At 61.4% G+C, this 57,671-nt stretch carries 48 protein-coding genes and 1 pseudogene (1 of these 49 only partly in view); 24 read left to right on the top strand and 25 right to left on the bottom strand.

Annotated elements, in window-relative coordinates; all coding sequences use genetic code 11:
- On the bottom strand, positions 1 to 10 hold the 5' portion of the coding sequence (locus ACIRCZ_RS18990) for a hypothetical protein (RefSeq protein WP_402856042.1). 332 nt of this gene lie to the left of the window's left edge; 10 of the gene's 342 nt are visible here — the first part of the coding sequence; it begins with the start codon at positions 8 to 10; its stop codon lies off the left edge, out of view.
- Positions 11 to 603: 593 nt separating this feature from the next.
- Between ACIRCZ_RS18990 and ACIRCZ_RS18985 the strand changes: the two genes are divergently transcribed.
- Positions 604 to 1,902, top strand: a complete 1,299-nt coding sequence (locus tag ACIRCZ_RS18985) for an MFS transporter (protein ID WP_402856039.1) — start codon at positions 604 to 606, stop codon at positions 1,900 to 1,902.
- A gap of 14 nt (positions 1,903 to 1,916) precedes the next feature.
- Here the strand turns inward: ACIRCZ_RS18985 and ACIRCZ_RS18980 are convergent, their stop codons facing one another.
- The 5 genes from ACIRCZ_RS18980 to ACIRCZ_RS18960 form a co-directional block, all read right to left on the bottom strand.
- A complete protein-coding gene (locus ACIRCZ_RS18980; RefSeq protein WP_402856036.1) occupies positions 1,917 to 4,334 on the bottom strand; it encodes a LuxR C-terminal-related transcriptional regulator in 2,418 nt (805 codons plus the stop codon).
- 308 nt (positions 4,335 to 4,642) lie between these two features.
- The gene (locus tag ACIRCZ_RS18975) at positions 4,643 to 5,002 is read right to left on the bottom strand and encodes a hypothetical protein (protein ID WP_402856033.1); all 360 of its coding nucleotides are present in this window, start codon (positions 5,000 to 5,002) and stop codon (positions 4,643 to 4,645) included.
- A gap of 644 nt (positions 5,003 to 5,646) precedes the next feature.
- Positions 5,647 to 6,150, bottom strand: a complete 504-nt coding sequence (locus tag ACIRCZ_RS18970) for a nucleoside deaminase (protein ID WP_402856030.1) — start codon at positions 6,148 to 6,150, stop codon at positions 5,647 to 5,649.
- A 43-nt stretch (positions 6,151 to 6,193) separates the two neighbouring features.
- The gene (locus tag ACIRCZ_RS18965; protein WP_402856027.1) at positions 6,194 to 6,367 is read right to left on the bottom strand and encodes a hypothetical protein; all 174 of its coding nucleotides are present in this window, start codon (positions 6,365 to 6,367) and stop codon (positions 6,194 to 6,196) included.
- Positions 6,368 to 6,783: 416 nt separating this feature from the next.
- Positions 6,784 to 7,104 (bottom strand): hypothetical protein, encoded by a 321-nt coding sequence (locus ACIRCZ_RS18960; protein WP_402856024.1) that lies wholly within the window; start codon positions 7,102 to 7,104, stop codon positions 6,784 to 6,786.
- A gap of 1,432 nt (positions 7,105 to 8,536) precedes the next feature.
- On the opposite strand from ACIRCZ_RS18960, the gene ACIRCZ_RS18955 reads away from it, so the two are divergent.
- Both ACIRCZ_RS18955 and ACIRCZ_RS18950 read left to right on the top strand, forming a co-directional pair.
- Positions 8,537 to 8,836: a hypothetical protein gene (locus ACIRCZ_RS18955; protein ID WP_402856021.1), complete on the top strand. Its 300-nt coding sequence runs from the start codon at positions 8,537 to 8,539 to the stop codon at positions 8,834 to 8,836.
- 1,339 nt (positions 8,837 to 10,175) lie between these two features.
- Positions 10,176 to 12,494, top strand: a complete 2,319-nt coding sequence (locus ACIRCZ_RS18950; protein WP_402856018.1) for a LuxR C-terminal-related transcriptional regulator — start codon at positions 10,176 to 10,178, stop codon at positions 12,492 to 12,494.
- A 292-nt stretch (positions 12,495 to 12,786) separates the two neighbouring features.
- Here the strand turns inward: ACIRCZ_RS18950 and ACIRCZ_RS18945 are convergent.
- The 3 genes and pseudogenes from ACIRCZ_RS18945 to ACIRCZ_RS18935 all read right to left on the bottom strand — a co-directional run.
- Positions 12,787 to 13,089: pseudogene (locus ACIRCZ_RS18945) on the bottom strand (trypsin-like serine protease); the annotation flags it as partial.
- Positions 13,023 to 13,655, bottom strand: coding sequence for a trypsin-like serine protease (locus tag ACIRCZ_RS18940; RefSeq protein ID WP_402856070.1), 633 nt, complete (start codon positions 13,653 to 13,655; stop codon positions 13,023 to 13,025). The gene ACIRCZ_RS18940 and the pseudogene ACIRCZ_RS18945, both read right to left, overlap by 67 nt.
- A 1,812-nt stretch (positions 13,656 to 15,467) precedes the next feature.
- Entirely contained in the window at positions 15,468 to 15,971 is a 504-nt protein-coding gene (locus ACIRCZ_RS18935) for a hypothetical protein (RefSeq protein ID WP_402856015.1), read from the bottom strand.
- A gap of 743 nt (positions 15,972 to 16,714) precedes the next feature.
- Here ACIRCZ_RS18935 and ACIRCZ_RS18930 point away from each other — a divergent pair.
- Entirely contained in the window at positions 16,715 to 17,305 is a 591-nt protein-coding gene (locus ACIRCZ_RS18930) for a DUF2809 domain-containing protein (protein WP_402856012.1), read from the top strand.
- Between the two features lie 792 nt (positions 17,306 to 18,097).
- Here ACIRCZ_RS18930 and ACIRCZ_RS18925 read toward each other — a convergent pair.
- Positions 18,098 to 18,400: an IPT/TIG domain-containing protein gene (locus tag ACIRCZ_RS18925; protein WP_402856067.1), complete on the bottom strand. Its 303-nt coding sequence runs from the start codon at positions 18,398 to 18,400 to the stop codon at positions 18,098 to 18,100.
- Between the two features lie 308 nt (positions 18,401 to 18,708).
- On the opposite strand from ACIRCZ_RS18925, the gene ACIRCZ_RS18920 reads away from it, so the two are divergent.
- Together ACIRCZ_RS18920 and ACIRCZ_RS18915 are read left to right on the top strand one after the other, a co-directional pair.
- On the top strand, positions 18,709 to 19,173 hold the full coding sequence (locus ACIRCZ_RS18920) for an SRPBCC family protein (RefSeq protein ID WP_402856010.1): 465 nt from the start codon (positions 18,709 to 18,711) through the stop codon (positions 19,171 to 19,173).
- Between the two features lie 744 nt (positions 19,174 to 19,917).
- On the top strand, positions 19,918 to 21,573 hold the full coding sequence (locus ACIRCZ_RS18915) for a putative Ig domain-containing protein (protein WP_402856007.1): 1,656 nt from the start codon (positions 19,918 to 19,920) through the stop codon (positions 21,571 to 21,573).
- Positions 21,574 to 22,492: 919 nt separating this feature from the next.
- Here ACIRCZ_RS18915 and ACIRCZ_RS18910 read toward each other — a convergent pair.
- The 3 genes from ACIRCZ_RS18910 to ACIRCZ_RS18900 form a co-directional block, all read right to left on the bottom strand.
- Positions 22,493 to 24,181: an InlB B-repeat-containing protein gene (locus ACIRCZ_RS18910; RefSeq protein WP_402856004.1), complete on the bottom strand. Its 1,689-nt coding sequence runs from the start codon at positions 24,179 to 24,181 to the stop codon at positions 22,493 to 22,495.
- A gap of 561 nt (positions 24,182 to 24,742) precedes the next feature.
- Positions 24,743 to 25,270: a DUF4232 domain-containing protein gene (locus ACIRCZ_RS18905; RefSeq protein WP_402856002.1), complete on the bottom strand. Its 528-nt coding sequence runs from the start codon at positions 25,268 to 25,270 to the stop codon at positions 24,743 to 24,745.
- 1,122 nt (positions 25,271 to 26,392) lie between these two features.
- Entirely contained in the window at positions 26,393 to 26,719 is a 327-nt protein-coding gene (locus ACIRCZ_RS18900) for a hypothetical protein (RefSeq protein ID WP_402856000.1), read from the bottom strand.
- 603 nt (positions 26,720 to 27,322) lie between these two features.
- On the opposite strand from ACIRCZ_RS18900, the gene ACIRCZ_RS18895 reads away from it, so the two are divergent.
- A complete protein-coding gene (locus tag ACIRCZ_RS18895) occupies positions 27,323 to 27,808 on the top strand; it encodes a TIR domain-containing protein (RefSeq protein ID WP_402855997.1) in 486 nt (161 codons plus the stop codon).
- A complete protein-coding gene (locus tag ACIRCZ_RS18890) occupies positions 27,805 to 28,254 on the top strand; it encodes an HIT family protein (protein ID WP_402855995.1) in 450 nt (149 codons plus the stop codon). The genes ACIRCZ_RS18895 and ACIRCZ_RS18890 overlap by 4 nt, the downstream gene beginning before the upstream one ends.
- Here ACIRCZ_RS18890 and ACIRCZ_RS18885 read toward each other — a convergent pair.
- Entirely contained in the window at positions 28,232 to 28,702 is a 471-nt protein-coding gene (locus ACIRCZ_RS18885) for a hypothetical protein (protein ID WP_402855992.1), read from the bottom strand. The genes ACIRCZ_RS18890 and ACIRCZ_RS18885 overlap by 23 nt on opposite strands.
- A gap of 5 nt (positions 28,703 to 28,707) precedes the next feature.
- Complete coding sequence (locus ACIRCZ_RS18880; RefSeq protein WP_402855989.1) at positions 28,708 to 29,055, bottom strand: hypothetical protein; 348 nt, start codon at positions 29,053 to 29,055, stop codon at positions 28,708 to 28,710.
- 173 nt (positions 29,056 to 29,228) lie between these two features.
- Here ACIRCZ_RS18880 and ACIRCZ_RS18875 point away from each other — a divergent pair, with 173 nt between their 5' ends.
- The 3 genes from ACIRCZ_RS18875 (at position 29,229) to ACIRCZ_RS18865 (ending at position 31,794) form a co-directional block, all read left to right on the top strand.
- On the top strand, positions 29,229 to 29,450 hold the full coding sequence (locus tag ACIRCZ_RS18875) for a hypothetical protein (RefSeq protein WP_402855986.1): 222 nt from the start codon (positions 29,229 to 29,231) through the stop codon (positions 29,448 to 29,450).
- Between the two features lie 1,383 nt (positions 29,451 to 30,833).
- A complete protein-coding gene (locus tag ACIRCZ_RS18870; RefSeq protein WP_402855983.1) occupies positions 30,834 to 31,241 on the top strand; it encodes a hypothetical protein in 408 nt (135 codons plus the stop codon).
- 196 nt (positions 31,242 to 31,437) lie between these two features.
- The gene (locus ACIRCZ_RS18865; protein ID WP_402855980.1) at positions 31,438 to 31,794 is read left to right on the top strand and encodes a DUF2809 domain-containing protein; all 357 of its coding nucleotides are present in this window, start codon (positions 31,438 to 31,440) and stop codon (positions 31,792 to 31,794) included.
- A 10-nt stretch (positions 31,795 to 31,804) separates the two neighbouring features.
- Here the strand turns inward: ACIRCZ_RS18865 and ACIRCZ_RS18860 are convergent, their stop codons facing one another.
- From ACIRCZ_RS18860 to ACIRCZ_RS18840, 5 genes are all read right to left on the bottom strand, one after another.
- A complete protein-coding gene (locus tag ACIRCZ_RS18860) occupies positions 31,805 to 32,320 on the bottom strand; it encodes a hypothetical protein (RefSeq protein ID WP_402855977.1) in 516 nt (171 codons plus the stop codon).
- A 55-nt stretch (positions 32,321 to 32,375) separates the two neighbouring features.
- Positions 32,376 to 32,480: a ribonucleotide-diphosphate reductase subunit beta gene (locus ACIRCZ_RS18855; protein WP_402855974.1), complete on the bottom strand. Its 105-nt coding sequence runs from the start codon at positions 32,478 to 32,480 to the stop codon at positions 32,376 to 32,378.
- Positions 32,481 to 32,765: 285 nt separating this feature from the next.
- Complete coding sequence (locus ACIRCZ_RS18850) at positions 32,766 to 33,635, bottom strand: ArdC-like ssDNA-binding domain-containing protein (protein WP_402855971.1); 870 nt, start codon at positions 33,633 to 33,635, stop codon at positions 32,766 to 32,768.
- 842 nt (positions 33,636 to 34,477) lie between these two features.
- The gene (locus ACIRCZ_RS18845; RefSeq protein ID WP_402855968.1) at positions 34,478 to 35,359 is read right to left on the bottom strand and encodes a S1 family peptidase; all 882 of its coding nucleotides are present in this window, start codon (positions 35,357 to 35,359) and stop codon (positions 34,478 to 34,480) included.
- 190 nt (positions 35,360 to 35,549) lie between these two features.
- A complete protein-coding gene (locus ACIRCZ_RS18840) occupies positions 35,550 to 36,050 on the bottom strand; it encodes a hypothetical protein (protein WP_402855965.1) in 501 nt (166 codons plus the stop codon).
- A gap of 793 nt (positions 36,051 to 36,843) precedes the next feature.
- Here ACIRCZ_RS18840 and ACIRCZ_RS18835 point away from each other — a divergent pair.
- Positions 36,844 to 37,512, top strand: a complete 669-nt coding sequence (locus ACIRCZ_RS18835; RefSeq protein WP_402855962.1) for a phosphatase PAP2 family protein — start codon at positions 36,844 to 36,846, stop codon at positions 37,510 to 37,512.
- A gap of 1,444 nt (positions 37,513 to 38,956) precedes the next feature.
- On the opposite strand, the gene ACIRCZ_RS18830 is transcribed toward ACIRCZ_RS18835, so the two are convergent.
- Positions 38,957 to 40,372 (bottom strand): leucine-rich repeat domain-containing protein, encoded by a 1,416-nt coding sequence (locus ACIRCZ_RS18830; protein WP_402855959.1) that lies wholly within the window; start codon positions 40,370 to 40,372, stop codon positions 38,957 to 38,959.
- Positions 40,373 to 41,344: 972 nt separating this feature from the next.
- Between ACIRCZ_RS18830 and ACIRCZ_RS18825 the strand changes: the two genes are divergently transcribed.
- Positions 41,345 to 41,941 carry a hypothetical protein gene (locus ACIRCZ_RS18825; protein ID WP_402855956.1) on the top strand — a complete coding sequence of 199 codons (597 nt, stop codon included), beginning with the start codon at positions 41,345 to 41,347 and terminating at the stop codon, positions 41,939 to 41,941.
- Between the two features lie 99 nt (positions 41,942 to 42,040).
- On the opposite strand, the gene ACIRCZ_RS18820 is transcribed toward ACIRCZ_RS18825, so the two are convergent.
- Positions 42,041 to 43,399 carry a hypothetical protein gene (locus ACIRCZ_RS18820; RefSeq protein ID WP_402855953.1) on the bottom strand — a complete coding sequence of 453 codons (1,359 nt, stop codon included), beginning with the start codon at positions 43,397 to 43,399 and terminating at the stop codon, positions 42,041 to 42,043.
- Between the two features lie 784 nt (positions 43,400 to 44,183).
- Here ACIRCZ_RS18820 and ACIRCZ_RS18815 point away from each other — a divergent pair.
- Both ACIRCZ_RS18815 and ACIRCZ_RS18810 read left to right on the top strand, forming a co-directional pair.
- A complete protein-coding gene (locus ACIRCZ_RS18815) occupies positions 44,184 to 44,762 on the top strand; it encodes a hypothetical protein (protein ID WP_402855950.1) in 579 nt (192 codons plus the stop codon).
- 91 nt (positions 44,763 to 44,853) lie between these two features.
- Positions 44,854 to 45,567, top strand: a complete 714-nt coding sequence (locus tag ACIRCZ_RS18810; protein ID WP_402855947.1) for a DUF3800 domain-containing protein — start codon at positions 44,854 to 44,856, stop codon at positions 45,565 to 45,567.
- A gap of 852 nt (positions 45,568 to 46,419) precedes the next feature.
- On the opposite strand, the gene ACIRCZ_RS18805 is transcribed toward ACIRCZ_RS18810, so the two are convergent.
- Positions 46,420 to 47,172 carry a YfbU family protein gene (locus tag ACIRCZ_RS18805; protein WP_402855944.1) on the bottom strand — a complete coding sequence of 251 codons (753 nt, stop codon included), beginning with the start codon at positions 47,170 to 47,172 and terminating at the stop codon, positions 46,420 to 46,422.
- Between the two features lie 274 nt (positions 47,173 to 47,446).
- Between ACIRCZ_RS18805 and ACIRCZ_RS18800 the strand changes: the two genes are divergently transcribed.
- The gene (locus ACIRCZ_RS18800; protein WP_402855941.1) at positions 47,447 to 47,803 is read left to right on the top strand and encodes a hypothetical protein; all 357 of its coding nucleotides are present in this window, start codon (positions 47,447 to 47,449) and stop codon (positions 47,801 to 47,803) included.
- A 151-nt stretch (positions 47,804 to 47,954) separates the two neighbouring features.
- Positions 47,955 to 48,440, top strand: a complete 486-nt coding sequence (locus ACIRCZ_RS18795) for a hypothetical protein (protein WP_402855938.1) — start codon at positions 47,955 to 47,957, stop codon at positions 48,438 to 48,440.
- Here the strand turns inward: ACIRCZ_RS18795 and ACIRCZ_RS18790 are convergent.
- Positions 48,406 to 48,777 carry a hypothetical protein gene (locus ACIRCZ_RS18790; protein ID WP_402855935.1) on the bottom strand — a complete coding sequence of 124 codons (372 nt, stop codon included), beginning with the start codon at positions 48,775 to 48,777 and terminating at the stop codon, positions 48,406 to 48,408. The two genes, ACIRCZ_RS18795 and ACIRCZ_RS18790, sit on opposite strands and share 35 nt — an antisense overlap.
- A gap of 80 nt (positions 48,778 to 48,857) precedes the next feature.
- The gene (locus ACIRCZ_RS18785; RefSeq protein ID WP_402855932.1) at positions 48,858 to 49,748 is read right to left on the bottom strand and encodes a hypothetical protein; all 891 of its coding nucleotides are present in this window, start codon (positions 49,746 to 49,748) and stop codon (positions 48,858 to 48,860) included.
- A gap of 880 nt (positions 49,749 to 50,628) precedes the next feature.
- Between ACIRCZ_RS18785 and ACIRCZ_RS18780 the strand changes: the two genes are divergently transcribed.
- From ACIRCZ_RS18780 to ACIRCZ_RS18750, 7 genes are all read left to right on the top strand, one after another.
- Positions 50,629 to 51,966: an InlB B-repeat-containing protein gene (locus ACIRCZ_RS18780; RefSeq protein ID WP_402855929.1), complete on the top strand. Its 1,338-nt coding sequence runs from the start codon at positions 50,629 to 50,631 to the stop codon at positions 51,964 to 51,966.
- Between the two features lie 161 nt (positions 51,967 to 52,127).
- A complete protein-coding gene (locus ACIRCZ_RS18775) occupies positions 52,128 to 52,796 on the top strand; it encodes a S1 family peptidase (RefSeq protein ID WP_402855926.1) in 669 nt (222 codons plus the stop codon).
- Between the two features lie 229 nt (positions 52,797 to 53,025).
- Positions 53,026 to 53,316, top strand: coding sequence for a hypothetical protein (locus ACIRCZ_RS18770; protein WP_402855923.1), 291 nt, complete (start codon positions 53,026 to 53,028; stop codon positions 53,314 to 53,316).
- Between the two features lie 177 nt (positions 53,317 to 53,493).
- Positions 53,494 to 53,982, top strand: coding sequence for a peptidoglycan-binding domain-containing protein (locus ACIRCZ_RS18765; RefSeq protein ID WP_402855920.1), 489 nt, complete (start codon positions 53,494 to 53,496; stop codon positions 53,980 to 53,982).
- A complete protein-coding gene (locus ACIRCZ_RS18760) occupies positions 53,979 to 54,545 on the top strand; it encodes a hypothetical protein (protein WP_402855917.1) in 567 nt (188 codons plus the stop codon). The genes ACIRCZ_RS18765 and ACIRCZ_RS18760 overlap by 4 nt, the downstream gene beginning before the upstream one ends.
- Positions 54,546 to 54,684: 139 nt before the next feature.
- A complete protein-coding gene (locus ACIRCZ_RS18755; protein WP_402855914.1) occupies positions 54,685 to 57,057 on the top strand; it encodes a glycoside hydrolase domain-containing protein in 2,373 nt (790 codons plus the stop codon).
- Complete coding sequence (locus ACIRCZ_RS18750; protein WP_402855911.1) at positions 57,050 to 57,622, top strand: hypothetical protein; 573 nt, start codon at positions 57,050 to 57,052, stop codon at positions 57,620 to 57,622. The genes ACIRCZ_RS18755 and ACIRCZ_RS18750 overlap by 8 nt, the downstream gene beginning before the upstream one ends.
- Positions 57,623 to 57,671 lie beyond the last annotated feature (49 nt).

The following is a 57,671-nucleotide window of genomic DNA, read 5'->3' as shown; positions in this document are numbered from 1 at the left end:
TCGTTGCCATCACTACCTATACCCGTCGCGGTCGCCTGTACTTAGATCGCTAATAGCCTTCCAATCACAGAGCGGAGATCCCTTCACCGGTATGCGAATGTCAGAAAGGTCACCCTCGTTTCAACCGACGACAGGTCAGTTGTTCCCGTGGGCATGGTAGGTGTCTGACACTCGCGCTTGAAAGCTGCCTCAGCTGGCCAATTCTGTGAGGCATCCGCAGGATGTGTACCCAATGCGCGATTGGATGCGACGAGCGGCGGCCTCGTCAGCGTAGTCAGACAACGTAGCGGAGAGCTGGTCGGGACGCGCGGGCCCGAACACTTCACCAACCAGCTCAGTGCGCGCGGTACGACGGCAATCTGTTGGCGATCTTCCGGGCAGGGCGCCGGATCAGGTGCCGGACCTCTCTCAATCGACGTGCGGGGGCAGCACGATATCTTCAGGGGGGACAGGTAGACATCCATCCTGGATAGACGTTGGCCGTCAATGCGGAGACGCCTGCACGATCCTCGGCGTGGTAACAATTGCGAACGAATCGCAAGTACTAGCTTTGCTCTCGATCGGAGTCCTGCGAGATAGTCGTTGCCGTTGGGAGTGACAGTCATGGTCGGAATGCCGCCCATCCCGTGTCCGTCCGGCGGGAAGACGGGCGGCAAGCGAGGCGCTGCCCAGAAGCGCAGGGGCGGGCCTTCTGGACAGTTCGGTTTGTTGTTGTCGTCCACCCTCGTTGCGTCGCTTACGCTTGTCGCAACGTACGCGGGGGTCATTTCCGTCTTGCTCGCGAATCAAGTGGCAGCTATTGATCCTGCACGCAAGGTCGCGAATTTGGCGTTTGTAACCAGTGTCGCCTTCGCATTCACTCTGTTCGTGCCTCCGATTGTCGGCGCGTTGAGCGATCGAACTCGGTCGCGCTTTGGGCGCCGGAGCCCCTGGATGTTGGGGGGTGCTGTGGTGGGCGCACTTCTGTTGATTGCCCTTGGATGGGCAAGCTCGTTGACCTGGATTGTTGTCCTCTGGACAGGCGCGCAGATGGCGTTAAATGCGTTTCAGGCGCCGTTCACGGCCATCGTCGCAGACCGGTTTCCACGCTCGCGCCGGGGTATCGCAAGCGCAGCGAGTGGTTTCGGAGTGCAGGTGGGGGCAGCAGTTGGTGTCGTAATTGCCGGTGTGCTCGCAGAACGTTCCGAATCGGCCTACCTCGCCTTCGCTGTGGCGATTGCGGTCGTCGCCGTTCTCTTCGTTACTATCAACCGGGACCACTCGAGCCTGGGCCTTCGGGCAGAGCCATTCCGATTCAAGAGTGCGCTCTCAGTGTTCTGGGTGAACCCGCGAGCGCATCCTGATTTTGCCTGGGTTTTTGGTGCCCGGCTGCTCTTCACCCTGGGCCACTACCTCGTTCTGGCGTTTCAGTTGTTTATCCTGATCGACTACGTCGGGCTGCCGCAGTCTACGGCGAATGGAGTAATTGGCCTGTTGGCGGTGCTGAGCCTATGTGCAGCGGCGCCCACCATCTTGGTCGCGGGATGGTGGAGCGACCGAGTGCGGAAACGCAAGCCCTTTATCTACTTTGGGTCACTGATCATCACGCTGGGTCTCCTGATCCCGATTCTGACACCCACCGTTTCAGGAATGATCGCGCTAAGTATTTGCAACGGAGTCGGGTACGCGATCTACGATGCGAGCGACAGTGCCCTAATGACCGAAGTCCTGCCCGCAAACGGAAACCGTGCTGGGAAGGACCTCGGAATCTTCAATCTTGCAACGAACATCCCTCAGGCTGTGGCTCCCGTGCTTGGTGCAGCGATAATCGCGTGGGTGGGGTATGAAGGCGTATTCGCCTTGGCTGCGGCGGCTGTTCTAGGCGCGGCTGTAATGCTCGTTCCGGTAAAATCGGTCACGTGACCTGACACGGCCGATCAATCATCCAGTAGGGCAAGTTCGCTCGCTCTGAGAAGTGCCTCGCTACGTGTTGCAGCGCCGAGTTTTCGGTAGATAGAGCGGATCTGCGTCTTGATCGTGTTGGAGGACACATGCAATCTCTCCGCGAGTTCTGCCCGGGATTCCGTGATCGCGAGCTCGCGGAGAACCGTGAGCTCGCGGCGCGACAATATTGGGCGGGGCGCGGCGGCGGTGAAATAATTCGGTCGATCGGCTCTTTCCGGCTCGCAATCGGACCGGTCCGCGAGTCGTTGAAGATCTGCGGCCGGGACAAGCCAGGTCGGCGTTGCCAATTCGTTTGCCCGCATGATCGCCTGGGCTCGTCGCGCGAATGAAGTCGAGCTGTCTTTTCCAAGCCTGTCAGCTGCAACTGATGCCAGTACATATCCGCTTGCGACCAACCGAGGCATGTGATTCGGACGCTCCGTCCCCAGACGGCTCAAGGATTCAAGAGCTTGCTCCGGCTCCAGAACCATAAGATAACGAAGCGCACGCACCAATATCGGAAAATCTCCCGATCGTGGTAAGCCGTCGAGTCTCGGGACGGTGTCGCCGGCATTTGCCAGTTCCATTAGGGCGCGAACGGTCGCCAGCCCTTTGGCCCAGAAATCGCTCGTGGGAGGGTGTCCGCCCGCGATGGCACGGTCGATCCGCGCGATCGCGTCCTCGGGCGCTCCGGCGATGAAGTCGATTAAGCATTCCACGATGACGTGCGCAGCCCAATGTTCCACGGTGTTGAAGTGCTTGTTCATCACGGCGAGGGCCGCGCGGGCACGGTCTGGTCGGAAAGCTTCCAGTTCTAGTAGAGCACTAGCGATTGAGGCGCCGTACGCGAGGTAGCCACCTTCCAACTCTTCGTCGTGGGGCGTCTCTCCTAACTGTCGAAGCCGCGCTGCCGCTTCTGGCATGTTCCCACACAGGGCGTCAACGCCGGCGGCGAGGCTCACCAGGTGAAACCACGCAATTGTTCCAGGCTCGGTGGCAGCGATTCCGAGCTCCATCATCTGGCGTGCATTTGGAATATCACCTACCTGGATCAGTGAGATTGAGAACACGCTGTAGAACCGCGAGGACGAGGGCTCCCCCCGCGTCAGGGTCGGGCCCACCTCGGTGGCCAGGGCGAGACCGCTGAGGGCTGCCTCGGCTGCCGGTTTGAACCTACCTAGGATGCGCATCGACCCGCTCAGTAGAGCTAGAAGCCAGAATCGCTCAAGTGGATCGGAGTCAGGGATTCTCTTCCGAATTGCCGTGATTGCCTCAGATACCACCACCCCTGCCCGCGCGCTATTCCCGCGCGCGTACAGGCGTAGCCCAAGGAAAAGATTCATGGCAGGGATCCGCGCGCGGGTCTTCTCATCGATGGCTTGGATGAGCTCTACCGCCTGATTCACCCCCATGAGTGATTCCCAGCTAGCCCGAAGGACACGGGATGCGAGGTAGTAGTCACGTATCCGCGTCGCCGCTTCGAGCGCATCAAGCGGACGACCGCTGTCGAGCGACCAGATCGCTGCGAGCCGCGTCTGACGCTCCACCGCATATGGGTCCCGATGTCGGAAGCGCTCCAGTAGAGGCTCCCGAAACTCCGCATAAAGCTCGAACCTTACTGGGGAGGTCCACAGCCCGAGTCCGAGGTCGGCGGCGTACTGAACGATGTCGCTGTCGTTGGTCAAGCGTTGCGCAAGTGATCGGTCGGTTCCTTGCACGACCGACAGGGACTCCAACGCTTGCAGACGGCGTTCGGAGTCGCCTTCCGCTTCAAGAAGGTAGGCCAGCAGCTCGGCGGAGCGGGCAGGATTGTCAGACTTATTTTCCAATCTCCTGAGCCGGCCAATAACAGGGAGCAGAACCCCAGAGACATCAGACCCTGTCACGGATATCGCTTCCTCAGGTGTAAGCAGCATGTCCGCAACGGTGAGTTCGCGATAACTGGTCGGGACGCGTAAAGACAGTTGCTCGAACAATCCCGCGTACCTCGTCGTAATGACAAATCGAAGTCCAGGGGCTGTGCTGAGCAGTTCCGGTAACGCGTTCAAGAAGCCCGAGTGTTCCCTTGTCAGATCGTCCACAAGAACTGTGATCGGCTCTTTCAGTTCTCGCAATTGCCGAATTACTTCAGCGGCAGGCTCTGCTGACGGACCACGTTCTTGTGGTATCGCGATGCCCGCTGCGGATGCGACCTGACCCCACAACGCAGCCGACGACTGACCGCGAGCTCTCAGGAGGGTGTGCGGCTTGTCCGCCGCAAGCAGTCGGGCGTCGTATTCGAGGAGCAGGGCCGTCTTCCCCCCTCCCGAGGGCGCTGAAATACTCACCAACGCGACACCTGAATCAAGGACATCTAGTAGCCGCGGTCGGCTCAGATATCCCCCCACCATAAATTGATCGTCGTTCGCCACGAGCTGCCACCTTCGGATTCGCCGACTGACCCAGCTAGACCTGGACTTTACCTACATGGGAAGGTTCAAGGTCGTCGCCGCGCAGGACGGGCGAAATTCAGGGTGAAACTGACAATGGCCCGTTGTTCTGACGATAGCCGAGCGGACAGGGGAGAAGGATATGAAACCAACAACGCTGATGGCAATCCTGCTTTTAGCGCTTGCCGGATATGCGGCAACGCTCGTTGGATACTCCTCGTCGAACGACGACAGGTACGCACCCGGGAAAACCATGCTCCGCAGGACCGGAACAGCTCACGATCGCAACGCTAGTGGCGGGGCGTGATCCTGGCCACGAACGTGTCTGGTTTGGATTCATTCCAAGGCGCCGCGATGAAGACATGATGCTGTCGGTAAAAGTCAGTCGTTATCGCCAGCACATCGCTTGGTGCTATCCCTGCGTCGCTCACCAATTCATCGACACATAAGGCCGCGTCGAATTCGAGCGTGTGCAGCTCGCATAACCACTTCTCCAACATATCCGACCGATAGATGCGAGTAATAACGACATAGTCGCCCAGCAACAGATCCGGGGCCTCGAGGGCGCCGATCGAAGGTGAGGCAATCATCGTCGCATCGCCGTCACGTGTGTCGGCCTTCCTGACAGGCGGCAGCAATTGCCACGACATTCCCACCCAAGGCCAGGCACCAAGCCATAATTGAAATCGTTTCGTTCGCCGGCCACGCGAGTAGCGCCAAACCCAACATTGCGACTGCGGCACCCCCCAGTCCGACCTTGGCGCGCGACGTCAACTTTGCTTCTCCTGATTTGAGACGGATCCGACCTCCACCGCTGAAGAATCAGTAGCTGCGCGCTGGTGACGCGTACCGCCAAGAGTCAGTGCGCCGCGGGCAGTTCGACCACGTTGAAGCTTGATAGTCGCTGTTCCCGTTGCGACGATGGCAAGCGAAACGAATCCGATACCCGCTCCTAGCACGCTTCCTGAACTCAATACGCATACAAACCCGAATGCTGCGATGAAGCCGAGAAGACACATGTGGGCCCTAGGGAGCACGGCCAACGATTGGAGAACCAGGGTTTCGTCCGCTCTGTGAGGCAGGTCTAGCAATGCGTTAGCGCTCCCGGAGAGCGGCGGATTTCCCTCGTCGCAGTGACGTTGTGAGGGGTCGAGAATGAGTTTGGGTCCCGAAGGCTCGTGCGACCCGAATGTCGGTACCGGATTCGCGGGCGCCGACGGGCCAACGTAGTCGCTGGACCCTTGGCGCCCATCCGGCGCGAAGCTCGGAACCTGGCTGGCGCTTGAGTACATAGCTAATACCTCAACCGATCGCTGTACTGCACCCAAGCAGCAAACGGCGCCGATGCCGAAGTTAGACGTAGCTGCACGCGTGAGAGCAGCGCGGTCGATTGGGGGTTTGCGATGGATTCGTAGATTGCGGCGTCATCAAAACCTGCGGCCAACGCATCATTGCGATCCGCTGCGTACACGACACGGTCGATCCGCGCCCAGAGGGCCGCCGACAAACACAAAGGGCACGGCTCGCACGAGCTATAGAGGGTTGCGCCGGAAAGGGAAAAGGATAGAAGCGCGGCACACGAAGCACGGATCGCTACAACCTCAGCATGTGCGGTTGGGTCCCGGTCTTGAGTCACACGGTTGTGCCCACTTGCGACGGGCTTATCGTCAATTGTTATCACGGCACCAAACGGGCCGCCGTCGCAAGCCACGCTTTGCACAGCGAGTTTGATTGCTTTGTCGAGCCAGAAAGTGTCCCACTCCGCGCGGGACCTGGAATCGGTAGGGTAGCTGGTCATTTGTACTCCCGTCGCATCCTCCATTGGTAAGGAGCAGGTTTCCTCACCCGTTCTCCCAGATGGGCCACTTCGGAGCACGAAGGCGCATCTTCACCCCGACGTTAACCTTGGCCGCAAAGCAGAACACAAATTTGCACTTGCTCTGCAAGGCGGTGCGCAAATCGGCGTCCTCGGGAATCGGGCCGAGGTGATGCACTCGGAGCCAGTACTCGGTCACCAGCTAATCGAATCGACACAGTCGGGGGGACAATCGACGAGCGCCAAAAGGCGAAGCTCTGCCCAGCTCAAAGCCAGCATGGGGTGATGCGCAGGGTGAATCCGTAATACGAAAACGCATTCCCTGATCGCGAGATGGGTTCGCGCGAGCATGATCAGATCCATGATCGCGTCGGGTCGCGATCGGGTGGCAGGGGCTGGGCGTTCGGGTACTCCTAGCCCCTGTCGCCGTATGCGGATGGGCAGCGGATCTCCCTGCCAGGTCGTGATGAGGGAACTACTTTGAGGCGACCAACGAACGTGCATATGGTCGAGGACTATTTCCCGATTGATGCGCCCAGGTCGCGGTCACAGTCGAACTATCGGCTTCCCGGCGAATGAGCGACAGACGGTCGGTGGCTTTCTCGCTCCGGCAGCCTAGCCATCGAAGGCGGATACGAGGACTTCGGCAGGCGTTGCCCATCGGGCGTACGCGTCCGGAAACGCGCTTCGCTGCACAGCCTGGGCCGCTTCCGCTACCGGCAATGTCCGCCATCCCGGAACCTGTTGCAGACGAACGAGGAACTTCGTGGTGGCGTAGGACGGATCATGCAGTTGAGTGATTGTGCCCCATCCCTGCGACGGTCGTTGTTGGAACAGCCCGACGGAGTCGGCATCTCCATCCCATCGATCCTTCAGGCTGGATTCCTGACAGGCAGTGGCGAGCGCGACAATTGCCCCTTGCTTCTGATCTGCCACGGGAAGAACCCGCCTGACGGTGGCGACTATCGTTGCGGCGTTTTCAAGTTGCTCGGGTGTCCAGTCGGCCCCAGCAGGCAACACAACAGCCTGATCCCGGACGACGGGATTCGGTGAAGCCCCGTGAACCACGAACGACGCCCCTATTCCTCTTGCCGCCGCCAGTTGTCGGAATGGAGATCCTGCTAGGGGTTCCAAGGTCATTGCAACTACGACACTCGCGATACCAATTGTGGCGATGCTCGATCGCAAGTTGATGCGCCGATGACCCGAGCGCGGCCGGTAGCCTCGAGGGCCTCGCCGCGAACGCGGTTGTACGTGACGTCCTGTCATTGATCCTTGGTATTCGCGCCTTCAACTATGGAACTGCGAGCCGGTCGGAGATGGATAAATTCGCGAGTGTCGTTGTGCGTAGCCGCCCGCGCCGGAGTGAAAGCAGCTCGAGAGGGGCTAGCCCACCGTAGAAGTGTGGCAATGCCCCCAGCGTCGCCGCGTCCTCGAAGCGCGAATATCACCCCGGCGGGTGAGAGGACCTTGCGGCGCGACGCCGAGACCGGAACTGTCCCCGGGTGAATTGAGAACCACCGACTGATGAGGTCGGATTCCGATGCGAGGCTTCGCATAGTTTTCAGGCATGACGCACCCGAAGGAGCAGCAGTGACTGTAACGCCAAGCCGGGTTCCCGAGTCATCATCCAACTCGACTGGGACTCATTCAATCTGCTCGGTCTCGCACGATGAGACAGTGCGAGCTTCACTCGCCGCCGCTAGACATGAGCTTGTGTGCGCCATCCTGCAACTCGGCGATAGCGCAAGACCCGATGCATTGTTTCGTGAGATGTTTTTGGCCGTCGATGAGGTGAACCGGCTTGCGGATCTTGCCGCTGAAGCTCCAGAACGATATGAGTTGGACGCCACGAGAGCGCTCGAGAGCCAACGCCGCGAGCTACTAGTCCGCGTCCTCGGCAGTTCAGATGCCAAACAGAGAGCCGATGACGAAACTGCCCTGGCGGGGATACGACAGCTCCGCCGCGCGCTGACTGTATGATCCAGCCGGCGTCCGCACACGGAAGAGAGCCGAATGCCGAGGAAACACTTCAGGAGATCCGGGCTGTCGTAGAGGCAATAGGTCTAGCCCTAGAGGCTTCACCACTCGACCGACGGAGCGCTCGCAACACGGCAGATCAACTGAGGCCCCTAATCGATGCGTTGGATGAACTCGCGCCTCTGACTAAGGAAACTATCGCCAGATACACCATTGCTCTGGACCGTTGGGACGACGCCATCATCAAAGGTCTGCTCGGTGAAGAAGCACGCCGTCGCCTTCTCTCCTGAGGCAGCGCATCGCGATAAGGGTGAGGGTCTGGGCGATTCGATCCACATGCGAAGGCTTGAGCTGCCGGAGAGGACTCGGTGGGCGAATCATTAGGGGCATGTCGACCACCATCCAGGACCCGTTCAACGACGACGCGTACGTGATTGAAGTGACCTTCGATGGCTACGTATACCGATTCCCATCAGGGTTTCCTGAGGAGGAGCGGCAGATGGGGATCGGATTCCCCGCTTTTCGCATCGGTTATGTCGACTCTTTCGACGGTCAATGGCAGGCAACCACGTGGACCGGTTCCATCGTCATCGGGGACGGTGGAATCGAGGGCGCTGTGAAGGCGTTGGTCGCAGCTGAACACTCACGGCGCGCAGCCTCCATGGCGCCGGGCGATGGATCGTGGTAGCGCAGACACGCAGCCGATGTCGCCGTGGGCGCGGCCGGCCTACAACATGTGCGAGTGAATTCGCGATGGCGGCGGCAAGACCAGAGCATGGACTTCTTCGCGCCCACGGGCATCGTCGCGCCGTCGCCCGTGTGGTCTGGGTCGACGGAGGAGCATGGATCTCTGTGAGCAGCTCCGACGGCGATCTCAGCCTCTAGATCCCCGCCGACCATGGCATGTTGCGGCCGATTTGACTCCCTAGGGAGGGCAGCAGTCGACAGTCTCGACGGCGGTCGTCCACCTAGACGGCACCATCGGCTACCTCAACCGACACACCCGCGAACCACACATCGATGCATCGCAGGTTCGGCGGGCGGCCAACTAGCAAGCTAACTGACCGCATTGATGAGAAATCTTGCGTATGCCCACCTCACGTGCATGCGTCCAGCTATCCATCCGGGACGCGTTGTCGCAGCGGAATCGAACTGAGGTGTTCACGAGATGAAGGCGCTTGCTGAGCTTGACGGCTTGCCTGGGAGATTTCGCGTTGTGCTGTGGGCATCCACCGGTACGAGGGATTGGTCAATAGACACATCGACTATCGGCCCGTGGCGTGTAGCTTCCCTTCAACCTCATCTGCGGAGGGAACGCGGACGTCCGACATGGATGTCAGCCCGATGGCTGCGACACTGAAGAGCGGCGCTGTGAGCGTCCTCGAGCTCTTCTGGCCGGCAAATCACGCACCCGGCTTACAGCACGAATGCAATTCGAGCTCGACAAGCCAAGCGCACAGTAGACGCCCGCGGAGATCACACCCACCAATCATGGATTTCTCGAGTCAAAGCGCAAGCACGGCCGCAGGCAATGTGGGAAGCGCCGCAAACTCGCGCGGCCATTCATTTCGGACGCCTTGGCGCGCCCTAGCGCATCATCGAGTCCGAACGAGTCAGTAACCCGGATACTGGAGGGGAGGGTGAATCCGCGGGCGATAACAGGGGTGGTCACCTGGGTGCCCTGGTACCCGCCCGGTTCTGCTCGCACGATTGAGCCATGCGCAATCGCTACTCGCCTTCTCTGTTCGCGATCTGGGCCGATGTCCACTGGTGGGGGCGTCGTGCCTGAGGATTCCGTGCCTCACTTCGGGTTGCGGTACGCCCCCCACGCGCCTCCCCCTGTCCAACCAGCGGGCCTACTGACACGTGATCGTCTGTTTCCACAGCTATCCAGAGGCCGTATCGCGCTTGTTGAGGGCCCTGCTGGTTCGGGAAAGACGGTTCTTCTGTTGCAGTGGGCGGAGCTAGCGAAGCTCGGAGGAGCCGTCTGGGCACCGTACGATCCGAGCCCTGCCTATTGGAACTGCGTGGAAAAACTGGTGTCGGCAAAAGCAGACCCCGACGCCGAATCAGGGGATCCCGCTATTGCCTCGCCAGTTACCGTCCTAGTCGACAATCTGGACGGGCGTGACGAGAACTTTCTGAGCCGAGTGTTGTCAATAGCACAAACTCAGCCGGGCGTGCGCTTCGTGCTAGCAAGCCGATACGCTCCGTCGCTGAGGCAGCTGGACGCAGCATCGTCGATCGACCTTTCCCTCGTACGTGCCCGCGATCTGATGTTTCGTCGTGAGGAGGCGCGCGAGGTCATCGCGAACATCGCAGGGGGGCACGATATCTCCGAGGTGTACTTGGCGAACATTGTGTTGCCACTTGGCGCGCGATTGATCGGGGTCGCCGTCTCCCGCGGGAATTATGGCGCTTTTGACTGGTCAGGGAGCGGCCGTGCCCTGGTTGCGGAGCGATTAGTACGTCGTATTTTCGAACAGATCCCCGATTCGGACATCCTCGACGCGGCTATGCGGCTCTCCGTTTCGGAACAGTGCGACCTCAACTTGTGTGCCAGGCTGACTGGCGCCAGTGATCCGAGCACGGTGCTTGACGAACTTGAGCGACTTGGCGTGGGTTTCCACAGTGTCGACGCATCAGCTGATCAGGGATTCCAAATTGTGCCCTTGTTGCGCCAAGGATTTCTGCGCGAACTCGCGCGCAGAAGGCCGAACGAGGTCACCGAACTCCAAAGGGTCACCGCCTTATGGTGCCTGGAGCAAGGGCGCACGGCAGAAGCATTCCGTAACACGATCGCGATTCAGGATCTCTATTTCGCCGCCCGCATCGCTCGATCCGACTGGGCTCGCATGTCCAGCGTTCTGTTGCACCAAGTAGGCGTTGCCCTACAAGCGATCGACAAGCGAAGAATCGCCCGATTTCCCGCCCTCTCGATCCTTGCAGGTCTCAGCCTTTCGGCAGTAGGGCGGAGGGGGACAGCGGACTCTCACTTTGAGGATGCGCTGTCCGCTCTGCGCCGGCCAGGAGCCGGCGAACCGGCCGATGTCATTTGGACGTTGACGTTCCGCTCGATCGCGCGTCGAGAGCTCAGGCAACCTGCAGAGGCTGCCCGCAACGCGACACGAGCATTCCAAGAAACAGAGAGGCTACCGCGCGAGGTCCGGGACGAACTCGCTCCCCAGCTGGCCGCGCTGATGGCTGATTGTGCGCACTCGCTTTTGTTCAATGGTGCCACACACGCCGCCGGGGACGTAGCTCGACTGGGCTTGCGCTACGCTGTTGCCGCCACCCCGCAACACGATCAACTTCTGGTAGCCAACGCGCTCGCTCTCGCGTTGGATGGCATACCGGACTACGTCGACGCGTTGGACGCGATCGATCCTGACGCGGTCGGGCTCACCCGAGACAGCCCAGACCTCCTGACGGCTTTGTGCGTGATTGGGTCGGTGGAATCCGGCGAGGAACCGGACGAGGTTCAGGTGAACCTTCTCAAATCCCGATCACAGACGTCGACCTGGTGGATTGCGGGGTGGGCTGCCGGACTTTATCACCTTGGGCGAGGCGAAGGCGAGGCGGGCGCAGCAACGGTCCAACGATCCCTAGCAAACCTCACCGGAGATAGCGAAGGGCGCCGACGTTCCCTCCGGATGCTCTGCTTCCTGCTGATGGCTGCACGCCAACCCGGTAGGGCCGATGAGGTGCTTGCCGGGCTTCCCCGTAAAGATCCCGAAACTGCGCTCCTCCGATCTGTGAGAGCAGCACAGTCGGCGCGCTTCGAGGAGGCGATCGAAGAGGCTGCGCTTGCGCTTTCACTTCCGGACGACGGACATCCTCGGCTGACTGCGACCGCCGCATTAACGGCAGCGGCCGCGGCTCAGCGGCTAGGCCTCCTGGAGTTGTCGGATATGTATGCGGTACGCGGAATAGCGATTGTGAAGCACAACCGACTGAGAACACCCCTACTTGCTTGGACTCCAGACCACGCCGACCAGATCGGTATGCGCCTACCTCAAGATGCGGGGCTGTCGGGGGTGGCGCCGACTCACAGCTGGTTGGATGGCCCCGTAGCGTGTGAGCCCTTGACGAGTAGGGAACGCGCAGTGCTCGCCGCTTTGGTAGAGACAGACTCTCGCGCGGGCTTAGCACGCGCGCTGGGGGTGTCTATCAACACGGTCAAGACGCAACTGCGAAGCTTGTATCGCAAGTTGGGGGCAGGAGATCGCCACACAGCGATTCTCCGAGCACTTGAGACTGGAGTATTGCCGCAGGCATCAGCAGTTCGGACACTAGAACGCGGCACGATTACGAACAAGACATCTTCCCTCGGCCCCTCCGTGTAGGCCGGATTCAAAGCGCCGTACTGCTGAGCATGGCCGTCCAAGCTTTTCTAGCAAGCCCAGAATCGATATGCGTCACGCGAATGAAGGCCGAGGACAGCCGACATGGGATCGTCGGTCACCCCTGCGGGTAGGGACCAACTTGCGCAACAGCGCAGCGAGCAGATACCCGGCCACGAATAGGGGCGGCCGGTGGCCGCGGCGGCACATCAGCCGCCCCTATCGCATCCAGAACCGCTTGGGGCGAATGATCAGATGCTGCCATTTCAACGACCGGGCGATCTTCTCGGGAAGCTCATCTGTCCAGGCGTGTAGCGATCTTGCTCCCTTCGGGTGTGAGACGGAGGGTGCGCCACAACTGCGGTGACGACAGCTTCGTGAAGATGCCAGCCTGGCTCGCTGCTCCACAAGGCTCCGCGCCGAGGGAGGTTATTCCTATCTGGGTATCGAATGCGATCAACGGTCCGCCGCTATCGCCGTGGCAAGTGCCTTCGCCTTGTTTGCCTCCCGCGCAGATCACGGAATCGGCGCTCACGTTGTCGGTGTTCGCCATTTCTGCGCAGACATTGAGTGGGGTGATCGGAAGTCCCACCTCCCGAAGGCGTGGACTGTGTTGTGCTGGCCCGGCGGTGGCGTCACCCGTGACTTGACCCCACCCAGGGCTACTTCAACGGTTCCCGAGCCTGGGGAAGAGTCGTCCTCTTCCGGCAGCGAGATCGGTGCGATCCCGTTGATGGGATGGTCGAGGATGAGAAAGGCGAGGTCGTTTTGCGCGTTGGGGAAGTCGAATAGAGGATGGCGCACGATTTCGCTGACTGTGTCTATTTGGCCATGCTCGGGATGGCGGAGATCGGTCGAGCCTACGAGTACCGAGCTGGCCAGTTCTGGAACAATCCGGGTTCCTCCGAGACAGTGGGCAGCAGTCATCACGATGTCGTCGGCGACCAACGTGCCACCGCACACGTGTTTGCCCTCTATGTCCCGGATGGATGCCATATAACGATCGTGGCCTTCGGACACCTCAGTTCCCCCGACAATCTCACGGTTCGGATTGGCGCCATCACCGGGGACGGTGGCCGCCGTGGCGCTCTGCGTCGGGAGTGATGTCAGGAGCAGCGCGGCGAGCAGAACTAGAACAACAGGGACTTTAGGTTGAGACTCCATTTCACGTGTCATGCACTTAAGTAGAACGGCGTCTGAAAGCGCCTGCATCGCGCTGAAGTCGTATTTGCAATCCTTTGCCAGACTGAGTTCGCGCCACCATCGGCACTACGAACAGGCCCTATCGCGCTGGCTCAACCGACCGCGCTGATTCCGGGGGTCTTTTTGGGTGAATCGCGCCGATTCCCGTGGTGTCTCGTTCCCGTGCGTTCCGTTTCTTGATCGAGTGTGGAGGTGGGTTTGCCTCTCACAGCCGGTGGCGCCGGTGGCTATCTGCGGAGGATGAGCACTCGGCGCCACCGGTGACTTAACCCCGGCGGGCTTCGGCAGTTGTTTCGATGAGCATCCCGCAAGGTCGCCAAGGGCAAAGGTAGCGATGACAGGGCCACGATCACGACGATCCACGTGAAAGCGTGTCCGTCTTGCATGACGCGTCAGCATCGGACCGTTCAGCAGCCAGCGATTCACCACCCCACGCCCCGTGCGGCAGAGTCTCGTCGACGCCGACAGTCCCTGCGCGCCTCACCGTGGTCCGGGCTGAAGGGTGAATTTCATTCGTTTCACGCTGCGGTGCTCTGCCGTGCAGCAGCCGATGCTTGGCTGTTGTTGTGTTCCCGAGCGTGAGCGCTTCACTCCCATAGACTCGCCCTCGCTCGGGACCACTCTCCATTGCGGTACCTTGGTGCGTTGCAGCTATCAGGGGAAACTGCAGCACACCGCCGCGCGCCTACAGGTCGAACCGGCTGCAGCGGTACTGCCCCCAGGCACTTGATCGCAGTCGTTGACGTTGAGGCCACCCGTCGCCGGTGGGGAATTTTGTTTATGCGTAGGAATAGAACACGTCAATGACGATCCCATCACCGGAGCTCGTGGACTGTGTATACACGCAAAGCCCATCGCATCGCGGCTGGTAGTTGCCATTGGCGGTCACGCCACCCCCGTTCCGGGGTTTCCGCCTCCACCGCCGCCATCGTTGTTGGTGTAGTGGGAGGGTTCTGGACGGCGTGACCGGTGCCGGAGCCGGTGGGGGTGGGTGCGTTGGCGGCAATGGCTGATTGCTGCGACGCTGTGAGAGATTTCGCAGCTTGGATGAGGAGGCGCGCAGCTGGTGGAGGCTTTGTTGGATTGGGTGCGCGCGGCGGGTCCGTCGCTGCCGACGACGATTGCGGTGACTGCTTTGCTGTATTTGCTGACGCCGTGGTGGCCGGGTCGAGTGCGGCCTGAGCGCTCGTGCCCGCCTGGCGGGTTTGGGCACGTGCCAGTGGCGGTTTCACCCGAGCGGATGGTTACTCGCCTTCGGTGAGCGTGGGCGGGCGCCACGTACTTCGTCGCGGCCCCGCTGGCCTGGCCTCGCGGCGTTGTCGTTGTCGGCGGTCGGCGGCGCGACGAACCAGGAGCAGGCCGCGGACGATGAGCGCGACAAGAGCCGCCACAAGTACGATCATCACGGGTAAGACGCCGCGGCAGGTCTCTCGGTGGGTGTCTCTGTCCATGGTCGTCTTTCCTTGTCGTTCCGGCAGTCTGATCCCGTTAGAGCGGACGCCGGCGTAGTGCTGCGTCGTGGAAGACCGGACTGAGCGAAGCGAGGGTAGATAAGCCGCGACCCGGGACCGAGCCGACGGGAGCGAAACGGGGTCTGTGGGCCGGAGCGGCGAGAATCGCCGCAAGGAGGGTGCGCGCGTAGCGCGCTCCTCCAGCTGCGGCTGGCGGCAAGGGGAGGGATGAAGAGCGGAGACCTTCTTGTGGGGTGCCGATGGGCACCCTTCGGCAGCCGCTGGCCGTCACCAGCCGCGTCGCCGCGTGCCCGCGCGATGGTTAGATTACAGCGGGTGTTCTGAGTTGGTCGATGATGGTAAACGTGGCCGCGCCAGGGTGCTCTTCTTGTCGGATGGTTGCGTATTGGCGGAGCCCGCAGGTCCGATAGGCGCCCAGGAACCCTGCCCGTTGCAGCAGCATGCGGGTTTGCCCTTTACCGTCGCCGCGGGGAATGTTCGCAGTAGTCAGAGCGACCCGGTCCGGAATCAGAATGGCTTCCAGACGGGCACGCCATACGCGCTTCGGCCGGATCATCACAACAGCGCCCACCTGCAGCATCCACTCCGCCGCTGTGTCACGTCGCAGAATCCCAGTCTCCGTGCGCAACTCGTGCCCGTGAACGCCGCCAACCCAACGCATCAATGTCAACGGCAGGCCGACACCAAACTCTTCCACCGGGGACACACCCGGGATTGGCCACGACCGCAAAGCGGACTCTAGCTCCGGGGAAGAGCGATGGCTGGCCTCGTTCTGAGATCTTGCGGGAACATCGGTGGCTGTCATAGTTAGTGTCCTTTCACTCGATGGTGAGCGCCGCCGCAAATGAGCAAATCAATTGCAGTACAGGCTGGCCGCTTTTCACCCGTGAAGAGGGCGTAGCTCAACGTCGCCGGGGTAGGTATTTCCTTAATCTTTCGCATCTCAGCCCCGTGTTCAGACCAATGCGGCTGGCGCTCAAGAAGGGTCCTGGATACCACGCGCGAGGGAGGAAATCATGACAGGACAGGGGCGCGCCCCGCCAAGATCGGGGACGAACGCCATGGGGCCGTCGGCGTCTGTTGCGGCGTGGCGCATGATCGCTCGTCGGCGTTGTGGGGATTCGCCGAGCAGGAGAGCCTTCAATCGCCGGTCGGATGCTTCGTCGCGCCGATCAACTCTCACCTTGCTTTGTTGGCTCGCTGGGCCGCTCATATCCTCCGTGGGCTCTACGTGATGGATTCAACCCGCTAGGACCCCACCGCGTTCCTGGCCACAGGGGTGAATTTCGTCCAATTCACAACCCATTGCCCTGCGGCGAAAGGGCCGATGCTTGGCTGGTGTTGTGGTCTCGGGCGTGAGCGCCCCCCATAGACTCGCCCCCGCTAGGGACCACGCTCCATTGCGGTTCCTAGGTGTGCTGCAGCATCTATCAGGGGATGCTGCAGCACACCGCCCCGAGCCCACATCCATAGGACAGTTGTGGCGCTGCTCGGGAATCCCCACCGGCACATTCCTCGACTTCACCCGACCGGCGAAACGAAGGCCGCATGACAATCGGCCACAGTCCTGCTCGACCGGGCTCATCCCACTCGCGCGGCACACCTCCTAGCCCCGCCAGCTCGTGTTCGCGATCACGGTTCCCGCACTGGTCGGGATCGGGCTCGCCGCGAAGCTTCGGTGAGTTCAGCCACCCAGCGGCGGACGCAATGTACTGCGCCCTGCTGTTTGCGCTGACCGTCGTCGTGACTCGCAAGACGCGTGCGAGCACCGTTACCGCGCACGCAGTTGCAGCGAGCTGCGGCGTCGAATTCTTCCAACTCACCGGGATGTCGGCGGAACTCGCCCGACATTTCCGCACTAACGCACTCGTTCTCGCGACCACGTTTCTCCGCAGAGAGTCTCGCGGTCTACACCGTCACCGGAAGCTAGTGTTTCATTCTCGACCGGGCCATTCAAGAACTATCCGCCATCCGCGCGGTAACACCCGCCGCGCCAACATCACCATCTCGGCCGCCCGGTCGCTGAACACAGCAGCCCTCGCGCCAATCGGGTGTCAAATGGCGACACATGCCAGCGTCGGGTGCAACCGACAATCTCGAGAAAGGGCGGGTCCCCGATCGTTACGTTGGGAACGGTAGCTGCGCGCCGCAGAAGACGCAGATCATGACGAACGACGGTGTGCCGTCGCAATTGTCCCGGATCTCTGGGAAAGCGTCCGAGCCCGCCCACCGGACACGGTGTGGACGAGACAACATAGCCACCGGCTGCAAGGTTCACATGATCGCTCCCCTGCGCTTCATCCTCACCCCGTCTCGACTGCAGCACTCGTCACCCATGACCCAACGCGGGGAAACACTCAGCGATGGCTGTGATGCTGCCGGGGATCCCCGGCAAACACATCCCACGCCATGAGCTCGACATGGGCTGTGGAGTGGAACTGTCGTCGACGTCGTCCACCTCGCTGTCGACGAACGCGAGGTGATAGCCGTACGCGGCAGCGGCCCGCAGCTGGTCGAGTACTGCGATGAAAAGTACTGCGTGCTGCTGTACGCGCTCATGGTCGTCGCGACGCTCCGAGTGCAGGCCCGTGCCACAGCGACGCCAACTCCGTAGCCTGAAGACCCTAACAAAAGGGGGCGGTAGCATCCTGGCTGTCGCTGGGGACCACAAGACGCCGCGATTAGCGACACTGACTCAGTGTCCTCCCGTCCTTGAAACCGCGGCAAGTGCCGATCCTCGACCATTCGACGTCATCGAGCCGCCTCGGGCCTAGTCTCACCAGGCAACTCGAAAGGCGACGTGATTCGTTCACTAGGTGTGTTTGCGTCGTCGTCCGAGGAGGAAGACGACGGTTCCTGCCAGGGCGAGGAGGAGTGCGGTCAGTCCGGGCCAGAGGACGTCGGATCCGGTGTGTGCGAGGAGACCGCCTTCTATCCCGCTCGGTTGGTGTTGCCGCCGGCTCCTGGGGTTCCCGGAGGCGTGGTGCCGGTGGCGGCGGTGAGATAGGTGTACCCGCCGGTTGCGGTAGCGTTTCCGCCGGGGTTGTTCACGGTGACGTCAACCGGCCCCGCAGCGTGTGCGGGGGTAGCGACGGTCAAGGAGGTTCCTGCGGGATTCACGGTCAGATTGGTACCGGCAGTGCCATCGAAGTCGACACTGGTGGTCCCAGTCAGGCCGGTTCCCGTGATCGTGACGTCCGTGCCACCAGCGCTGGGACCAGATCCCGGCGTCACCGCCGTCGGCGCCACCGCCACGGCCACAACGGAGACTGTGTTGTTGCCGAGGTTGGTGATGTATCCCTTGATTCCGTCCCAACGGGGACGGCATGCCGCCTGAAGCGAGAGCGGCTCGAGTCGGCTGGTCCTCCTGTCCACATGCCGGTCGGGAGGGTGAGGGTTGTAGCTACACGGGTCCGCGCCTGAGGGCAGCGCTCACTGGTTTTGCGCCATCGGGCCGCGCGCTCCCTGGGGCGCGGGGTGATACTGCCCCAACTCTCTGCCGCCGCCCAATAGCGCCACCCTGCGGCATCTAGCGTGGGCCCATGGTTGGAGTCATTGTTGTAGAACGCCACGAAATGATCGCGGCAACGCCGGAGCGTTTGTTTACTTACGTCACTGATTTTCGGCGGTGGATCGAATGGTCGCCGTGGGAAGGTCTGGACACTCAGATGATTCGGGCGTATGAGGGGGAGCCGGGAACGATCGGAGCCACATACGTGTGGGACGGCGACAAGAAAGCGGGAGCCGGTCAGATGACGATCGAAGCGCTCACGCCACTCAGCGTCAGCATCGACCTCGTGTTCACGCGGCCGTTCAAGTCCTCCAATCGAATCGATTTCATCTTCGAACCAGTCAGTGACGCGACCCGCCTGACGTGGCGGATGGAGAGTCCGAAGACCTTCTTCGCCAGGTTCTTCAATCTGGACAAACGGGTGGGGCCCGACTTCGAGAAAGGACTGAGCAGCCTGGCGACAGTCACAACGTCCGCGACGAAGTCAGACATATGACAGCGACAGGTATCGGTGGTCTGTTCTTGCGGAGCAATAACCCCGAGGTGCGAGCGGCGTGGTAGCGCGAGCATCTCGGCGTTGAGACAGGGACCGACCAGGTTGGGGAACAGGACGGTGGCAAGACCGTGTGCGCCCCCTCCTTCCAGGTTAAACTACTTCGCTTCCGATCGACGGTTCATGCTCAACCTGCGCGTCAACGATCTGGACGCTCTGCTCGTCCGGCTGGATGCCGCGGGCATCCCCGTGGGCGTCGCCCCGAGTGGGAAGATGACGGGTACGGCCGCTTCGCTCGAATCCACGACCGCGGGGACTTCCGATCGAGCTCTGAGAAACCACCAGCTAGAACCCAAGGAACCTTCAGGTGAGCAAGCGCGAGGGTCAGGCGCCGAGAAGGGGCCGCTGCCTTAGTACATCGTGCTTCACAACGCTCACGATGTTGGCGGGTCGACACAAGTGAAATGCTCGCCCCGGCGACCAGTTCAGGCGCACATCGAACACAACGCCAACGCGCTGAGGGGTCCGTTGGGATGCGGGTGAAGGCTCGGGTGATGATTTCGATTCCCGCCGACCCCTCGGGGGGGGGGGGGGGGGGGGGGTGAAACTGTCCACCTGACCCGTTTTCTTGTTTAGGTTGCGGCGGGCTCCCATCTCCCTATTGCTGACGTAAAGGTATCCAATCCGATGAAACCCACTCGAACCCGTAGCAGGCGCATTCCTGCTGGGGCTGTCCTAGCGGCCGGGATGGCAGTCTTCGCGACCGCAGTCGGCGCCCTGCCTGCGGGCGCTGCCGATCTTCCCGCTGCTGACGGCACGTTAGACGCAAGCTTCGGGAGCCATATCGGTTCGGGCACATTCGCCGATCCCAACCACAACTTCGTGACCTCGACGGCGCTGGACGGCGACGGGAACCTACTCGTGGGCGGACGATTCGGTGGGCTCAACGGTATCGCCTCACCAAAGGTCGCTCGGCTGAGTCCTCAGGGCGTAGTCGATCAAAGCTTCGGCGCCAACGTTAATAGCGGCGGGATGAATGGACAGCCCGGGCAGGTGAGACCTCTCGCCGACGGGGGGGTTATCGTTACAGGTCAGTTGCAGCAGTGGGGATCTACACCCGTCGACTATCTCGCGCGACTGAACCACGACGGAACGTTTGATTCCGGATTCAGCTCAGCTCAACTTCGCTCCGGGCGACCGTTTAACAATGTGACTTACTCAGTCGCTCAGCAATCAGACGGCGCAATCATCGTCGGCGGGAGCTTCACCAAGGCCGGGGTTGCCTCCGGTGGCCTCGCCCGGCTCAGCCCAACCGGGGCGCCAGATACCGTGTACGCGTCGAACATCGGTGCGGGACCGACCGGGATGAGCTTCCCCAGCGTGGACGATATCGCCGTCCTCCCCGACGGCAGCGCACTCGTTGGCGGACGTTTCACGGCATTTTCGGGGGTGCCCGCCGGAGCGTTTGCCAAGGTCAGTGCGCAGGGTCAGATTGATTCTACTTTTGCCACGAGACTCGGCTCTGGATTCGACGGTGAGGTTACCGTCGTCCGTCCCCTCAGCAACGGCAAGATCGCAGTTGGCGGCGATTTCACCACCTTCAACGGATCGCCAGCACCGCATTTCGCGATCCTGGATAGCGACGGCACGCTTGATGCCGCGACTATGAGCACGGTAGGCGCGGGGTTCAACGGAACGGTCGAGACGATCGCGGAGCTCCCCGACGGATCTCTCCTCGTCGGTGGTGACGCCACCTCTTATGACGGCATCACGTCGGGGCGCCTTGCGCACCTTTCACCGGCCGGTGTTCTCGACCACACATTCTCGGCGAATGCGGGCACGAACTTTAACGACACAGTCGCGTCCGTCACAGTCCAATCCATCAACGATATTTACGTAGGCGGATTCTTCTCAAACTACGGCAAGTCCGCCGCACCTCGCCTCGCGGAGATAACCGGCAACACCGTTGAGTTCCCCAAACTGCCAACAGCCGTGGGGACCGTTGGGAAACACATGTCGCTGGCAATCGCAGCGACTAACGCCAAGGGCTACCCGCTCACATACACGGCGACGGGGCTTCCCCAAGGTCTCACAATCGATCCATCAGGCGGCACCATCTCAGGCGTCCCCGCTACCGCAGGAACCGCACAGGTGAGCATCACCGCAACGGATCCGAACGGCGAGAGCGCAACCGCTCCGCTTGATTGGGTAGCTAACGAACCCACAACCGCACCGTCTCCCGACCGCACACAGCCGCCAACCCACAACCCAAGGGCAAAGAGCGGTCTGCTGGCTGATACCGGAAGCGAGTTCAGTCCGGCGCCAGTTGTCGCGGCGGTAGCACTCCTCGCTGCCGGAGTGCTACTTGGCTTTACCCACCGCAAGCACATAGGGAAAGCCTGACTACTGCATCGAAACGCCCGTGGCGAGCACGTTGTCGACGAGTGGCTGGCGCCAACCGGCTGTCGGGTCGATCCATGCTCCGCGAATCTGTTCTGTCATTGCCGCGGTTGCCTGGGCGCCGCGGTGTCACAGGCTTAGAGGAATCCAGGGAAGCATCGGGTCGAGTACGTGCCACCCCGCGCTGTTGAGTCGCATGCAGATCTCGCGTTGCACGTGTCACCAACGACGGGGCTTGCGCGGTGAACAGCCCGGGATCTCGGCTCCACAGCCGAAAACCAGCTCCGCTTGAGGACGCTGCAGGAGGTGTTCGATGTAAACGTCCGCGCCGTCGTGCAACGTGCTTCGAGCATTCGTCCCGACGATGCGCGCACGCCGGTTCGGGTGAATCAACATACGCGTCTCAAGCAATCCGCGGCGCACGAGACTGGACCTCCTAAGCAGCCCAAAGAGTGTCCCAATGGGTTGGACGAAGGCCCGGGCGATTGAGCTCGTTGGTGATGGCGTCATCTCCAAGGCCGTCGCTCTGGGCTGATCGCCGAGTTTGGCCCGTTGGCAGCGACCAGGAGCGACGGGTGCTCGATTCGGTGCCTGCCGGAAGGCTGGGCACACCACAGACGGTCGCAGCTGCCGTGGAGTCCCTACCGGCAGACAACGCAGCATTCATTATGGGACGAGTCCTAGGCGACGCTGGAGGCTCCAGCCTAGCCGTGCATTAAGAGGGGATTTCGAGAGGACACGCTTTTCTAATCCGACCAGAAGCGCCCGTGGTCCTGTCAAGCCAGCACCGAATTGGGGCGCAGACACCTCCACCCATTGCTCGTATCGATTCCTAGGGCGAACATCCCGCACCACCTCTGGACTGGCGTCCTAGGGCAAGGTCACTGTTTCGCGACCGCGAATGATCGCGCGTCCGTAGCAGTCACCTCTTTGGTGCGAGACGTCGCTGAAACAATAGGAGCCCCCCAAACAGAACAAATCCGAGGCTTACCCACACCAACCAAGTCGGGTTGGAGCTGCCGGTACGGGCAAGACTCTCCGACGTTGTACTAGCCGCAGGCGAAGACCCGTCGCCAACCGGTGTGCCTGCAGAAGGCGTTGATGTCGGCGCAGAAGGCGTTGGTGTGGGTGTTGGCGTAGAAGCCGCGGTCCAGTGCGCGTACAGAGTCGTGTCCGCTGTCACCTCCGTATCGAAGTCCCACGCAGAGCCGCCGGTGGCCGCTGAGAACCAGCCATCGAACGTGAACTTCGGCTTTGTGGGATCGGCCGGCTTCGTCGCCCTCTGCCCAGCATTGAGGTTTTCCTGGGCCACTTGGCTGCCACCGACCGTTTGGAATGTAACGGTCACAGGAGCACCCAAAAACGTGAATGCGCCGGCCGCCGTCGCATTTCCCCCGGGGTTATCCACCACAACGCTCACCGTCCCAGCGGCGTGAGGTGGCGTCGTAACCGTCAGAGACGTCCCCGACGGGTTCACTTGCAGGTTCACCCCCGAAACACCGCCGAAGCCCACACCGGTTGTCCCCTGCAACGCTGCGCCGGTGATCGTAACCGATGTCCCGCCCGCAACTGGACCAGACGTCGGAGAGATACCCGCGATGGTCGCCGGTGTCCCCTCTACGGCTACGACAGCGACCAGGTTTGAGCCGCTGTCAGCAACATATGCTTTTGACCCGTCGGGGGTGAAGGCCAGCGAACGTGATCGGAAGCCAGAGTAGTTGGAAACCGGACCGGTGACCGTGTTCGTCGCAACGCTGACGACCGTCGGGCTCGCGGCGTTGTTGCCGACGTACGCTTTTGTCCCGTCGGGGGTGAACGCTACTTTGAAAGTATCGGTCGTGCCAGGAATCATGCTCGCTTGCGTATCGGTTGCGACATCCACTACGGATACACCGTTGGCTCCCGCTACATACGCCTTCAACCCATCGGGCGCGAACGCGACACCCCGTGCAGCGCCACCTGTGTAGCTGGCGATGACACTGGTTTGCGTATCCGTGGCTGTGTCGATCACCGACACCGAGTTGCTGTCCTCGTTTGCTACATACGCCTTCGCCCCGTTCGGAGAGAACGCCACCTGTCGTGGATGGTCCCCGGTGTAGCCAGCGACGACTCCGGTCTGCATGTCAGTGGCCGTGTCGATCACCGACACCGTATCGCCGGCGGTGCTAGCAACGTATGCCTTCGAACCATCCGGGGAAAAGGCGACCCCGTTCCACGAGGCGAAGCCAGTGAATCCCTGAACGGTACCGGTCAGGGTGTTCGTCGCAACATCCATCACCGCCAAGGAGTTGAACCCGTACGAAAGGTAAGCCTTCGACCCGTCCGGGGAGAATCCAATCCCCTCTGGAGCCGGGATAGAACCTGGAACCGTTGTGATCTGCGAGTCGGTTCCAGTATCCACGACCGAGACCGAGTTGTTGTCCTCGTTGAGTACATAGGCTTTGGACCCGTCCGGAGTAATCGCGACCTGGACCGGTCCCTGACCGGTATACCCAGACACTAGGCCCGACTGCGTGTCTCCCGTCGAAGCGCCCGCTCCCGACTGAGGTAGAAGAGCCACGGCGAGGGCAATTCCTGCGCCAATCACGACAGCGCGCTTAGATACTGACACGGACAACTCCTGACGGTTTCTGAATCAATCTGTGGCCAGCAATACACACAGGCGTTACTGAACTCGAAACAAAAGCATCCCAGCCAAGAATCGATATAACTAGGCCCCAGAGCGCGTCCTCCCGTCTTTCACCCCTGCATTAACCAAGCGCTGGCCAACCGCTGCCGGCCGAGCGTCATCGCAGCAACATAAGGCGTCGAAGCCATCGGTCGAGAGTCCTTCGAACCTCGAGCGGTTGAGGTCACCTCGGAACCTGATGAAGCCGCTCTCACATCGTCATCCAGCCCATCCGGACCGCCTCATGAATGACCGTTCATAGGACGGCGTAGAGGTTGACGGGACGCCGCTCTGCAGATCAACCAAAGCCCACGCGGTGTCACCACCGGCCCCTGTCCCACGACGCACCAAGGACCAAATTGGCGGCACACCGCGCAACACCGCGAGTGGTGGACGCGGAGGTCGCTGCTCGAACCACGTAGCTGCGGTGGTCGTCGGCTGGGATCGCAGAACGCGAGCGCGTCACGACTTCGAGAGTGTCTCGACACTCAATAGGCGCTCGACCTAGTTGTCGACTTTCAGGTCGCCAACTGTAATCTGCTGGATCTTGTCGCTACGGCAGGCGGCCATAGATGAGACGGAAAGATTCGCTGGCTCGATGTCGGCGGCGGCAAACACGCGGAGCCCTTCCGCTTCTGTCGCGTCACACGTGTCCGGGTACGCTGCTGCGTCCTCAACAAGAATGTCGAACACACCGATTCGGGTGGGCCCGAGTACGACGTCACCCGCCGTTCCTTCGGGAGTTGACGGCGCACCGATAGGGGCCCCTTGCTTATCTGCAAATTCGACCGTTGGCTCTGCAGGGAGCGCACACGCCTTTGCCGCCTTGTTCTCGACCGCAACTCTGATGGTGGTCTTGTGCATACCTTCATGCTTGGTGGACTCTTGGCTGACGACTAGCTGATTGTTTCGACACGAAGAGGTGCCGCTCGGGCTGGCAGCATGCACAGCGTTGGAGCATGCCGCCAACGCGAGGGCAGCCGCTGAGACAGTAACGAGTAGGGCGATTCGTCTTGCGATGGTTCTTGTCATTTCCTAAACGTGCGAATATCTCGTCGGTCACGTTCTGGTTGCCGCGACGAAGCGTCGAAGATCACCCCGATGAACACCGTGCGACAGAATTCGTGAGGCATTAAGCGGCAAGTGAGCTCGCGCGACGGTGACTCTGCTTTCCGGTAGCTCGGATGGCCCCGTCCAAGTGCGGCCACTCGACTGATGCTCGTGTTTGGGGCTTGTCAGAGTTGAAGGGCGATCAATAGTTTCCCTCGCCGACATGACCATATGCCTCGGACCCATCTAGCCGGTTCGGGTATAGGGCATGGCTGGGAGGGGTCATTACTACTTGTCCTTATCCGCATCTAGCCTCCCAACTCCGACTGGAGCGTTCGTATGACTGCGCTTCACCTAGAGGTTTTCACCAGCGCGCTCGATGATGCTCCCGCCGGTGAGCGACGGGTAGCTCGCGAGGTGATCGCGGGTGAAGTAGGCGACCTTTTGTGGTTGGGAGACCGATCTGTCCATCAACTGACGTTGATTGCTTGCCGTAGGCGTGTTGGCACTGACAGCGGCATCGCCTACTCGGAGCGGTGGTGTCACGTTGTAGCATCCGTGATGCCACCGCTCTACAATCGATCAGCATCCTTGAGTCCTTATTCTCGCCCTCGAGTACCTCACCGACTCCGAGTGCCCTTCCGCCCCGGCAATGTGATCACATCCAGACGATCCCCCCTGCGTCCGAGGTTGGGTTCCTCTTCACTGAAGGCAACTTCGGAGAGTACACGTTTCGCCAGCAGAGCTGGGATTGGTGTCTGATTTGATCCCTTCTTGATCCGAAACAGCAAGCCTCATACCGGTCGAGCATTCTTCGCTCTAAGCAACGTCATCTCCACTCAACAACGCAAGGCCAAATGTGCGCCAACCCGAGTAGGTCCTCGCAGTCCAAGAGTGGCAGTGAGTTCCGGCTGCCCATATGCTCAGCGGCGACAATGGAGGCCGAGACAACCGGCCGCTACGCGTGGCTCAGTTCACGACCAACAACCACTCACTAGCTACCTACCCACCACCCCATCGAAACCCGGAACGCCAACCGCCCGAGCTAGACGCCCACTCCCACAAACAGGGTGGAGCTTAGCGTTTCTCTGGGATGTGCCCTGGTTAGGGGGTGCTGTGAGTGCATGCGAGGACGTATCCATCGCGGACGGAGATTAGGTCGACGTTGATCGAGATGCGAAAGTTCGCGAGGACATCGAACAGCGCCGCGATTGCACTAGAACGAGACGCGTCGGCTGATAGGGCCACTTCCTCGGTGGCGTCCGGATCGAGCATGCTCCTGCCATATACCGACAGGGACCAAGATTGTATGACGTCGCTTACATAAATCCGCTTTGCCTGGATGAGGGTCACGGCCTGAAGCTGACGATCCGTGAGGTCGGCGAGCTCCAAGAACATCCGGTTGGGATAGGCGGCGGCTCTACCCGGCATTTGTTTCTCCCTGTCTTGAATGCGGTGGGCGCTTTCTTTGCGGCCGGCACTTTCGTTCCTGGGACCAGGTTCCTCTCATCTTGGCGGCGCGATAGTCGCTCTCCGATCGGCGACACGTAGATCACCCCGATGCGCGCCGAGGGGACTCCCCAAACAGCCGTCGGCCCGGACATCTTCCTCGTTCTCGCGATGAGGTAATTTTGAGTGTGACGGCCAGATGGCTGGGACTTCCGTTGCGTATTTCCAGAGCCCGTCCGAGTTGCCTGACAGCTTCGACCCTTTCGGTTCTGTCTTTGATGTCGTCTTAACGGCGATCACTACCAGGAAGGCCCAGCCGCCTTCGACCAGCATGCGGCTCTCGGCCACGCTCTACGCGATCAACGCCGCCAGCAACAGGGCCAGAAAGAGTCGCCACGCTGGAGGTGCAACCGTTGAGCGGTGGGCTGTCGCGAATCGCCACGTTCGCATTACCATTGTCGACACCAACAAGACGAACAGCGCGGCAGCCGGGATACGCGTCCCTGTTGGGGTGTGGCCAAAGCCGTGCGCCATCGATACGGTTGCACTGGCGCCGATGTGGGCGCACCGACAGAGGGGATCGCAATGACCGCGTCCGTGTTCTTCAGCTTTCACTACGACCGCGACAACTGGCGGGTCCAGCAGATCAAGAATCTGGGCATCGTCGAGGGACAGCCGGTTCTCGAGGGCCAGGACTGGGAGGAAGTCAAGCGAGGCGGCCAGGAAGGCATCAAGAAGTGGATCGGCAGCCAGATGGCCGGCAAGAAAGCCGTGGTCGTGCTCGCCGGGGCGAAGACCGCCGAGCGACCGTGGGTGCAGTACGAGATCCGCAAGGCGTGGCAGGATAAGATCCCCTTGGTCGGAATCAGGATCCACGGCATGAAAGGCTCCGACGGACAGACCGACACATTCGGCGCCGATCCGTTCGCCCAGATCCCGACCCAAGGCGGAGGCACCCTCGCCAACTACCTCACGCTGTACAACCCGTCCGGGTCGACCAGCACGGACGTGTTCGCCAGCATCTCGAGCAATATCGAGTCATGGGTGAACAGCGCGTACAAGCGCTCATGACCGACCTAGCCTCAACGGACTGCCCGTTCTGCGAGATCGTCGGCAGAGAGGATCCGGACGCCCGCGAGATCTACCGTGACGCCGAAACGATTGCGTTCTTCCCCACTGAGCCAGCTGTGCTTGGCCACACGATGGTGATCCCGCGACGGCACGTCGCGGACATCTGGGACATCGACCGCGATCTCGCCGAGCGTGTGACAGACACGACGCTCCTGATCGCAGACGCAATCAGGGACGCGCTCGACTCAGACGGGCTTAACGTCATCCAATCGAACGGGCACGCAGCGAGTCAGAGCGTGATGCACCTGCACGTGCACGTGGTACCTCGATGGGAGAACGATCGGATCGGCCGGATCTGGCCGCCCGAGAGCGACTTCAGCGAGAATCAGAAGGACGATGCCTGGACCCGGCTGCGAGCTGCTGTCAGCGGTTCCGAACCGCGATGATCCAGACCAAGAGCGCCACTCCGCCGAGGAGGATCACCCCGTAGTAGCCCAATACGGTCCAGGAGCGGGCGACGCGCCACCATTTCAGGTTCTTGGTCCGGTTCTTGCCGAGTTTCTTGCAGTAGGTGTGGGCGTCCATGTCGAAGACGTCCGCCAGTCCGTAGACGGCACCCTTGTAGAGCTCTCGGAACTTGCGCTCCTCCCGGAGGTACCGGAAGTCGAGGACGCCGAAGACGACGACCGCACCAAGACCGAGCAAAGTGATCGCGTACGACTGCTTGCTTGCCGCGAAGCCGAACGCGGCGACCGCCACCGTCAGAGCCCACCCCTTGGCGACCGCGGCCGCGGACGCCATGCGCGTGATCACCGCCTGGATGAAGTCCAGATGCTTCCGGCGATCCTCAGCGCTCGGGCCAGCCGTCGGCGCGGCGGCGCGCTTGCCCCACACTCGCGTCAGCTCGCCAGCTCGTGCTGCTCGAGCAGCAGGTGAACCGCCTCGCGCACGAGCTCGCTCTCCTTCTTGCCCGTCTGTTCGATGAGCTGATCGAACGCAGCGCGGTCGGCCTCCGCGATCCGTCCGCGGACCGTCGGAGACGCACCCTTGGGCGTCGACTCGAGGCGGGGCCGGCCAGCGGTGCGCAGCGCGGCGTCGAGGGCTTCCTGCGAGCCATACTCGCTCAACATAAACTTGCGGCCGGCAGCCTCCGCCACACGGCCACCGAGAACGTTATGCGGCGCCGGCAGCTCAGTGTCGGGATCGGTGAGCCGGGCAGCAAGCGCCTCGTACTCCGCGTCGGTCACCTTCTCAAGCATTCTGATTCTCCTCCCTGTACCGCCGGAACTTCGGACCTGACTCCATCGAACACGACTGACAGCCGCAAAGGAACACTCATTGACAAACACACCAAAGACAATGAAGGAAGCACAGCGATGACGGTCCTGCTTGTGGCGGAGAAACCAGCCGCCCCCGGAACATGGCCCGCACCCTCGGCGGCGCAATGACCGGCCCCCTCCAAGGCACACCCTACGAGATCGTCGCGCTGCGCGGCCACCTCTACGAATACGCCGAACCACGCGAGCAGGTCGCGCCGAACCTCGCCACTACCGGACCCTCCTCAGCAGCTCCAACGCAAGACCGGGTGAAGTTGGCCTATTCCGCAACATTGGTGGAGAGAGAAGACCGCGCCAATGTTTGACTGTGATGCGTTCCGGGTGCGGACACAAAATCCCCCACGATTGCTCCTCACCCGGAGCACTATCTCCATGGCGGTTCCTGGGTGTGCTGCAGCACCTATCGGGGGATGCTGCAGCACACTCGCCCATCACCGGCCGCGCGCGATCAATATTCACGATGGGTCGCGCGGGACGGGTGAAACCCCGATCTTGTGAGCAACACGATCGAGGGCCCGCAATCAGCGCCGTACGATAGCGGGGTTATGTCCGCTCCCGACTCACGCGCCCTGCCGTCACGACCGTCGCTAGTCAAGCCATGGTTGGCTACCGGAGCGACAGCAGCGGTTGCCGCGCTGGCATGGGTGGGGGGCGAACTACTGAGTTGACTCCTGATCGCCCACCTCGCCACGGTACCTAAGAACGATGTCTACACCAGCGTGCCGGACCCGTTTTCGATCGCCAGCGCTGGTGGGGGAGAGATCCTCATCACCGTGTTCTCGTCCCTTGCGGTCGCCACCGACGCGGGCGGTGCCTGTCTCGCCGGTCGCAGTTCCAGGGACTCGACATCTGTGCGCATCGTCGCGACGGTATGTGTGAGCGTCGCCCTAACCGGCATGATTGCGATTGGGGTAGCACGTGTATGAGCAGCAATCGCCCTAGCACCCGACGGATTCATCGCGGCCGGAACCGTCGACATCCTGCGAGACATACCTGTAGCCAGCCAAGCAGCCATCGTCGCAGGTTGGATCCCCGGCTTAACGACCTGGCTAACCACACGACGGCAGCCTCGAGCTACGACTGCTCCGCTTCGATGTGGGTTCGTAGTCGGCCTGCTTGTGGCAGTTTTCGTAGTAGCAGCGGGCATCTCCGGATATGTAAACGCCCCCGCCCGCAGCACCCTCCTACCCACGAATCCACCGACGTGTGTGATCGAGCCGCGCGGTACCGGTTGAGTTGTAAGAGGGTTCACGCTTGGGTGAAGTCTCTCAGATACGGAAACCTGATCTGTCTACTCGAAGCGGTGGTGGCGCACCCTGAGAACCAACGTGCAGCGACTGCGCGTGCGAAAGGGGAGCAACGATGCAATCGCACAAGGTACTGATGGGGGCTGTGATTGTGGGCCTGTTGGTTGGTGCGGGGACACAGGCCGCGATGGCTGCGGTGAGTAGCGGAAGTCGTCTGCAGTTCACAGCAGCGGGAGTGAGCTATTACGGGCAGTCGTTCGTTGACAACAGCAATAAACGCGCTGGAGGTCTTACGGCCACCTCAAGCGGAGTAAACGCGCCTGCCGGTCAAATTGGAGCTGAGGGCCGCCTCTATCACAGCATCTACCTCTGCGTAACAGGCCCGATGACCTACAACGCCAGCCCAGCTTCTGGGCACCTGGACTTCTAGGAAGGAAGATCATGAACAAGAAGATCTCAGTGACGGTTGCCGCCGCGGCCGTCGTGGTGTCGGCAAGCGTAGGCTTTATCGCCACACAAGCATTGGCAGACACCGCACCATCTGACCCCCAACCGACGCATGCCCCGTACAAGCACAACCAAGCCGGAGAGAGCTACGGCTCTGACGTCGGCATCCGATCGCTGAGTGAAGAGCCAACTCTGATTGCCGCGATCGGGGTGCATGGCAAGCATGGGTATGTGCGCTCGAACGAACTCAACCTTCCTTCTCCCAAGAGTCCGGAAGACGCGGTGCGGCAGATGAAAAATCAGTCGGCTCGCTCGATCGACGTCTACGAGGCTGACAGCAAAACGGTAATCGATACCTTCCTCATCGGCGCACCCGACGGAGCATCTGTCGTCAGCAAATAGCCGCAACTCCCGCTCGTCTTGAGTAGGTGAAGAGTGATCGGCACCCGGCCGCAGAGCGGCCGGGCCAATAGGGTGAGACTCCCCGGAGGGGCAACGTGTGTGATCGTGCCGAGCGGCACCGGTTGAAGGGCAGGGAGGTCTCATCGCCGTCAGCACACTAGGGGCACGGCGCATCATCTTCGCCGTTGCGGTTCCCGTGGTAGCCGGGCTGGGGTTAGCTGCGCACTACCGCGGTTTCGGTGACCTCAGCCATATCATCTCCGACGCCGCCTACACCGCCCTCATCTACTGCGTGGTCGCGATCATCGCACCACGGTTACACCCATTGATCGTCGCAGCCGTAGCGGTGCTGGCCAGTTGCGCGGTCGAGCTGTTCCAGCTGACCGGCATTCCTCGCGCCCTGGCCGAAACCACCCCGGCGATCGGGTTGGTTCTGGGTGTCGAGTTTCAAGCGGAGAACCTCGCCACCTACGTGTGTGCGGGGGTCCTTCTTCTGATCTTGGACTGGGGCACCATCCAGACCCGCCACAGCCGCACCGATCCAACGAGCTGACGCGTCTGATTCAGCCAGCGTTGAGCGTCGTGGTGGTGCCGGGGACCCGCACGGGCACGTCCCACGCGGTGAGCTCGACATTGTCGGGGGCATGGTTCGCGCGTGCGTCATTGATATCGATCGCGCGAATGACGGCGTCGACGGTGGCCGCGTTGGTGCCGGTCATGGCGACCTGCATCCGCTCGAGGTCGTGTCGGGCTTGATCGATATGTTCGCACAGGTGTTCCTGCTCGGCCAGGGCGGTTCGGACTCCGTGCGTGTAGAGGGCGAGACCCGCGTCGGTGAGCCGGTTCAGGCGCACGGGGCGGGTGGGGATGGCGAGCTCGTTGCCGCCGAATCCGGCCGGTGCAGGATGAAACGGCAACCGGTCATCGCTGGCGGCGGCTTCCTCGTCGACGAAGGCGAGGTGGTAGTTGTACGCGGCCGCGGCACGGAGCTGGTCGAGTACGGCGTAGAGGTGCGCGAACGTCTCCCGGGTGGCGTTGGTGCCGGCAGTGATGATCTCGACCGGGGTGTAGCGGGGCATCGGTTCCTCCTGTACCTTCAGCGAACAGTAGCTGGCCGCGATGCTTCGCTGGTCTCTACTGGCACGAATCGCACTGCAGATCATCCATCGGGTCGACGGGGATCTCGTAGCCTGCGACGTTCTCGGTGCTGGCGGTCGAAGTTGTGGTGCTGCCGTGCATGAGGTACTCCTTCTGATCGGGTGTTGAACCTGCCGTGCTTAGTTCTGGGCAGTTGCTTGATACGAGCTCCGACAGATGATGCTCCGTCAAGCAGCTGCCAGCGTGGGGGAGCGCGAGGGCACACCCTCGCGGCCGGCCGGTAGCCGACCCCCGCGATGCGGGTTGCCGCGGCCCGGGCTACCGACCGGATTGATCCGCAGCCCGGCCGGTGGCCTAGTTGGTGGCGGACGCGGGTGTCGGTGATGGTGAGCATGAGAGTTTCCTCCAAGAGATGACGGATGCGGGTTACTCGGCTTCGCCGGTCGTGTCGGCGGGGGTGATCGCGTTGGCGATTTGGTGGGCAGCGGCGAGGACGCGTGCGGCGGTTTCGCGGACGAGGGCGGCGTCTCCGTCTGCCCAGCCGGCGATGTAGCCGACGCTGTAGCTGGAGGTGTCGAATCCGAGGAGTCCGGCGACGATGTAGGCGACGGATTCGGCTTCGGTTTCCATGCGGCCGCGGTGCTGGGCGTACTCGGCGAGGTCGTCGACGTGGCCGAGCTGGATGTGCGCGGCTTCGTGAATGAGGGTCTTCGCGGCCTGCTCGGTGGCGAGCTGGTCGTGCAGGACGACGGCGCGCGTGTCGGGGCGGGTGACCCCGTTCGCGGCGGGCAGGTGCTCCCGGGTGACGGTCCACCCGTCCGCCTGCAGGTGGGCGGTGAGCGGGTCGAGCACGCCGTGATCGTCGGCGCCGGTGAGGGCGGTGACGGGGTCCAGGATCTCGGCCCCGTCGATCGGGTCAGTCTGGCCGATGTCGAACACGGACAGGAGCGGGAACCGGGGCACCCGGCGTTCGGTCTCCTCGCCGGTCTCGGTGTTCTCCTCGGTGAGCTTCTTGGTGGAGTAGCCGAAGATCTTGATGCTCTTCTCGCCCTTGCGGACCTGGCGGCCCTTGGCCTGCCACTGCCGGAACCCGGCGACCGCGGATGCGTCCGGGCGCTGCGAGAGGATCAGGAGCAGGTTGTTCAGGCTGTACGCGTGGAACGACCGGGTGAAGTCGAGGAAGCGCCGCCACTGGGCCGAATCGGTGAGCGCAGCCACCTGGTCGACCAGTGTTGCGTGCAGCGCTTCCGCGTCGGCTTTGCGCTGTTCCGGTGTCCGCTTCGTGAACCCAACCATTGTGTGTCTCCCTCTCCCTCGTTCTTTTGCCGTGAAGGCACGAATGTGCCGTTCAGGGAGAGCGGCCCAGCCGCAAGAGGACCGTGGAATACCGCAACTGAGGGAGCGCAGCGAGTGAGGGAGGATATGCCGCGAAAGCCTCTTGCGGCTGGGCAGGCCGACCGTAGAATGCCGCAGGCTTCACGGCAAAAGAACTTCGTGTGCGAGCGCAGCGAGCTCGACTGTCGGCGCTCCGTCGACGGCGCCGCCCGCAGGGTACCCGGGAGGGCGGGGCTTCCCTCACGTGCGGCCAAAGGCCGACCACGGCGACAGTCACGACCAGGGCCATAGTCATGGTGACGCCGCACGGGTGCAGAGGTGGCCGGTCGCTTATTTGGGGGCCAGCGACCGGCCACGATGAGCGGCCAGGGTTTGCATCCGCTGGTACTCAACCCCAGCGTCCCACCCCCACGGGGCGGCTGCAACACATACATCCCACGCATTCGAGCGAGAGGGCAGCGACCGATGGATCGCCGCCAACCGTGCGATGGGTTAGGTGGTGGCGGGAGTTCTGAGTTGATCGATGATGGACGCGGCCACTACCGTTAGAGTTGATCTTCGTAGATTCAGTTTCATGAGACTCCAGAGTGTTGATCTTCAGCCGGTGGTCGGCGCCCGGGGCCGCCAAGTGGAACCCATGCCATCCCTACATGGAAGACGTACGTATATAACGGGAGCCCAGCGTCCACCGAAAGATCGACATGACTAGTTCCTCAGTACCAGAGGTGGGGATGGTGGCCCCTCTGCGTCATCTCGTCTCCCGGGCGAGACGCGTGTGTTTTCATCACCGCCAGGGGCTCCGATTAGCGGTTTAGAATTTTCGCGACGGCGTCGCCTTCGGGTGAGAGGTGGAGGGTGTTCCATAGCCGTGTGGAGGACAGTTTGGTGAATACATCGAGGTCGCTCCCGCAGGGGTTCGCTCCCAGAGATACGATCCCGACCTGCATGCCGTCGTAGAGGAGCGGCCCGCCGCTGTCTCCGTGGCAGATTCCCACTCCCGGGATTCCTCCAGCGCAGAGCACACCATCGGCGGTATCACCTTGGGGCCCGCCGGCTGGCTGCCCGTCAGTGCATTCGGTGCTGAGATGGAAGGGGAGCCCGGCCTTCATCAGATGTGCTGAGCGTTGACGCGGCTGTTCATCGAACGTTGGGGACGTCTGTCCCCAACCCAAGGCGATGCCCAATTGTCCCGCGGGAGGAGTCGAATCGTCTTCGGGAGGGAGCGGCTCGGGCAGCACTGTGGTGACCGGACTGTCGAGAAGTAGGAACGCCAGATCGTCGTGGGCTGCAGGGAAGTCAAAGAGTGGGTGCCGGACGATGCTTGCAACTCCTCGTTGGATGCCTTGGACCGGATCGGTTAGGTCCGTTACCCCGACGCGTACCTGATGGGCCAGTTCTGGGACGATCCGTTGACCGCCAACGCAATGGGCAGCGGTCATGATGACCGATGGTGCGACGAGGGTTCCGCCGCAGACGTGGTGACCTTTGTCGTCCTGTATCGACGCCATGAAAGGGTAGGCGCCTGCGGCCGCTGGCGTCCCGCCAACAATGTTGTATGCAGGTCCGGATTGTGAAGAAGGAGAGACCACGGAAGCTGATGCCGCCGAGGGGGCGGCAGCCAAAGCTACGGCAAGGATCAAGGCCGAAGAGCCTCCGGCTAGAACGGCACGTTTCCGGCTGCTCATCCGGCGAACGCGGGGATGGGGCAACGTCCAATTAATATTCATAGTCTCAACTAGACAGCTTCTCCAGCAGGGCCTCATCCACCTCGGGGATTATCCGAGGTCATCCACTAGAACCATCTCGCAACGACCCACCATGCCTGTGGCCCTCGACGGCCACCAGCGGCCAGATCGCCGCCAACCGTGCGATGGGTTAGATGGTGGCTGGAGTTCTGAGTTGGTCGATGATGGTGAACGTCACCGCACCAGGGTGCTCTTCTTGTCGGATGGTTGCGTATTGGCGGAGCCCGCAGGCCCGATAGGCGCTAAGGAACCCTGCCCGCCGCAAAAGCATACGGGTTTGCGTTTTACCATCGCCGCGGGGAATGTTCGCAGTGATGTGAGCAATCCTGTCCGGGACCAGAATGGCTTCCAGACGGGCACGCCATACGCGCTTCGGGCGGATCATCACAACACCGCCCACCTGCAGCATCCACTCCGCCGCTGTGTCACGGCGCAGAATCCCCGTCTCCGTGCGTAGCTCGTGCCCGTGGACGCCGCCAACCCAACGCATCAACGTCAACGGCAGGCCGATACCGAATTCTTCTGCTGGGGACGCACCCGGGATCGGCCACGACTGCAAATCAGACTCTAGTTCCGGGGTGGGTGCCTTGGTCCTTGTCTGCCGCCCTGCGGGAACGTCAGTAACTGTCATAGTGAGTGTCCTTTCACTCAATGGTGCGCACCGCCACAAATGAGCAACCCAATTGCCGCACAAGCCAGCCGCTTTCACCCTCGATGAGGAGCGATACGGCAGCCGGGAACACGTGAAATACCCATGTATGGGAGCGTCAGCCGTAGACCACAACCGTCACGGTAAGAGGTCAGAGAGAGGCGTTGTGGCCGGTGTCGTGTATGCGGAGGAGATGTCGTGACTAGCCGCTGGCATCTGGGTGAATCTGCTGGGTACGAAACGCTCGGCCCGGTTGAGGATCCGAACGATGCTATCGAGAAGCCGGAAGCAAAGGAGCCGCCATGGCCGAAGACAATGAAACTTACCGCCCCCGCCCAGATGCCAACGAGTTTGTTACGAGTCCCCGATTCGGCGCGAATGCGGCCATCGATAGCACGGCCATTGATGATGAGGGTGAAGTTGGTCGTGCGGCGTCGGCGGTCGGCTGGCGATACGGCCTGACTATTCTGGCGGCTGTGAGCCTGATTGGGGCTGCGACTATCGCGGTCTTAGTTGGCGGACCCCGATAGGGTCCGATTAGCCCAATCCAGTGCGGGACTTGCTATCACTCGTGACGCACCGCCTGCCGTCATGTCAGGAGGACGTTGGGAGCCCTGCCTCAAGTAGTCGTCAAGAAGCTTGACGCTTCTCTTTGACGCGTTCGCGGACGGTGATCGCTCCCGACTTGAGCAATTGGGCCGGCGACTGAGCATCCTCGCAGGTAAGCGAACCTAGCTCGGCCGCTCCGCAGTTGGGATGACGTAGCCTCACCGTTGTGAATCCACGCCTTTTTCGCCTCCCACAGCGCTGGATGAGTTGGGCAGTCGCATTGATTGCGTTAACGCTTGCGCTTGGATTCTCAAGCAAGTCCGTCGCATTCCTTAGAGCCGAGGAACTCGACGGAGTTGTCAATCGAATGCATTCTCCGCTTCTGGATGAGGTTGCATTAGTGCTGGACTATCTCGATCGACCAATCGTGGTGGTCTGCATACTTCTGGTTCTCTTCGCCATCTCGTTCTACTGGTTGCGGTGGAACGCAATCGGCGTGGCAGTAGTTCCCGGATTGGGCTGGCTTACGGCGGTGATTATCAAGTCGACGGTCGGGGAAACGCGACCAATGATGACCCACCTAGAGCATCAACTACCTGTCGCACCGATGACGTCTGGTTTTCCGAGTGGCCATGTTGTCTTTGCAGCTGCCGTAGTCACTGTCCTAGTCATGGTTACACCCCGTCGAATCGTTGCAGCGACTCTGCTCATCGGCGTGGCCATAGTGTTTGTCGTTGCATGGTCTCGCATGTATTTAGGGCTGCATTTCGTTTCCGATGTCATCGGAGGAATTCTCAACGGAGTTGCGGGCGCACTTCTCTTTGCGGGCATCTGGGACTGGCGAATCATGCGAAAGGTGGCCGCGAATCCGAGGCACCAGATCGAGCAGCCCTAGTAATACTGCACAGGCAGCCTGGCTAACGATTGCTGGTGGTTGTAGTGATGGAGGTGGGGAGCGTGGCCCGGCAGCCAGCTTCCGACCGTAGTGGCGAAGTCGTGAACGGTCGAGGCTGGAACACCGAGCTTCGCGACGATCGGGACCAGCCACTAGCCACATCTCCCACCCAGACTGCGCCACCGCTGCTGGTGTTCGATTCGCAACTAGCGGTCGGGAAAGCGATCCTTCATCCCAACAACGCCGACCAACTCGTGCCACCGCGCCCGCCTCTTCACCCTCCGCCGGGGATGTCTCTGCAACCTCGAAACGTCACACCAGCCGACATCCCTGGCGTAGTTCACCTAGTCGACCAGCTCAGACAGGGTCAAGGCCCCTCTACCGCCGCAGCCCCCACCTCTTACAGGCCGTGTACGGTGCGTCGGTCTCAGCTGACCATCTCTACCGTCTGCTACTGACCCTAGCCACGCCGCGTCGGGGGAGTGCGCCAATCACGCCCCGACCGTTCAGGGTGATAAATCTCCACTCCCCAGGTCCGGAGCTCCCAAATACAGGCGCGAAGTTACCGTGACCACATGGGTGAATCGATTGTCGTCGAACGGCCGTTGGCGTCAGGCCCGGACAGCTGTTGCCGCACTTGTCGACGGGCGAGAGCAGGCCGGATAACGCTCATAGTTACCGCGCCAAGCCGTGTGAGCTGGGGGCTTAAGTTCAATAGTCCACCCACGCTCATGTGCGAAGTCGACTTCGTTTGGACGTCGGTCGGTGCCAACGAACGGAGGAGTAGCCAACTGGGTCTCCCAACAAGTCGTCGCGAAACCGGTCGAAATACGAGCTGCCGAAGTGCGATCACTACTCTGGCGGTTGCCTTGCCGTCAAGATGAAGCGCAAACCGTACCGGTGGCAATGTCATTTCAGTCACGCCAACCTTCTCGAGAAGGGAATCTCAATGCATTACCTCCACATCAATGAGCTCGACGGTTCCGCTACACAATCTGCTGCAGTCAGGTTCCCCGTTGTGGTCTCCGACGAGTGGAATCCGGACCGAGCCGGACGGACCAGCGAGGGCAACGTGCCATCACTCGAATTGCGTCAGTCAACCGAAAGAGCTCAGCACCTAAGGTGCTTTCTCGAAGCCGATCGGCTCATGTCCGGAATCGAAGACTCTTGGATTCTCGTTTCGGCGGAGACAACCCCGAGCGAACTCCTCGGCACTTATCGCACGACTCCCTGAGACTGGAGTGCGCACATCGTCAGCCAGCAAGAACTAACGGACTTGGCAGACGCGTTCGCCTATGTGCTTCTGCACCCACAAAGTGTTGGTCACGACGAATGACTCGCCCCAACTCCCAACCGCGCAATCGTCCGCTCCAGTGGTGGGGCCTCGCACTCGTGGCGTTTGCGCTCGTCTGCGCGGTGGGGGCAGCTTGGTCGATCAGCGCGTTCATCCAAAGCCTGGGCCAATCGACGCCCGAGTGCGGCGATGGCTATGTGTGTTGCGGCGGCGGGTGGCGAGGAGGAGCGTTCCTCCGACTGTGGCGGCGAGACCGACGAGGCTTGTCCAGAGGATGTCCGACCCCGTGTTAGCAAGGCTTCCGGCCGTGCCGTTCGTCAAACCGCCGTGGTTGGTGTGTGTCCCGGTCCCGGGGCTGCTTGTGCTTGGGGCGGCGGCTGTGACGTTGAGGTTGTAGTTCTTGTCGATGTTGTTGCCCCAGGCGTCGGTAGCGCGCACTGTCAGCGCAAAGTTGCCGCTCGCTGTGGGTATACCGACGAGTCGGCCGTCCGTCCGTAGAGACAGACCGGGCACGGTCCCGGAGACAAGCTTGAACGCCACCGGCGCGAAACCCGCGGTCACGGTGAACAGGAACCCGTACTTGGTTCCCACCGCCCCCGGTTTCGGGGAGGAGTTTGTGTAAGTGGCGCGCGCGATGGCGTAGCGATAGTAGCCGCTGAATCTGACTCCGCGACTATCCTGGCCACCGTCCCAAGCCAGGATGAACTTGCTGGTCGCATCGGTAAGACCCGTGAAATGCACCTTGCTGCCTGCAAGCGCGTATGTCGGGCCATCGTACGGGTTAGGGGTCAGCGGTGGAGCGCTGCCATCGAAGCTGATCGGCTTGTTCGGAATAGTCGCGGAGTCGAACGAGAAATCGTTCGCTCCTTCAGGAACGTAGAGGGTGCCGCGCGGCAGCGCCTGGTACAGAGCGGAGCTCGTCAGGGTCAGCTTTGGCAGGCCGCTCAGGGGTCGAATATCTGCGACGTTGTTCGAATTGAGGTCAATGGTTTTGAGGGCAGGCAAGTCCGCACTGGTCAGCGGGCTAATATCGGAGATCCGCTGCCCGCCCAAATACAGTTCTTGAAGGTCGGGCTTAGGAGACTGGACGAGCGGCGAAACGTCGGTGATGTGACCACAGGGGCTGAGAGTCTCGCATCCCCCCACATAGTTGAGGCCAAGACTGAGCCGCCGCAGAGCATTCATGTTGGCGGTTGGGGCAAGGCTCGAGATCGACGGGCTCCCCGCGAGGGTCAGATTGACCAGATTCGTCAGACCACTCAAGTCGCTGAAACCGGCGTCATTGACATTACCGGAGATATTCAAAGAGGTCAGTCCCGTGAGATTCCCAATCGCGGCGAGATCGGAGAACGGGGGAGCGCCATTGCTCGAGTGGTTGACTACCGACAACGACGTCAGCTGGGTCGCGAACTGCAAACCCTGCAACGTAGCGACGTTCTTACTCAGATCACTCGAATTGTTTCGGTAGCTCAGCGTAGTGAGCGAAGCCATGTCACCCTCAGTCGGGACATAGCTCGGTGGTTTACTCAGCTCCTCATCGACAGCGCCTTCAAGGTTCGGGTCCATCCCTGATACAGGGTCCCCAGCCACAAGCCCAGGATGAACACCGGTCCCTGAAGACTCAGCTGCAAAGGCAGCAGATGGTGCGACGAATGCCGCCAACACCATTGCTATCGCGAAAAGACCACCCAGCCGCCTCAATTCCTTCTCACGTGACGCTGTCTTCATAATGTTCCCAAACCTCAAAGTTCCGGCAATTGATGGCGGGCCACCCAATCCTCGAATCCAAAGACAGCAAGGTCGGCCACCGAGGCCTCAAACCGGGTCCTTTCACCCCCAACGCCTCGAGGTGCGAGTCTTTTGACGCGGCAGAGCCACTAACAATCACCGGCTGGCCCGCCGTGTCCGCGATCGCTATGCACCCGCCCCCAGAACGAAAGGCGACCTCGCCTGCCTGGATGCCTGCTCCTGACCCCTGGGTGGAGCGTCGGGTGGTAACTCTTATGCGGTTGGTCCAGCACCAAGGGAGCCGAGGGACGAACACATCCCAGGGCTCTGGACCCGGTGGCAGGTAATCTCTCGTAACGAGCGGATAGTCCTACGATCCGCCGTACGTTTTCATGTTGCTGGCCCTGAACTCCAGCCCTCGGGCCGACTTCCGTGCGCCGGCGACCGGGCCGGACGGCAGGATCGTGACGCCGGCGAAACAACGTGGGCGGTGGATGGCCGGGTTGGACCCGCGAACAGGGCGACCTCGGCCGCCGGCGGTGAGCTGATGGCATACGCGCGCCGTCGTGCAGGGGACAGCTCCGGCGGAGGATGCGGGGCGCGAAGCTGGGGGAGAATCGAATGCCCACGCATCAAGTGATCGCCGAACTCTCCCGGACGGCGCCCTGTACGCCGGATCCAGCCACCAGGTGCACACTGACGGATCGACGCTCTCTATCGCCATCTCCGCGGCCGCGACGGAACCGCAGTGGCACGCCAGGGGCATCTTCCGCGCTTCCCCGCCTCTTGAGGCCGTGCGAGACTCCGTTCATGGATGAGCTTCCCGTGAGCGGAGTGATCGAGGTCAAGGCTGGGCTGAGCGCACAGGTATCGGTTCAGTACACCGGCGGGTGGGGCTGGGAGGCCCGCTGGCTACTAGTCACGAAGTACCTCGCTCGCCTCCAGGATATTTACGAAGGCGCTCAGATCGAGTCAAACACCGACCTGTGGGCGATTATGAACAGCCTCCTGATCGACGCGAATCACCTTGGCGAGGCTTTCTCCCATCAGCTTGCGCTGGCCAAGGAGGTGCGCACTGTTATGAAAAGCAGCGCCGAACTTCGAATCTGTCGCGACTACGCGAACACATGGAAGCACTTCAAGCGAGATGGCTCGAATGCACGCGTTGCGTACATCTGGGAGGACGGCACGACAAGGGCAGGACACTACGTCACGATCGCCCACCGACTGCAAAACGATCCACCTGAGAGTCAGACGACTATCGACGGTCTGGAGCTGGCTCGGGGCGCGTGGCAGGCATGGCGCGCATTCATGAGCGACAACGGTGTGGAAGAACCAATCGGCCTTACGCAGCCGTATCTCGAGAAGCTAATTGACCATGACGTTGCCCGCATCAACCAAGGCTGACGCCTCCACGACAGAGGCGTGCACTCGATGCTCTTCACGGCAACCCTGTACTGGCCCGACATGGAAGACCCGAAATACCAGGACGCGATGACGCGCAGATCACGCTCGATCCGCCGCAAGGCTCCCTGGTCGCCGGTCTTCGCCCTCGAAGGTTACTGAGAATCTTCCGGATCCTACGTGACTGGCACTGCGCAGGAGACTCCGCGCGTCCGCAGGGTCAAGTTTTCCAAGTGCCACACGTTGCCGAAGGACGAAAAGGTCCCGTGTGTCGATGAGGCATCCACCGTTGGAGTCCGCGAAAGCCTGTAGATCGTCGCTCCTGTCGGCAAGCGCTGTGGGCCGCTGAGATGGGTCGATCTCGCGAAAGGTGTTCACGACGTACCACAGCGCATCCGGACCCCCTTTTTCGTGTGAGGCGTAAGCTGTCGCGGCTGCGCCGAGTTGGTACAGATCGTTCGACTTCGCCGCGCCGGTATACCCCTTGACCTCGACAAGCGCGACCCAGTTCGCGTCTGTCACCCGGAGATCCTCGCGCTTCTTCCCCTTGTGCTGGGGGAGTTCATCCGAATCAGCCACCGTGAAGCCAAGCAGTTCGAGCGACTCCCGAACGGCCGCGGCGAGCTCGTCACCCGTCCCGGAGAGGAGCACCCGCCATCCTTCACCAGTACCGACTGCGTTCTCGAGTGCGTCGCCCAACTTCCGCCGTTCCACCTCGACCTGCTCGAGACGCTGTGTCTCGGCGAGCTCGAACTCTGCAAGCCCGGCTCTTGCGACGAGTTCGTCCGGCGCCGCCCATTCCTCAGAACGTGCCCATTCAGCAGTCTGCGGAAACATCTCTGGCTCGGCTTGTCGCCACCAGGCGAATGCCTGCTGCACCCACTCAATGAGTTCGGCTCGTGCGATATCGGGGAGCCAGAACACCGAATCAGTCTCACCTGACAACTCATCCGCATCCTCGAGAATTGCTGCCAAGACCATCGGACGATCCAGACGCTCCTGCAGCAGGACATGCGCCTCCCGGTACGGATGAACCGGCAATCTGAAACCTGCGTAGCGGTGTCCCTCAGATGGGATACAACTCCTCCGCACCAGCGATGCCAACCCAAGTTCGGTGGCGAATGCGGTCACCTCCAGCTGTAGGGCGGGTCGGGTCTGGATGGTGCTCTTGGTGAAAGGTGCAACAGTCGAGCCGAACCCACTGGACATGATGGCAACTCCCATGCCGGATTCCGCTGTCACGACGGGCGGCGCGAAGGTCAGTCGGCGATTGAATAGATTCGCTGCATCGTGGAACTGGCCATCCGTCATGACGAGCACGTCGTGTTCTTCGGGGTACTCCGAGTAGGGGTTCTCGGTGACCCGAAGACTGCCCGCGAGTGGTTTGATCTGCTCCAGTTCTTTCTCGGTCAGGCCGACGGCGAGTACGCGCGGCCTCGGGGCCCCAACGAAGTCATTCACGCCAGCGATTCTGTCACCGTCAGGGCGTTCGCACGCGATGCACCGACGGCGACTTCGGTTCGGTCATCGGACCGTCATTTCGTAGAGTGCAAGCACGGAACGCAGCACACGATCGGACGGGTCGAACTCGATGGAGCTGCGGAGCTCGACAGGGGTGCCGTCGAAGTCTGCCCAACACTCGAAGTCGCCGAGACGCGAGACATAGCGGACGCCTGCATAGAAGGGTTCGCCGTGGTCGTTCGTACGCGAGTAGAGCCAGCTCGATCGCGCGCGTGAAAAGTCGATTGGGGCCGCGCACGGTTGCGACGTCGAAGTCCTCCACTCCCTCGTGCAGCAGGATCGGAGCCGCCTCACCGGTGAGGAAGGTGTGCGTCTCAGGTGCCTCCAAGTTGACAAACGGGAGAGAGCCGTCGACGTCGAATGCGCGCAGGCGCCGCGTGGTCACCCAACTCGCCGGACCTCACCTGGCCCAACCCGGCCGGGGTCGGCACCGACCCGGGAGAGCGCCACGATCATGGACGCGCGCGGACGGAACCCCGCCAGAGTCTCGGCGTAACCTCCTTCTGGGTCGGTGGCTCCGTAGAGCACGCCAGCGCCGGGGACGTCGAACCTCCGACAGCTCCACCCTGTGGCGACTTTTCCGCTTTCTCGTTCGGGGCGCGCTTGCGCGCCGCGGCCCGTAGGGTGCGGCGGACGGCCCCGCGAGACGCCGAAGGCGGCTCCGCTACAGGATGCGGCACCTGCGTCAGCCCGCAGCGGAGGCTTCACCGAATAGCCTGTGTGCATGACGGACAGCTTTCGTTGCACAATTCGCATCGAGAATTTGGGCAGGGCAGCACTGTGGGACGTCGTGCGAGTCGCCAAAGATGCCAGTCGTGCCCAATACAAGAAGCTTGCTCGCGGTACCTGGATCGCCAACTACTCCGGTCGGACGGCGAATGACCGCACGTACTATCGCAAGACTCTCGAGCAGCTGCGGGCGGCAATGGAGAGCGCTGGAGCGCCAGAGCTCTCCCTCGACATTTCGATCAGAATGACGATCGGTCGCGCGAAAGTCGACCTCGTCTCCATCTACGCGTACTGGGGCACCCGGCCGAGCATCGACATCTACATCAGCGGACGAGACCGGGTCGCCGTCGAGGACTTCCGGTCATCGCTGGCCGAGGGAATCACGAAGAACCCCGGCCTGCAGGCTCACCTGGCGGGGAGATCGATCGAGATCTCCGATACCGGGATCTCTTCGAGCGACTCAGGAGGCGGTGAAGTTCACGCCGGCGTCTGGCGATGGATCGGCGGGATCGCCACCACCGTCATCGCCGGCGTCATCCTGGCCACGATCCTCGGCATACTGCGCCTGAAATGACGAGAGAACGAGCCGTAACCCCTCGGCAGGCGCCCACCAAAAGCATCTCGTGTCGACTGTAGTTGTAGTAGGTGGCTAGTAGCTTGAACGTATGACAGGCGCGCTCTCTCGACTCATCTATGTGGATGACTCTGGTGACCCGAATCGCGGCTGGATCATCTATGGCTGGGTTGAGTGTTCACCAGCCGAGTGGCGATTGGCGCTGCGCAAATGGCTGGAACTTCGCAAGGAACTATGGCGTGACTATGCGATTCCGCCCGCGCAGGAACTGCACACCACCGAATACGCGCAGGGCCGCGGGCGAATCTCTACAAACCCTCCAGCGCGATTCATGCGCGATACTACGGTGCTCTGGAAGGATCTCGGCCGAGAGGTTGCGCGGCGGTGTCTAGAGACGTTGCTGGACTGCCCACACATCCGCATTGGTGCGGTGTGGGAGCAGACGGACCTCCGCGGAACGGAGTACTACGAAGAGCGCGGCCGCGTGTATGCGGAGCTCGTCAAAAGATGGGATGACGAACATCGCGCGATTGGTGACTTCGCTTTCGTCAGCATGGACGGTGACGGCTCCGATCCCTCCTATTTCAATGCACACCGCGCACTCGCGCTGGACACCAGACACATCATTGAAGACCCAATGTTCCACGACTCTAAGCGTTCCCAGTGGACTCAGATGGCCGACTTGGTGGCATACTCAGCGCACGCCCACGTCAATGCTCACCCGTACAACGAGTTCGCCTGGGACTGGTATCGGAACTACCTGTCGCTGCTCGACCCAGACAGAGAGCCGCAGCAATTGGGTTAAACAGCTAGGCCCGCCAATCCACGAGAGTGGGGCGAGCCTGCCCATTGATTCTAGCCGAGCCTGACCCGAATGTCGATACTGCGATATCGCTACATCGAGGGCGGCATCTACAGAGGCCTCGGCAATTCCTCGATCTTAGCTTCCTCGCCGCCCTAATCCTCAAGCCGCTCGTGCTCGTCACGATCTACACACTCCTCAGCGCGATAGGCGATATCCTCGCCGCATGGCGAGCCGAAAGCGCGAATGCCCTGTGTGCCACCTGCAGCAGGTGTGGCTTGTGGGTGAGCAAACGTTCGTGGCGCACTTCTTCCAGGGTGACCGTCGCTGGTGCCCGGGAGGGAAGCCACCGACGAATGAGCAGAAGGCAGCGAGGAAAGCAGCCAAGAAGGGTCATTCGATGCGGGCGTTCAGCGGAGGGTTGCCCGGATCCAGCCGCTAGTCGAGTCGTTCTACCAGCCCCAGAAACTGCAAACAATGAGCAGTGCACGCGGTCATCATCGAGCCATCTGCCACCTGCCACCTGCCACCTGCCACCTGCAGCCTGCAGCCTCATCAAGGAACGCTGTCGCATCACCCTGATCGGGGCGCGCCTGGCGCACACACACGGTCGCGCGTCAAGCTTAAATGCCCCAATCATTTATGGCCGATAATAGATATTATGTCAGAATGAAGGCTGATCGGCTTTACTTCTTGCAATCGATCAGCTTTCTAGCAAGGCTCCAATGCACACCATTTTGCGCGCCCGAACTACATTTCCATCCTGGGTTACTGCATGTCGGCCAGCGGCGCTCTGGACCGCTGGGAGACCGTGAAAAGAATCTGGGGATTCTGCGTCGCTTACCAGCTCGTCTCTCATCGGTTCGAAGGGTGGACGCGGGCCGCTGCGATCTGCTTTAGCTCTTCGATCGACAGCAACCCGTCGGGGTAGCCGCGCGACCTCGATGTCCAGATCGGTCGGTAGACGGCGAGCATACGCGAGTACACGTCCAGCATCCGCATGTGCGAGTTGCCCCTATCGTGTGACTCGATAGCCGGGATGAGGTCGGTGTAGCGATCGGTCTCGGTCAGATACTTGACGTAGTCAGCCATGTGGCCCTCGAGACCATCGTTGTGATCGAACCCGCCAAAGGTGAGGCTGCGGTTCAAGTCGTCGCCGACGTGGGACCCGTCCACTTCAAGCTGCAGCATGCTGGAGTTCAGGGTCCTGAACATGTCCATGATTTCGAATACCCGGTCGCAATCGCGATGGCTTAGCTCCGTCGCGAAGCCTGCAGCTTCCCCCCAGTACTCTCCCGCGAACCCTCGCTCCAGTACCTTCGCACGTTGGAGGTGGTCTACGCGATCGCCGTCAGCCGCTTCAGTATCACCATCAGCGGCCAGGGCAAGGATCCGGTGGAGCATCGCGAGGACTTTACGATCCATGAAGCGCAACGATTCCGGCGCCCGCTCGTCGCCGGGCCTCCCCCTCTCTACTTCAACAACTGGGCGCACCAGGGCGGCCACGGCATCGCGGACCATTTCGCTCATCGACTGCTTTTCGCTTTCGGCGAGCATCCGAAGGTCTCTAGCAAGATCGTCGTCCAACCTCACATTCAATGTGGGCATCACCTACTCCTATCGTATTACGAGATTACCTTCTCGTATTACAAGAGTACACCCAATCGATCTGACGGCACGCGTAGAGGAAGTGGATGTAGCAGATGATCTTTTGTTATTTGCGATGCACCCGCCCCTGATACCGCACCGCACCAGCACTGATTCGCGCTTCCCTGCTACTCCACCATGGTCATGACTAACCGTGCCGCACGCACCGGAACCACCTGGCGGGCTACACCGCGACATGCCTCATTGGATCGCTTCCGGGTGATATTGATACGGGATGCAGATCGCATTGGCATGGGCGCAGCCGACGACCCTAGCGTCGCGGTGGGGAGATCCGTCCCCGCCTGTTGAAGGGGAGATTTCGAAAGCGCGCATTTCTGCCGTTATCGGCGCGGCCGCGGTTGTGAGCTTGGGTGGGCTGCTGGCAGCAGCTCCGGCACAGGCTGCCGCGCACTACTCGCTGCACACGTACAGCGCATATGACTTTGCGGATTCCACCGCCCACATTCAGCACAAACTCCAGTCGCCCGCCGGATGGCAGTACGGCAACTGGGCCGGTCCCGGCGAATGGTCCTACGAGCCGAACTGTCCCGTGACCGTATACAGCTACACCGTCAACATCCGCACTCCCTAAGTCGTTGGAGGGCGGAGTACCGATAAAGGCACGATTCCTGACCGCGGCAACCATGACGGTCCTCTTAGGCGCCGGCATGGCCGGATGTGCCATGGCTCCGCCCCCAGCAGCCCCTCGATCGTCGACGCCAACCGCCGACGGGACCTCGTTCGTGGGTCCCTGGGCGGCAGAATTCGCCGCACAGTATCAGACCAGCACCGACAAGACCGTTCGCAAAGTGTTGGCCGCGAGCGTCATTACCACTGCGGATTCTGACGCTGCAGGCGCGACTTTCGTCGCGTGTATGGCTGCACGAAACGCGACCGTCAAAGTTGACGGTCGCGGTGGAGGTTTCTCGATTCCAAACACGAATGGCAACACTCAGGACGAGAAGGTGATCGACCCGGCTCTTCAGTCGTGTCAACCCCCGTTCGAAGCGATCGCTGGCCTCTACGGACGCATGCTTCGCAACCCTCAACACCTGAACGAGGCGACCATTGTCGTCAAGTGTCTCATCAAACACGGGATCGTCGCCAAGTCCTACACTCCGAAAAGGTACGAGCAGGAAATGCGCGAGAACACCTTCACGTTCAGCACGCGCAAACCTGCCGCTGTTGCGTGCTTCAAGAACCCGCTCGAGTTACCCGGGGTGAACTGACGGTCTCGGCCATCTCAGGTCGGTCTTCGATGGTCGCTTTGACGGCGATCAGTACAAGCAGGACCCAGCCGCCTTCCACCAGCATGCGACTCTCCGCCACGCTCTGCGCGATCAACGCCGCCAACACCAGGATCGGGACAAGCCGCCACAGTTGAGGCGCAACCCCCGCCGTGTGCGCGGTCGCGAATCGCCACGCCCGCACGACCGTGGTCGACACCAACAACACGAACACATTCAGCCCCACTACGCCGAGCTGTAACCACACGTCCAACCATCCGTTGTGCGCCTGCAGGTACGTGACTCCCGACCGTTCGGCAAGCCCTTTGAACGGGTACACCCACGGGGCCCAATAGCTGACCCACCCTCATCCGAACACGGGGCGTCGCGAGATCAGGTGAAGGACGGACTCCCAGATCGTTACCCGCCCGGTGAAATCGGCACTCTTACCCAGCAACACCGGAACCCGCGCCCAGAACGCAACAACCGCTCCCCGCCAGCGAACAGCATCCCGACCGCCGTCAACACCACAGGTCTGCGGCGACCAGGACCGACCCGGCCAGACCACCACGCGAACACCGCCACAATCCCCACGACTACTGCGGCCACCGTCACCGTCGACGACCGCGTCAGCGCCACACACACCACAGAGACCAGCACCCAGCAGGCAGCCGTGACCCGGCCCACCATTCCAGCGGCCAGCTGGACGCTGAACACGATCAACGCCAGCAGCGCAGCCATGCCCAACAGGTTGCTGTTGCCCACGACGCCCTGAATCTGACCACCGTGGAGCAACAGATCCCTGCTCCAGAAGAACGCCGCGGGCAGCTTCCCGGGACCCCGATCCACCCACAACGGCAACACCGGATGCCTAACCACCACCGCCACAACCAGTTCAAACAGCAGAGACAAACCGAGAACAAGGCGCAACGCCGACGCCAGCGCCCTGACGATCTCCGCCCAGCTCAAACAGACCGCCAACCACACCGCCACAACCGTTGTCGACCACTGCGCCACCACGCCCAGCACCGACGCCACCGGATACGCCGACCACGCGATCGAAACAGTCGCTAGCACCAGAAAAACAGCCATGAGCATTGGCCCCTGACGCAAAGAGACGAATCGTCTCGCGCGGATCAGAAGAACGCTACAACCCGCCACCAGTAAGAAGGCGAGCACAAAGAACCCTGGCCAACTGATCAAATTCCGCCAGAAATCCCCCGCCAACGCTGTGAAGAGCACCAACACCGCAAACCATCGGCGCCACCACCCATGCGTTCCCCGCCCCTGACCGGGCTCGCCTGCACTCACCGCGAAAGCCTAAATGCGGCGCCGGCAAATCCGTCCGGTCCGCACGGATACGCGACCCACTTCACCCCAAGCCCAAACACCCATCCAACGAGAGAAGCTGAGTGTGCTCAGCTTCGAGTACACCCCACACTAGATAACCTCGCTATGTTCGCATTCCGCGAATGATCGCGTCACCCCGCGCCGGACAATCAGAAGATGGAAATGCCAACCAAACCGAGACAAACCGCGCTCGGTTGTCGCAACCTAGATGGCATTATCCCCGGTCAGCCATGCCAACTGAATTGAGAACGGACTGCCCCCCTTGTTGGCTCCTGGGAAGTGAGCCCCGAGGGACTGGCCGGCTTGAAATCACTACTTCCGCGGGTCTCTGGTACTGCAGCTTGTCATAGCGTGTATGCCGAATCTCTGGGTGAAAGCTAGGGCTAAGACCGGACCCAGGTGCCCTCAAGCCTGTACGCAGGACGTCTCTCTCGGAAGAATGGCTGACGCAGTGCGTCACAACCATCCCGCGTCAGGAGTTACCCCAGTGCCCACCTCTCATTCTGTCCGCTCCAAGTCGCTGGGCGTTGTTGCCGTAGTAGCCGTTGCGGTGGCCTCTACGGCCCTACTGCCGTCTCCCGCGTTCGCAACGGCCGGGAACACGCAGATAGGCACCGTCGCAAACTACTCAGCACAGACGTTGCCGGGAGCCGTCGCCATCTCCCCGGATGGGAGCAAGGCCTACGTCACCGACCAAGCCAATGGACCATTGTCCGTGATCGATGTTGCATCGGGCACGCAGACCGGTAATGTAAGCGGGTATTCCGGTAGCGCGGATTCCGTCGCATTCTCTCCGGACGGGACGAAGGCCTATGTTGCCGATAGTGGCGGGAGAGTTGCCGTGATCGACACAGCAACGAATGCCTCGACGGGGACGGTCAGTGGTTTCACCGGCAACATCGCGTGGCAGGTCGCATTCTCTCCGGACGGGACGAAAGCGTACGTCGCCAGCTACAACAACATCGTCTCCGTCATAGACACCACCACTAACACTCAAACCGGCACGGTCAGCGGATACACCGGCGGTCGCCCTTACAGCGTGGCGTTTTCTCCTGACGGAACGAAAGCGTACGTGGGCAGTCAGCTAAACAACAGCATCGCCGTGATCGATACCGCCACCAACACTCAAACCGGCACGATCGGCGGCCGCACCGGAACCGACTCAAGTAACATCGCGTTCTCACCCGATGGAACGAAGGCATACGTGAGCAGCAGTGGGGACGGCACCATCGCCGTGATCGATACCGCCACCAACACTCAAACCGGCACCGTCACCGGATACACCCAAGGCGTCGGCTACGCTAGCCTTGCCTTCACCCCCGACGACTCCACGGTGTACGCCAGCTGCCGGAATGGCACGGTATCGGTGATTGATGTCGCCCAGCAGAAGCAAACGGGCACGATCGCTAACTACACCGGCGTAAGTCCGGATTCCGTCGCAATCACCCCGGACGGGACGAAAGCGTACGTCGCCAACGTGGACACCGGAACCGTTTCCGTGATCGCCGTCAAAGCGATCGCCCCGACCATAAACGCAATCAACCCTGGGTCGGGCCCCACCACAGGAGGAACAGCGGTCACCATCACGGGAACCGCCCTCACCGATACAACACAGGTCGACTTCGGCGGCATTCCAGGCGCGAACCTCACTGTCAATCCCGCGGGAACCTCTCTCACCGTGACCACCCCAGCACACACGGCGGGGCCGGTGAGTGTGGTGGTGCTCAACCCGGGCGGCGATACCACTTCCACGAACGGGTTCACGTATGTGGCGGCACCAGTAACCGTCACCTTTAACACCCAGGGCGGATCAGCGGTCGCGCCGGAAAGCGTGACACCCGGCCAGAAAGCAACCAAGCCCACCGACCCAACCCGAGCAGGGTCCACTTTTGATGGATGGTTCACCGCCGCAACCAGTGGATCCGCCTGGGACTTCAACACTCCGGTGACCGCAGACACCACCTTGTATGCCCACTGGATGGCAGTATCCACACCCGCCCCTGCACCCTCCCCATCGACCGGCACCCCCGCCACAGGCAACCCGTCGACCCCGACGGGAACCTTGGCCCACACCGGTAGCCAGTTCCCCCTCTGGGTCCTCTGGGTAGCAGCCGGCACCATCCTCCTCGGCGGCGCACTGCTCAGCTTGCGACAGCTACGCTCGAACACTCACAAGTAGCGCCAAATGGTTGGGGCGGTGGCACACGCCACCGCCCTCAGCATCCCCAACCTCGGAGCGGCGTCCGCGCCCGTCCACCGAAATTGAGAGTCGCGGGTGAACCCAGGCTCGTGGGTCATGACCACGAACGCCTGGCGCCCCATCCGTGGAAACCTGTGCGCATGGCCGAAAACAAGACGACAGAACCTGATGACAAGCATCCTCACGAACGGATCACCCGCGGTGAAAGCGCACCGATCATGCCGTGGCTTGCCCAGCTCTGGCTTGATGATCACTTCTGGTGCACGGCGAATCTGATCTCTGGCCGTTGGATCCTCACCGCCCGGCACGCAGTGGCCGACTATCTCCAAACTCCATCGCGTATCCGCATCTTCCCAACAAACAACTACCCTCCCCGATCTCCGTCCGTTACCAGTACGGCTATCTTTGTCTCGCCCGACACGGACATGGCTCTGCTGAACTTGGAACACCTCATCACGGTCCCAGCCGGCTACGCCCGGTTGGCCAGCGCCTATGACGTTCATGTGGGCGATCAGGGCACTATTTATGGTTTTGGTTTCGGGGCCGCTGACCAGCAACCTCACTCGTTGAAGCGAGCAGAGGTTCGCGTGATCGGGGCGAATCCTGGAGGACAGGACGGGCCAACGATCGAGGTGCAGGGCCTAACAGGAGCCTCGATGCCTGGCGACTCCGGAGGCCCACTCATTATCGGAACCGAACTTATCGGAACCCTCTCCACGGGCACTTCTCTGGGAGAGATGAACGGCAACTCGTTCTACGCGAACATCGGCGCAAGCAGGGAGTGGATCCGCTCAACCTCGGGAATCTAAACAGACGCAACCCCTGGCATCCAGCGGCGATCGGAATCCACGACACTTCGGAGCCCCTGTGAACCTGTACCGTCACGCGCTTGAACAACCCACCCTATGGAACCTACTCAGAGCCTCTGCCAGCCCGAGCACGCCGTTCACGATCGAAGTCAGTCCAGCGAGCCAATGCTGGTTTTACATGACACCGATCGTTCTAACCCGCCCTGTCGTTCGTGGTTAGGATCACAGCATGTCCCACCCCGACGACGATCTGCAGCGGCTGCGCGACCACATCAAGCTCGGACTTCTCACCGGTGGCGTTCACGTCGACGCAGACCAAATCCACATCCCCTTGAGCACCTGGCGTGCACTCGCCCGCAGAATCGCCCACGAGCTCGACCGGCCCGTCACCACCGGCGCAACCGAACGCTACGCCTGGGCCCACTTCAAAGATTGGGGCCGCACCCCGGAAGAACACACAATCAACTGCGACCTAGCACGCCGCATTATCGAGGCCCGAGACGCTGATCACCCGGACTAGGCAACCGGCGCCTACCTGAGGCGAAGAAGACGCCGCCGACGCCGCAGGCCACCCAGACCAATCTGTGGCCATGCACCGTGTCGGGAAAAGACTGTCCGGGAGGCTAGGGGGTGAATCTGAGCACCCTTGGCCTGGTTTCTGGGGGACGACAAGGGGCACGCGACCGATCCTGATTTGATGCGATCCAATCTCGGCCTAATCAGCGCAATCGCTCTGGGCCTCACTATGCCGCTGGCTGCAACCGCCACGGCGGCGCAGGCCGCCCCAGCGTCGTGGGCGGAATCGGGGCCACACGACAAGGGCTTTGGTGATTACGACTGCTCACCGCCGCCGTATCAGCATCAGAGCTATACATGGGCAACTGGTACGCCGGACCGATGCTTCTGGTCGGAAGTGCAACAGCTCGCAGCTATCCAAGGCGGATACACCGGCCCAAGCGACGGGATCATGGGGCCGAACAGTTGGAAGGGATTCCAGGTGTATCTTCGCAACTTTGACGGATACGCCGGTGCGATTGATGGTATCCCTGGACCGCAGACCTACGAAGCGATGCAGCGGATGGCCCGCGATGGCGGATACACCGGCCCGATCGATGGTGTGATGGGGCCGAACAGTTGGAAAGGCGACTGCCGGGAGCTGAACACCATGTTCTTCGGAGGCTGGTGAACGGCCGCTCAAACAGGGCACTGCTGGCGGCGATAGCCGGGGTCATTGCGGCGCCTCTGTTGCTGAGCGGGTGCGTGCAATCCGGTGCGACGCCGCACGCCGCCTCCAGCGTTCGTCTTGCGGAGCGCATCGACTCTGAACAAGTGAGCACATCAACACTGCTGCACGCTGTTCAAGCGTTCCTCACCCCAGCCCAACGCATCCTTCCCACCGACGCGTTGGCACCACTAGCGGATTCCACAACCTCCCTAGAAAACACCATGGACGCGGTCAGCGACCTTCTCGCAACAGCGAACACAGCCGGGTCTCCCGGCCGCCAATCCCAAGCGAGACGCAAAGCGATCACAAAACTTGATGACGCCCAGGACAGGGTAAACCTGGCCATTCACCGGCTGGCCGCCACCTTCTACCGCTCCGGAACGTACCGAACCGCGAACTGCGCGACACAGATCACGGCTTGCACGGAGCGGGCTCACTCAATCGAAGACCGCGCCGCCAGAACTCCAGAAAACGGGGCGGAACTCACCGAGCTCACCGAATACGCGACCTGGGCCACCAAATGACCAAACCCAGACCTCAACCGATCCGGAGTCCCCGATACTTCGCCTAACCAACGGGTGAAGTTTGGCGAAGTCTGGCACCTGAATCCCGTCTTCGCTGGCTGGCTTGGTTTCCTTCAAGCTCGCTACCTTAGGAGGCCCCATGGTGGATCAGATGGTGTTAAAGGCGCAGAAATGGGTGAATGCCACCTACGCCGGCGTGGATGGGTACACGCCATGCCCGGAGGATGGGGAAACCGGTTGGGAGACCATCGACTGTCTGATCGAAGGGCTTCAGCACGAGCTCGGAATCAGCCCCGTAGTCGACAGTTTCGGGCCCACGACGTGGCGTCTGTTACAAGCCCATGGTGATTTCACTGCGACGAACACCACTGACCGGTTCACGCATCTGATCCAGTGCGCCCTGTATTGCAAGGGGTATAGCGGCGGACAGATCGATGGGGTGTGGGACCGGGCAACCCAGCAAGGTATCCAAGGGTTGCTGAAAGACATGAACGGCCATGTCTTCACCAGTTACGATGTGACCCCGAAACTGTTCCGTGCCTTGTTGAACATGGACGCGTTCGTGCTCCTGCCCGGCGGGAACCAGATGGCCCGGCAGGTACAGCAGTGGATGAACTCCACCTACATCGACCGGGAAGACTTCCTCTACGTACCCTGTGACGGGCTGTTCTCCCGGAACGTGCAAACCTACCTGTTGTACGCGATCCAATACGAGATCGGCATGGCCGACGGAGTCGCCAACGGGAACTTCGGCCCGGGCACAAAGGCCGGCTTGAAAGCACACCCCATCACAGTGGGTGCCGCAGGCAACTGGGCGCGACTGTTCCAAGGGGCGTTGATCTTCAACCAGCAACCAGTGAAGTACTTCGACGACACCTTCGATGCCGACGACTCCGCCGTCACCCTGGCATTCCAGAAATTCGCAGGATTCCAAGCCGCAGCCCAAACCGGGATCGGCGACTATGCCACCTGGTGCGAACTCCTCGTCTCTACCGGCGACCCCGACCGGCCCGGCACCGCCGCCGACATGGCCTCCACCATCACCCCCGCCCGCGCACAAGCTTTGGTCGCCGCCGGCTACAAATACGTCGGCCGCTACCTCACCAACTACCAGCTTCCCGGCGCCCTCGACAAGAACATCAAACCCGGCGAACTCGACACCATCTTCGGCGCAGGGTTGCGCCTGTTCCCCATCTTCGAAGAAGGCGGAGACGACCAAACCTGGTTCACCTACAACCAAGGCGTCACCGACGCGAAAAGCGCCGACAGCGCCGCACGCGGATACGGCTTCCTCTACGGAACCGTGATCTACTTCGCCGTCGATTTCGACGCTACCGACGACGACATCGACGAGCTGGTCCTGCCGTATTTCCGGGGAGTCCGCGATGGCCTGGGACTGCTCGGCAGCCCCTACACGGTCGGAGTGTATGGCACCCGCAACGTATGCTCCCGAGCAATCAACGCCGGTCTGGCACAGCTCGGCTTCGTCGCGGGCCTGTCGACCGGGTGGTCCGGCAATCTCGGGTTCCCTCTCCCCGGCAACTGGGCCTTCAACCAGATCGACGGGCTGACCGTCGGCAGTGGAGACAGCTCAGTGGACATCGACAAGGATGTGGCCTCCGGGCGAGACCTCGGACAGGGAACTGTCGACACAAACCCCCCTGTTGATCCCAACGAAGATGTCTTCAAGTTCTTGGCGTGGATACAGATCCAAGCGGAACAGTTCGCGTCAACTCATTCCGAGATCACGAGTATCCCGCTTCTGATCGCCCAGTACATGCGCGGCACAAAGTACGACGACGCGAAGTGGATCCTCTTCGGTGGAGAGAGGAACCCCGAATTCATAACCAAGGTGGACAATGCAGCAGCTGCAGCTGGTATCCAGATTCCGGTCGACTATTTCGAACCCGCCGTACAAGCGCGGATGGACCTCAACCACTTCTTCGCAACGATGAACGGCAACCTCTACCATGACCAACCAGATTCCAGACTGGAACCAGTCCTCACGGACCTCGGAGGCTGGGCCGGCGACCTCGTCACCACGCTCGCCGACTACACCCTCCACAAGCTCGCCGGCGAAACCACCTTGCAGTTCGGCATGCGATGCATCGGGGCATTCCCACCCAACGAGTACTCCTTCGGCTACGACGATTTCATCCAAGATACGGACGGGTTCAACTACGCAGCTGAATACGCCGCCAACTCAACCAGGACAATCGCCCAGTTCTTCCGGGATCTCGTGAACATTCAAAACGGCCGATTCCGTCATCGCTACGCCGACTTCGTGACAAACAGATTCGGCGGCGACCTAGCCGCTGCGAAGAACTGCGCAGAACAGGTCTTCCTCCTCCCCGGCGACACCGCCGAGCATCTCGCGTTCAATGCAGCCCGCACTAAGCTCCTCGGTTTCTACTCGAGCGGCGTCCATGTATCGGACTTCACCGAAGACCAGCTCAAAGGACTCAGCGACGCATGGGCCCAAATCATCAGTAGCCGAGCCGAGAATGGCTAAGACACAGCAACGAAAACGCCTCGCAGACCCGACCAACGGTCTCGGATGGGGACTCATCCTCACTCTCGGGCTTGCACTGCTACTCGGTGGAAGCGTGGGCTTGGTCACTGCGTGGGTTATCACCTCCGTGCAGCACCAACTCGGCGCGCAAGCCACCGCTGCGTGTACAACCGCGGCACCCGACCATTGCGACAGCCTCACCAAAACAGTCGTGGAGAATGTCTTCCAACTCTCCCTGCCACCTAGCGCGCAGATCCGCAACTCGGGCAAACAGACCCTCGGCAACGACTACCTTCTCTGGGCCGAAGTCCAACTACCTGCCGGAACACAATCCCCGGTGACGATCAGCCCAAACTACGAACCTCCAGCAGCAGCCGACGGGGACGTCGACATGTTCGCCAGCCGATACCAGCGCACCCACTTCCCCGACGCGGACCTACGGCATGCACTCTGGCGAGTCAACAAGAACACCGTCTTCGGCGCCTACCGAACCGAAGCCGTCGCCGCCCAAGTGCATCATCCGGACGGCTCGATCACCATCTACCTCGGACTCGGGCGAGGGTAAACGATCGATAGTTGAGAACCAACTAATGCCTACCGTGTCGATTCCTGGG

This window comes from Leifsonia sp. NPDC102414 (genome assembly GCF_044765685.1).
Lineage (GTDB): Bacteria > Actinomycetota > Actinomycetes > Actinomycetales > Microbacteriaceae > Leifsonia.
The sequence above is the reverse complement of the archived record's forward strand: the minus strand, read 5'-3'. Positions and strand labels throughout refer to the sequence as shown.

What these genes read in the sequence shown, in the direction of transcription:
- ACIRCZ_RS18985 (WP_402856039.1), top strand. Translation starts at nt 604, where the DNA reads ATGGTCGGAATGCCGCCCATCCCGTGTCCGTCCGGCGGGAAGACGGGC.
- ACIRCZ_RS18975 (WP_402856033.1), bottom strand. Translation starts at nt 5,002, where the DNA reads ATGTCGTGGCAATTGCTGCCGCCTGTCAGGAAGGCCGACACACGTGAC.
- ACIRCZ_RS18970 (WP_402856030.1), bottom strand. Translation starts at nt 6,150, where the DNA reads ATGACCAGCTACCCTACCGATTCCAGGTCCCGCGCGGAGTGGGACACT.
- ACIRCZ_RS18955 (WP_402856021.1), top strand. Translation starts at nt 8,537, where the DNA reads ATGTCGACCACCATCCAGGACCCGTTCAACGACGACGCGTACGTGATT.
- ACIRCZ_RS18940 (WP_402856070.1), bottom strand. Translation starts at nt 13,655, where the DNA reads ATGGAGTCTCAACCTAAAGTCCCTGTTGTTCTAGTTCTGCTCGCCGCG.
- ACIRCZ_RS18935 (WP_402856015.1), bottom strand. Translation starts at nt 15,971, where the DNA reads ATGACAGCCACCGATGTTCCCGCAAGATCTCAGAACGAGGCCAGCCAT.
- ACIRCZ_RS18930 (WP_402856012.1), top strand. Translation starts at nt 16,715, where the DNA reads ATGACAATCGGCCACAGTCCTGCTCGACCGGGCTCATCCCACTCGCGC.
- ACIRCZ_RS18920 (WP_402856010.1), top strand. Translation starts at nt 18,709, where the DNA reads ATGGTTGGAGTCATTGTTGTAGAACGCCACGAAATGATCGCGGCAACG.
- ACIRCZ_RS18915 (WP_402856007.1), top strand. Translation starts at nt 19,918, where the DNA reads ATGGCAGTCTTCGCGACCGCAGTCGGCGCCCTGCCTGCGGGCGCTGCC.
- ACIRCZ_RS18905 (WP_402856002.1), bottom strand. Translation starts at nt 25,270, where the DNA reads ATGACAAGAACCATCGCAAGACGAATCGCCCTACTCGTTACTGTCTCA.
- ACIRCZ_RS18900 (WP_402856000.1), bottom strand. Translation starts at nt 26,719, where the DNA reads ATGCCGGGTAGAGCCGCCGCCTATCCCAACCGGATGTTCTTGGAGCTC.
- ACIRCZ_RS18895 (WP_402855997.1), top strand. Translation starts at nt 27,323, where the DNA reads ATGACCGCGTCCGTGTTCTTCAGCTTTCACTACGACCGCGACAACTGG.
- ACIRCZ_RS18890 (WP_402855995.1), top strand. Translation starts at nt 27,805, where the DNA reads ATGACCGACCTAGCCTCAACGGACTGCCCGTTCTGCGAGATCGTCGGC.
- ACIRCZ_RS18875 (WP_402855986.1), top strand. Translation starts at nt 29,229, where the DNA reads ATGGCCCGCACCCTCGGCGGCGCAATGACCGGCCCCCTCCAAGGCACA.
- ACIRCZ_RS18870 (WP_402855983.1), top strand. Translation starts at nt 30,834, where the DNA reads ATGAACAAGAAGATCTCAGTGACGGTTGCCGCCGCGGCCGTCGTGGTG.
- ACIRCZ_RS18860 (WP_402855977.1), bottom strand. Translation starts at nt 32,320, where the DNA reads ATGCCCCGCTACACCCCGGTCGAGATCATCACTGCCGGCACCAACGCC.
- ACIRCZ_RS18855 (WP_402855974.1), bottom strand. Translation starts at nt 32,480, where the DNA reads ATGCACGGCAGCACCACAACTTCGACCGCCAGCACCGAGAACGTCGCA.
- ACIRCZ_RS18850 (WP_402855971.1), bottom strand. Translation starts at nt 33,635, where the DNA reads ATGGTTGGGTTCACGAAGCGGACACCGGAACAGCGCAAAGCCGACGCG.
- ACIRCZ_RS18845 (WP_402855968.1), bottom strand. Translation starts at nt 35,359, where the DNA reads ATGAGCAGCCGGAAACGTGCCGTTCTAGCCGGAGGCTCTTCGGCCTTG.
- ACIRCZ_RS18840 (WP_402855965.1), bottom strand. Translation starts at nt 36,050, where the DNA reads ATGACAGTTACTGACGTTCCCGCAGGGCGGCAGACAAGGACCAAGGCA.
- ACIRCZ_RS18830 (WP_402855959.1), bottom strand. Translation starts at nt 40,372, where the DNA reads ATGGACCCGAACCTTGAAGGCGCTGTCGATGAGGAGCTGAGTAAACCA.
- ACIRCZ_RS18825 (WP_402855956.1), top strand. Translation starts at nt 41,345, where the DNA reads ATGGATGAGCTTCCCGTGAGCGGAGTGATCGAGGTCAAGGCTGGGCTG.
- ACIRCZ_RS18815 (WP_402855950.1), top strand. Translation starts at nt 44,184, where the DNA reads ATGACGGACAGCTTTCGTTGCACAATTCGCATCGAGAATTTGGGCAGG.
- ACIRCZ_RS18810 (WP_402855947.1), top strand. Translation starts at nt 44,854, where the DNA reads ATGACAGGCGCGCTCTCTCGACTCATCTATGTGGATGACTCTGGTGAC.
- ACIRCZ_RS18805 (WP_402855944.1), bottom strand. Translation starts at nt 47,172, where the DNA reads ATGCCCACATTGAATGTGAGGTTGGACGACGATCTTGCTAGAGACCTT.
- ACIRCZ_RS18800 (WP_402855941.1), top strand. Translation starts at nt 47,447, where the DNA reads ATGCAGATCGCATTGGCATGGGCGCAGCCGACGACCCTAGCGTCGCGG.
- ACIRCZ_RS18775 (WP_402855926.1), top strand. Translation starts at nt 52,128, where the DNA reads ATGGCCGAAAACAAGACGACAGAACCTGATGACAAGCATCCTCACGAA.
- ACIRCZ_RS18770 (WP_402855923.1), top strand. Translation starts at nt 53,026, where the DNA reads ATGTCCCACCCCGACGACGATCTGCAGCGGCTGCGCGACCACATCAAG.
- ACIRCZ_RS18765 (WP_402855920.1), top strand. Translation starts at nt 53,494, where the DNA reads ATGCGATCCAATCTCGGCCTAATCAGCGCAATCGCTCTGGGCCTCACT.
- ACIRCZ_RS18755 (WP_402855914.1), top strand. Translation starts at nt 54,685, where the DNA reads ATGGTGGATCAGATGGTGTTAAAGGCGCAGAAATGGGTGAATGCCACC.
- ACIRCZ_RS18750 (WP_402855911.1), top strand. Translation starts at nt 57,050, where the DNA reads ATGGCTAAGACACAGCAACGAAAACGCCTCGCAGACCCGACCAACGGT.